The 56,355-nt window shown below is 74.8% G+C and carries 58 protein-coding genes, 1 pseudogene and 1 riboswitch (2 of these 60 only partly in view); of the genes and pseudogenes, 25 read left to right on the forward strand and 34 right to left on the reverse strand.

Annotated elements, in window-relative coordinates:
- On the reverse strand, positions 1–33 hold the 5' end (the start) of the coding sequence (locus BM093_RS08255) for a hypothetical protein (RefSeq protein WP_177238335.1). Its footprint begins 663 nt before the window's first position; the window shows 33 of its 696 coding nt (coding positions 1–33); the start codon lies at positions 31–33; its stop codon lies off the left edge, out of view.
- 76 nt (positions 34–109) lie between these two features.
- Positions 110–235 carry a hypothetical protein gene (locus BM093_RS37875; RefSeq protein WP_281248697.1) on the reverse strand — a complete coding sequence of 42 codons (126 nt, stop codon included), beginning with the start codon at positions 233–235 and terminating at the stop codon, positions 110–112.
- 38 nt (positions 236–273) lie between these two features.
- Between BM093_RS37875 and BM093_RS08260 the strand changes: the two genes are divergently transcribed.
- Complete coding sequence (locus tag BM093_RS08260; protein ID WP_177238336.1) at positions 274–642, forward strand: uroporphyrinogen decarboxylase/cobalamine-independent methonine synthase family protein; 369 nt, start codon at positions 274–276, stop codon at positions 640–642.
- A 277-nt stretch (positions 643–919) separates the two neighbouring features.
- Here the strand turns inward: BM093_RS08260 and BM093_RS08265 are convergent, their stop codons facing one another.
- Positions 920–1,714, reverse strand: a complete 795-nt coding sequence (locus BM093_RS08265; RefSeq protein WP_425439122.1) for an SIR2 family NAD-dependent protein deacylase — start codon at positions 1,712–1,714, stop codon at positions 920–922.
- A 46-nt stretch (positions 1,715–1,760) separates the two neighbouring features.
- Entirely contained in the window at positions 1,761–1,988 is a 228-nt protein-coding gene (locus BM093_RS08270) for a hypothetical protein (RefSeq protein ID WP_093339788.1), read from the reverse strand.
- Between the two features lie 109 nt (positions 1,989–2,097).
- Between BM093_RS08270 and thpR the strand changes: the two genes are divergently transcribed.
- Positions 2,098–2,646, forward strand: a complete 549-nt coding sequence (gene thpR / locus BM093_RS08275) for an RNA 2',3'-cyclic phosphodiesterase (RefSeq protein ID WP_093339791.1) — start codon at positions 2,098–2,100, stop codon at positions 2,644–2,646.
- Positions 2,647–2,696: 50 nt separating this feature from the next.
- Here the strand turns inward: thpR and BM093_RS08280 are convergent, their stop codons facing one another.
- The 4 genes from BM093_RS08280 to BM093_RS08295 are packed head-to-tail and all read right to left on the reverse strand — an operon-like array spanning position 2,697 to position 6,455.
- Positions 2,697–3,734, reverse strand: coding sequence for an alpha/beta fold hydrolase (locus tag BM093_RS08280; protein WP_093339795.1), 1,038 nt, complete (start codon positions 3,732–3,734; stop codon positions 2,697–2,699).
- The gene (fmdA, locus tag BM093_RS08285; RefSeq protein ID WP_093339800.1) at positions 3,731–4,978 is read right to left on the reverse strand and encodes a formamidase; all 1,248 of its coding nucleotides are present in this window, start codon (positions 4,976–4,978) and stop codon (positions 3,731–3,733) included. Before fmdA ends, BM093_RS08280 begins: the two co-directional genes overlap by 4 nt.
- A gap of 56 nt (positions 4,979–5,034) precedes the next feature.
- A complete protein-coding gene (locus tag BM093_RS08290; protein ID WP_093339805.1) occupies positions 5,035–5,319 on the reverse strand; it encodes an FmdB family zinc ribbon protein in 285 nt (94 codons plus the stop codon).
- A gap of 53 nt (positions 5,320–5,372) precedes the next feature.
- Entirely contained in the window at positions 5,373–6,455 is a 1,083-nt protein-coding gene (locus BM093_RS08295; RefSeq protein ID WP_093339810.1) for a substrate-binding domain-containing protein, read from the reverse strand.
- 23 nt (positions 6,456–6,478) lie between these two features.
- On the opposite strand from BM093_RS08295, the gene BM093_RS08300 reads away from it, so the two are divergent.
- Positions 6,479–6,964, forward strand: coding sequence for a MarR family winged helix-turn-helix transcriptional regulator (locus tag BM093_RS08300; protein WP_093339814.1), 486 nt, complete (start codon positions 6,479–6,481; stop codon positions 6,962–6,964).
- Positions 6,965–6,989: 25 nt separating this feature from the next.
- Here BM093_RS08300 and BM093_RS08305 read toward each other — a convergent pair whose 3' ends face one another.
- From BM093_RS08305 to BM093_RS08335, 7 genes are all read right to left on the reverse strand, one after another.
- Positions 6,990–7,718 carry an oxygen-binding di-iron domain-containing protein gene (locus BM093_RS08305; RefSeq protein ID WP_093339818.1) on the reverse strand — a complete coding sequence of 243 codons (729 nt, stop codon included), beginning with the start codon at positions 7,716–7,718 and terminating at the stop codon, positions 6,990–6,992.
- A 128-nt stretch (positions 7,719–7,846) separates the two neighbouring features.
- Positions 7,847–11,629, reverse strand: a complete 3,783-nt coding sequence (cobN, locus tag BM093_RS08310; RefSeq protein WP_093339821.1) for a cobaltochelatase subunit CobN — start codon at positions 11,627–11,629, stop codon at positions 7,847–7,849.
- Positions 11,630–11,739: 110 nt separating this feature from the next.
- Positions 11,740–11,818, reverse strand: a riboswitch (cobalamin riboswitch).
- A 54-nt stretch (positions 11,819–11,872) separates the two neighbouring features.
- Positions 11,873–12,475 carry a hypothetical protein gene (locus BM093_RS08315; protein WP_093340114.1) on the reverse strand — a complete coding sequence of 201 codons (603 nt, stop codon included), beginning with the start codon at positions 12,473–12,475 and terminating at the stop codon, positions 11,873–11,875.
- 32 nt (positions 12,476–12,507) lie between these two features.
- Positions 12,508–13,833: an MFS transporter gene (locus tag BM093_RS08320; protein WP_093339824.1), complete on the reverse strand. Its 1,326-nt coding sequence runs from the start codon at positions 13,831–13,833 to the stop codon at positions 12,508–12,510.
- Between the two features lie 35 nt (positions 13,834–13,868).
- On the reverse strand, positions 13,869–14,399 hold the full coding sequence (locus BM093_RS08325; RefSeq protein ID WP_093339829.1) for a LeuD/DmdB family oxidoreductase small subunit: 531 nt from the start codon (positions 14,397–14,399) through the stop codon (positions 13,869–13,871).
- Complete coding sequence (locus tag BM093_RS08330) at positions 14,396–15,664, reverse strand: 3-isopropylmalate dehydratase large subunit (protein WP_177238337.1); 1,269 nt, start codon at positions 15,662–15,664, stop codon at positions 14,396–14,398. The genes BM093_RS08325 and BM093_RS08330 overlap by 4 nt, the downstream gene beginning before the upstream one ends.
- Positions 15,665–16,519, reverse strand: a complete 855-nt coding sequence (locus BM093_RS08335; protein WP_218162706.1) for an isocitrate lyase/PEP mutase family protein — start codon at positions 16,517–16,519, stop codon at positions 15,665–15,667. It abuts the gene before it with no gap.
- 131 nt (positions 16,520–16,650) lie between these two features.
- Between BM093_RS08335 and BM093_RS08340 the strand changes: the two genes are divergently transcribed.
- The 7 genes from BM093_RS08340 to BM093_RS08370 all read left to right on the forward strand — a co-directional run bounded on the left by BM093_RS08340 (position 16,651) and on the right by BM093_RS08370 (position 23,829).
- Positions 16,651–17,448 carry an IclR family transcriptional regulator gene (locus tag BM093_RS08340; protein WP_245773379.1) on the forward strand — a complete coding sequence of 266 codons (798 nt, stop codon included), beginning with the start codon at positions 16,651–16,653 and terminating at the stop codon, positions 17,446–17,448.
- 94 nt (positions 17,449–17,542) lie between these two features.
- The gene (gene speB / locus BM093_RS08345) at positions 17,543–18,505 is read left to right on the forward strand and encodes an agmatinase (RefSeq protein ID WP_093339838.1); all 963 of its coding nucleotides are present in this window, start codon (positions 17,543–17,545) and stop codon (positions 18,503–18,505) included.
- An 81-nt stretch (positions 18,506–18,586) separates the two neighbouring features.
- Positions 18,587–19,585 carry a C40 family peptidase gene (locus tag BM093_RS08350; protein WP_093339843.1) on the forward strand — a complete coding sequence of 333 codons (999 nt, stop codon included), beginning with the start codon at positions 18,587–18,589 and terminating at the stop codon, positions 19,583–19,585.
- Positions 19,586–19,667: 82 nt separating this feature from the next.
- Entirely contained in the window at positions 19,668–21,098 is a 1,431-nt protein-coding gene (locus tag BM093_RS38140) for a precorrin-3B synthase (protein ID WP_342742977.1), read from the forward strand.
- On the forward strand, positions 21,095–21,733 hold the full coding sequence (locus tag BM093_RS08360) for a precorrin-8X methylmutase (protein WP_093340122.1): 639 nt from the start codon (positions 21,095–21,097) through the stop codon (positions 21,731–21,733). The genes BM093_RS38140 and BM093_RS08360 overlap by 4 nt, the downstream gene beginning before the upstream one ends.
- 32 nt (positions 21,734–21,765) lie before the next feature.
- Positions 21,766–23,340, forward strand: a complete 1,575-nt coding sequence (locus BM093_RS08365) for a precorrin-2 C(20)-methyltransferase (protein WP_093339847.1) — start codon at positions 21,766–21,768, stop codon at positions 23,338–23,340.
- A gap of 21 nt (positions 23,341–23,361) precedes the next feature.
- The gene (locus tag BM093_RS08370) at positions 23,362–23,829 is read left to right on the forward strand and encodes a GNAT family N-acetyltransferase (RefSeq protein WP_093339855.1); all 468 of its coding nucleotides are present in this window, start codon (positions 23,362–23,364) and stop codon (positions 23,827–23,829) included.
- 4 nt (positions 23,830–23,833) lie between these two features.
- Here the strand turns inward: BM093_RS08370 and BM093_RS08375 are convergent, their stop codons facing one another.
- The gene (locus tag BM093_RS08375) at positions 23,834–24,451 is read right to left on the reverse strand and encodes an HAD-IA family hydrolase (RefSeq protein WP_245773380.1); all 618 of its coding nucleotides are present in this window, start codon (positions 24,449–24,451) and stop codon (positions 23,834–23,836) included.
- 29 nt (positions 24,452–24,480) lie between these two features.
- A complete protein-coding gene (locus BM093_RS08380) occupies positions 24,481–25,272 on the reverse strand; it encodes a cobalt-precorrin-6A reductase (protein WP_177238338.1) in 792 nt (263 codons plus the stop codon).
- 18 nt (positions 25,273–25,290) lie between these two features.
- Between BM093_RS08380 and BM093_RS08385 the strand changes: the two genes are divergently transcribed.
- A complete protein-coding gene (locus BM093_RS08385; RefSeq protein WP_093339859.1) occupies positions 25,291–25,953 on the forward strand; it encodes a haloacid dehalogenase type II in 663 nt (220 codons plus the stop codon).
- Position 25,954: 1 nt separating this feature from the next.
- On the opposite strand, the gene BM093_RS08390 is transcribed toward BM093_RS08385, so the two are convergent.
- Genes BM093_RS08390 through BM093_RS08400 form a run of 3 tightly spaced genes read right to left on the reverse strand, consistent with a single transcriptional unit; the run spans position 25,955 to position 28,562 of the window.
- Positions 25,955–26,698, reverse strand: a complete 744-nt coding sequence (locus tag BM093_RS08390; RefSeq protein WP_218162707.1) for an ABC transporter ATP-binding protein — start codon at positions 26,696–26,698, stop codon at positions 25,955–25,957.
- Positions 26,695–27,501 carry an ABC transporter permease gene (locus tag BM093_RS08395; protein ID WP_245773381.1) on the reverse strand — a complete coding sequence of 269 codons (807 nt, stop codon included), beginning with the start codon at positions 27,499–27,501 and terminating at the stop codon, positions 26,695–26,697. The genes BM093_RS08390 and BM093_RS08395 overlap by 4 nt, the downstream gene beginning before the upstream one ends.
- A gap of 41 nt (positions 27,502–27,542) precedes the next feature.
- Positions 27,543–28,562, reverse strand: a complete 1,020-nt coding sequence (locus BM093_RS08400) for an ABC transporter substrate-binding protein (RefSeq protein ID WP_093340131.1) — start codon at positions 28,560–28,562, stop codon at positions 27,543–27,545.
- A 321-nt stretch (positions 28,563–28,883) separates the two neighbouring features.
- On the opposite strand from BM093_RS08400, the gene BM093_RS08405 reads away from it, so the two are divergent.
- A complete protein-coding gene (locus BM093_RS08405; protein ID WP_143105300.1) occupies positions 28,884–29,684 on the forward strand; it encodes a hypothetical protein in 801 nt (266 codons plus the stop codon).
- A 12-nt stretch (positions 29,685–29,696) separates the two neighbouring features.
- Here BM093_RS08405 and BM093_RS08410 read toward each other — a convergent pair whose 3' ends face one another.
- On the reverse strand, positions 29,697–30,116 hold the full coding sequence (locus BM093_RS08410) for a helix-turn-helix domain-containing protein (RefSeq protein ID WP_093339872.1): 420 nt from the start codon (positions 30,114–30,116) through the stop codon (positions 29,697–29,699).
- 121 nt (positions 30,117–30,237) lie between these two features.
- On the opposite strand from BM093_RS08410, the gene BM093_RS08415 reads away from it, so the two are divergent.
- A complete protein-coding gene (locus tag BM093_RS08415) occupies positions 30,238–31,944 on the forward strand; it encodes a choline dehydrogenase (RefSeq protein WP_093339875.1) in 1,707 nt (568 codons plus the stop codon).
- A gap of 87 nt (positions 31,945–32,031) precedes the next feature.
- Here BM093_RS08415 and BM093_RS08420 read toward each other — a convergent pair whose 3' ends face one another.
- Positions 32,032–32,223 (reverse strand): DUF7455 domain-containing protein, encoded by a 192-nt coding sequence (locus BM093_RS08420; protein WP_093339879.1) that lies wholly within the window; start codon positions 32,221–32,223, stop codon positions 32,032–32,034.
- A 367-nt stretch (positions 32,224–32,590) separates the two neighbouring features.
- Between BM093_RS08420 and BM093_RS08425 the strand changes: the two genes are divergently transcribed.
- Entirely contained in the window at positions 32,591–33,460 is an 870-nt protein-coding gene (locus BM093_RS08425; protein ID WP_093340133.1) for an EamA family transporter, read from the forward strand.
- A 179-nt stretch (positions 33,461–33,639) separates the two neighbouring features.
- Here BM093_RS08425 and BM093_RS08430 read toward each other — a convergent pair whose 3' ends face one another.
- A complete protein-coding gene (locus BM093_RS08430; RefSeq protein WP_093339883.1) occupies positions 33,640–35,370 on the reverse strand; it encodes a DEAD/DEAH box helicase in 1,731 nt (576 codons plus the stop codon).
- Positions 35,371–35,514: 144 nt separating this feature from the next.
- On the reverse strand, positions 35,515–36,147 hold the full coding sequence (locus BM093_RS08435) for a class I SAM-dependent methyltransferase (RefSeq protein WP_093340135.1): 633 nt from the start codon (positions 36,145–36,147) through the stop codon (positions 35,515–35,517).
- Positions 36,148–36,265: 118 nt separating this feature from the next.
- On the opposite strand from BM093_RS08435, the gene BM093_RS35815 reads away from it, so the two are divergent.
- The 4 genes and pseudogenes from BM093_RS35815 to BM093_RS37115 all read left to right on the forward strand — a co-directional run bounded on the left by BM093_RS35815 (position 36,266) and on the right by BM093_RS37115 (position 40,306).
- Positions 36,266–38,305, forward strand: coding sequence for a hypothetical protein (locus BM093_RS35815; protein WP_093339886.1), 2,040 nt, complete (start codon positions 36,266–36,268; stop codon positions 38,303–38,305).
- A gap of 52 nt (positions 38,306–38,357) precedes the next feature.
- On the forward strand, positions 38,358–39,203 hold the full coding sequence (locus BM093_RS08445) for an alpha/beta fold hydrolase (protein WP_245773382.1): 846 nt from the start codon (positions 38,358–38,360) through the stop codon (positions 39,201–39,203).
- 170 nt (positions 39,204–39,373) lie between these two features.
- Positions 39,374–39,469: pseudogene (locus BM093_RS38325) on the forward strand (hypothetical protein); the annotation flags it as partial.
- Positions 39,470–39,973: 504 nt separating this feature from the next.
- The gene (locus BM093_RS37115) at positions 39,974–40,306 is read left to right on the forward strand and encodes an N-acetyltransferase (RefSeq protein WP_093339899.1); all 333 of its coding nucleotides are present in this window, start codon (positions 39,974–39,976) and stop codon (positions 40,304–40,306) included.
- Between the two features lie 34 nt (positions 40,307–40,340).
- On the opposite strand, the gene BM093_RS08460 is transcribed toward BM093_RS37115, so the two are convergent.
- The 5 genes from BM093_RS08460 to BM093_RS08480 all read right to left on the reverse strand — a co-directional run bounded on the left by BM093_RS08460 (position 40,341) and on the right by BM093_RS08480 (position 43,578).
- The gene (locus tag BM093_RS08460; protein WP_093339906.1) at positions 40,341–40,592 is read right to left on the reverse strand and encodes a DUF3039 domain-containing protein; all 252 of its coding nucleotides are present in this window, start codon (positions 40,590–40,592) and stop codon (positions 40,341–40,343) included.
- Between the two features lie 56 nt (positions 40,593–40,648).
- On the reverse strand, positions 40,649–41,248 hold the full coding sequence (locus tag BM093_RS38330; protein WP_425439123.1) for a DUF3099 domain-containing protein: 600 nt from the start codon (positions 41,246–41,248) through the stop codon (positions 40,649–40,651).
- A 99-nt stretch (positions 41,249–41,347) separates the two neighbouring features.
- Complete coding sequence (locus BM093_RS08470) at positions 41,348–42,544, reverse strand: phosphorylase family protein (RefSeq protein ID WP_093339913.1); 1,197 nt, start codon at positions 42,542–42,544, stop codon at positions 41,348–41,350.
- Positions 42,541–42,954: an ArsR/SmtB family transcription factor gene (locus tag BM093_RS08475; protein WP_245773383.1), complete on the reverse strand. Its 414-nt coding sequence runs from the start codon at positions 42,952–42,954 to the stop codon at positions 42,541–42,543. Before BM093_RS08475 ends, BM093_RS08470 begins: the two co-directional genes overlap by 4 nt.
- Before the next feature lie 18 nt (positions 42,955–42,972).
- Complete coding sequence (locus BM093_RS08480; RefSeq protein ID WP_093339916.1) at positions 42,973–43,578, reverse strand: HhH-GPD-type base excision DNA repair protein; 606 nt, start codon at positions 43,576–43,578, stop codon at positions 42,973–42,975.
- A 70-nt stretch (positions 43,579–43,648) separates the two neighbouring features.
- Here BM093_RS08480 and BM093_RS08485 point away from each other — a divergent pair, with 70 nt between their 5' ends.
- The 3 genes from BM093_RS08485 to BM093_RS08495 all read left to right on the forward strand — a co-directional run bounded on the left by BM093_RS08485 (position 43,649) and on the right by BM093_RS08495 (position 46,162).
- On the forward strand, positions 43,649–45,268 hold the full coding sequence (locus BM093_RS08485; RefSeq protein ID WP_093340137.1) for a DUF7782 domain-containing protein: 1,620 nt from the start codon (positions 43,649–43,651) through the stop codon (positions 45,266–45,268).
- Positions 45,269–45,290: 22 nt separating this feature from the next.
- Positions 45,291–45,806, forward strand: a complete 516-nt coding sequence (locus BM093_RS08490) for a D-aminoacyl-tRNA deacylase (protein WP_093339919.1) — start codon at positions 45,291–45,293, stop codon at positions 45,804–45,806.
- A gap of 71 nt (positions 45,807–45,877) precedes the next feature.
- Positions 45,878–46,162: a YggT family protein gene (locus BM093_RS08495; protein WP_245773384.1), complete on the forward strand. Its 285-nt coding sequence runs from the start codon at positions 45,878–45,880 to the stop codon at positions 46,160–46,162.
- A 22-nt stretch (positions 46,163–46,184) separates the two neighbouring features.
- On the opposite strand, the gene BM093_RS08500 is transcribed toward BM093_RS08495, so the two are convergent.
- The 4 genes from BM093_RS08500 to BM093_RS08515 all read right to left on the reverse strand — a co-directional run bounded on the left by BM093_RS08500 (position 46,185) and on the right by BM093_RS08515 (position 50,622).
- The gene (locus BM093_RS08500) at positions 46,185–47,498 is read right to left on the reverse strand and encodes a patatin-like phospholipase family protein (protein WP_218162708.1); all 1,314 of its coding nucleotides are present in this window, start codon (positions 47,496–47,498) and stop codon (positions 46,185–46,187) included.
- A gap of 112 nt (positions 47,499–47,610) precedes the next feature.
- Positions 47,611–47,985: a hypothetical protein gene (locus tag BM093_RS08505; protein WP_093339922.1), complete on the reverse strand. Its 375-nt coding sequence runs from the start codon at positions 47,983–47,985 to the stop codon at positions 47,611–47,613.
- A 133-nt stretch (positions 47,986–48,118) separates the two neighbouring features.
- Positions 48,119–48,622 carry a helix-turn-helix domain-containing protein gene (locus BM093_RS08510; RefSeq protein WP_245773385.1) on the reverse strand — a complete coding sequence of 168 codons (504 nt, stop codon included), beginning with the start codon at positions 48,620–48,622 and terminating at the stop codon, positions 48,119–48,121.
- A gap of 212 nt (positions 48,623–48,834) precedes the next feature.
- The gene (locus tag BM093_RS08515; protein ID WP_245773386.1) at positions 48,835–50,622 is read right to left on the reverse strand and encodes a PHA/PHB synthase family protein; all 1,788 of its coding nucleotides are present in this window, start codon (positions 50,620–50,622) and stop codon (positions 48,835–48,837) included.
- Positions 50,623–50,892: 270 nt separating this feature from the next.
- Here BM093_RS08515 and BM093_RS08520 point away from each other — a divergent pair, with 270 nt between their 5' ends.
- The 4 genes from BM093_RS08520 (at position 50,893) to BM093_RS08535 (ending at position 54,825) form a co-directional block, all read left to right on the forward strand.
- Complete coding sequence (locus BM093_RS08520) at positions 50,893–52,266, forward strand: alpha/beta fold hydrolase (protein ID WP_093339929.1); 1,374 nt, start codon at positions 50,893–50,895, stop codon at positions 52,264–52,266.
- Between the two features lie 207 nt (positions 52,267–52,473).
- On the forward strand, positions 52,474–53,586 hold the full coding sequence (locus tag BM093_RS08525; RefSeq protein ID WP_245773387.1) for a sigma-70 family RNA polymerase sigma factor: 1,113 nt from the start codon (positions 52,474–52,476) through the stop codon (positions 53,584–53,586).
- Positions 53,587–53,773: 187 nt separating this feature from the next.
- Entirely contained in the window at positions 53,774–54,295 is a 522-nt protein-coding gene (locus BM093_RS08530; protein WP_093339932.1) for a flavin reductase family protein, read from the forward strand.
- The gene (locus BM093_RS08535; protein ID WP_093339935.1) at positions 54,292–54,825 is read left to right on the forward strand and encodes an NAD(P)H-dependent oxidoreductase; all 534 of its coding nucleotides are present in this window, start codon (positions 54,292–54,294) and stop codon (positions 54,823–54,825) included. The genes BM093_RS08530 and BM093_RS08535 overlap by 4 nt, the downstream gene beginning before the upstream one ends.
- A 33-nt stretch (positions 54,826–54,858) precedes the next feature.
- Here the strand turns inward: BM093_RS08535 and BM093_RS08540 are convergent, their stop codons facing one another.
- Positions 54,859–56,355 carry the 3' portion of an ABC-F family ATP-binding cassette domain-containing protein gene (locus BM093_RS08540; RefSeq protein ID WP_093339938.1) on the reverse strand. It continues 78 nt past the right edge of the window, so the window shows 1,497 of its 1,575 coding nt (coding positions 79–1,575); the start codon falls outside the window, past its right edge; the stop codon is at positions 54,859–54,861.

Genomic DNA, 56,355 nt, shown 5'->3' on the forward strand with positions numbered 1-56,355 from the left:
CGCCACGACGATGATCGTTGTGAGGTCGGTCATGCCGTCGGAATACCCGGACGTGCGAGACGGAAACAACGGAGGGTGCACGCGACCGGGCAGGAACCGGACGCGCGTCCTACGCCGGCAGGAAGGCCGGCAGGACCGCGTCCACGACGTCGGCGGCCCAGTCCGCACCGATCGGCCGACCGGCCAGGTGGTCGGCGTAGAGGTTGCCGACCAGGGCGCTGACCAGGCGCTCCACTGCTACTCGATCAACGGGGGCCCGCGCGGGTCTTCGACGTGCCGTTCGCCGAGACCGTCGACCTCGTGCTGACCGTCGCCGCCCGCACGTACTCGTTCGAGGCCGCCAACCCCCGGCACGAGCACGAGTACCACCTGTGGGAGGACGTCACGCTGCCGGACGGCAAGGTCCTCATGCCCGGGATGATCACGGACGCGAGCAACATCGTCGAGCACCCGGAGCTGATCGCCGAGCGCCTCGAGCGCTACGCGCGCCTCGTCGGCCGGGACCACGTGGTGGCCGGGGCGGACTGCGGGTTCTCCTCCCAGGCCACCTACCGGCCCGAGGTCGAGCCCCGCGTGATGTGGGCCAAGTTCGACGCGCTCGCCGAGGGCGCCCGGATCGCCTCCGGCCGTCTCTGGCGCTGACCGCGAGCGCCCGCCGGCCCCGGTGGCGCGCCGCGTCCGGAGGTACGGTTGGGCGCCCGGAGCACGGCAGGACGGGAGGCAGGCATGGCCACACGGAACCGCAGGAGGCGGCGCGTCGGCCCGCTGACGTTGTGGCACAGCGTGCGCCGGTCCCGGCGCGGACGGAGCCGGACCGTGTCCTGGTCGGGCTCGCTGTTCGGCACCCGCCGGCGCGGGCGTTCCACGACGACGCGGTCCGGGACGATCCGGCCCTGATGTCCCGCGCCCGAGCGCGGGGTCAGCCGGATGCGCCGCCGAGGATGCGCGGCAGCACCTCGCCGATCCCGCCCCGCAGGACGACGCTCGCGATGTCGTCGTACGGGGTCGGCTCGGCATTGACGATCACCACGTCGGCCCGGGCCGCGGCGGCCACGTCGACCAGGCCGGCGGCCGGGTGCACACCGAGCGAGGTGCCGACGGCGAGCAGCACGTCGCAGCCCAGCGCGGCGTCGCGGGCCCGCCGCAGCACCTCGACGTCGAGCGCCTGACCGAAGGAGATCGTCGCGGACTTGAGGATCCCGCCGCAGTGCGGGCACGGCGGGTCCACCTCGCCCGCGGCGACCCGCTCCAGCGCCTCGGCCATCGGGGCCCGCGCGGCACAGGACAGGCACTCGGTGTGGTGCATCGTCCCGTGCAGCTCCAGCACCCGCTGCGGCGACGAGCCCGCCGCCTGGTGCAGCTCGTCGATGTTCTGGGTGAGCAGCGCGACCAGCCGCCCGGAGCGCTCCAGCGCCACCAGCGCGTCGTGCGCGGGCCCGGGGCGCGCGGACCACACCGGGTGGGCGGCGCGCTGCCGCCACGACTCGCGGCGTACTTCGGGGTCGTCGCGGTAGTCCTGGTAGGTCGAGAGCCGCTCGGCCTCCGGGTTGCGCGTCCAGACGCCCTGCGGGCCGCGGAAGTCCGGGATGCCCGAGTCGGTGGACACCCCCGCCCCGGTCAGGACGGTGATCCGCTCGGCGCGGGTCAGCAGGTCACTCGCCCGCTCCAGGTCCGCGGCCGCCGGGCCGGGTGGCACGTCCTCGGATCGCTGCACGCTCTCACCGTGACACGGCCGGTGCCGCCGGGCACCGGCGGGCCGGTCAGGAGCCGCCGGGCCCGGGGTCCCGGTCGCGGTCCTCGTAGTGCCGCATCGCGGTCGCCAGGCCCCGGCACACCTCGGCGGTGGTCGCGAACAGGCCCTGGGCCCGCGGGTCGGCGACCTTGTCGACGTCGGCACGGGCGTGCTCGGCCAGCTGCTCGAGCAGGCCCCGCAGCCGGGTCGTGTGGTGGCGCGGATCGTCCTCGGGACGGTCGTTCGGCTCGGTCACACCCCGCGGGTACCCGCCCGGACACCGTTCAGGCCTGCGCCACCGTCCCACCCGGCTGTCCGGTCGATCATGGCTCCGGAACAGCCGGCGGACGTGCGAGCATGACACCGTGCGGTTGTTCGTCGCGGTGACACCGCCGCCGGACGCCCTCGACGAGCTCCGGTCGGCGACGGCGGCCGTCCGCGCCGGCTCCCACGGGCTGCGGTGGAGCCCGCCGGAGCAGTGGCACCTCACGCTGGCCTTCCTCGGCGAGGTCGACGACCGCGCCCGCCACGACGTGACCGAGCGGCTCGGGCGGGCCGCGGCCCGGCACGCCCCGTGCACGCTGGCGCTGGCCGGGGCGGGCCGGTTCGGGCAGCGGGTGCTGTGGGCCCGGGTGGACGGCGACGTCGACCGGCTGCGGCGCCTGGCCGCGTCGGTGCGGGCCGCCGCCCGCCGCGCCCGGATCGCCGTCGAGGACCGGCCCTACCGGCCGCACCTCACGCTGGCCCGGGCCCGCGACGGCGCGGACCTGCGGCCCGCGGTCGACGCGCTCGGCGGGTTCGCCGGACGGGCGTGGACCGCGCGCGAGCTGCACCTGGTGCGCAGCCGGCTGGGCGCCGGGCCGGACGGGCGGGCACAGCACGAGCTGCTGCGGTCCTGGGCGCTCGGCTCGTGAGTGGTTGTCGTGGTCCCGACCGCGATAACCACTCACGGGCGAATGCCGCACTACCGCTCCAGCAGCTCCCCCACGGCGGCGTCGATGAAGGCCGTGTCCACCGGGTTCGCTCCCCCGCCGGCGAAGTGCCCCCACACTCCGGGGATGACCCGCAGCTCGGCGCCGTTGGTCATGTGCGACACCGCCCAGGCCTCGTCCTCCGGCGGGAAGTAGAGGTCCTTCTCGGCCGGCATGATGATCGCCTTCGCCCGGATCGACGCCAGCGCCTGCTCGGTGGAGGTGAACCCGGGGGTCGCGCCGACGTCGCCGTGCCACCAGGTGTCGAGCATCGTGAGCAGGTTGTTCGGGTCCCGCCCGTCGAGGAAGAACGCCTCCCAGAACCCGACCGCGAAGTCCTCCAGCGAGGCGAAGCCCAGTTCCCGCCACACCTCGTCCCAGTAGAACGCCTGGGAGAACCCCCAGCCGGCGTAGATCCGGGCGAAGGCCCGCAACCCTTGCACCGGCCACCTCTCCGCCGGGTAGCGGCCGCCGTCGAAGCCGACCGAGGCCTGCAGCGCGGCCCGCAGCGAGTCCAGGAACACCTGGTTGTGCGGCGCCGTCCGCGCCGACCCGCAGAACGGCAGCATCCGCTGGACCATCTCCGGGTGGCTGACCGCCCACTGGTAGGTCTGGCCCGCGCCCATCGACCAGCCCAGCACCAGGGCCAGGGTGGAGACGCCGAACCGCTCGGTGACCAGGCGGTGCTGGGCGTTCACGTTGTCGATCACCCGGATGGCCGGGAAGGACGGGCCGTCGGCGGGGTGCGGGGAGTTCGACGGCGAGCTCGACAGGCCGTTGCCGAGCATGTTCGGCACGATCACGAACCAGCGCGCCGGGTCGAGCGCCTTGCCCTCCCCGATCAGCCACTCGTTGTCCCAGTGCCGGCCCGAGTACCAGGTCGGGTACACGACCGCGTTGTCCTTGGCGGTGTTCAGCGTGCCGTAGGTGCGGTACGCGACCCGGGCCGGCCGCAGCGTCCGTCCACACGCGAGCCGGAAGTCCGGGATCTCGAACGTCTCGTACGGCACGTCCCGGCCGTAGTGGGTCACGAGCTCACCGCGCAGCTGCCCCGGTCCTTGCGCACCGGACCGGCCGCCGAGGGCCGGATGTCGTCGTCGAAGATCGCGGTGGGCAGGTAGAGCGAGCAGCACGCGTTCGGGATGTCGACCACGCCCGAGACCCGGCCCTCGATCGGCGCCGAGCCGAGCAGCAGGTACGCCTGCGGGCCCGAGTAGCCGAACTTCTCCAGGTAGGTGATCGCGTTGAGGCAGGCGTTGCGGTAGGCCACGGTGGCGTCGTTGTAGAGCTGGGTGTCGCTGGTGTGGTCGACGCCGATCCCGATGAACGTGACGAACTCCGAGTACCGCGGCTCGACGTTGCCGGGCATCAGGATCGGGTTCGTGGTGACCCCGTAGGTCTCCATCCCGCCCTTGATCAGGTCGACGTGGAAGTCGATGAACCCGCCCATCTCGATGGCGCCGCAGAAGGTGATCTCGCCGTCGCCCTGGGAGAAGTGCAGGTCGCCGCCGGAGAACAGGGCACCGGGCACGTGCACCGGGTAGAACACCCGCGAGCCCCGGGTGAAGTTCTTGATGTCGTGGTTGCCGCCGTTCTCCCGGGCGGGCACCGTGCGGGCGCCGTCGCGGGCGATGGCGGCGGCGACGTCGCCGGTGGCCGTCCCGGCCAGTGTGGACTCCTCCAGCGGGGGCAGTGCCAGCGGCGGGACCCGGTCCGGTGCGGTGGCGATCAGCGCGCGCTCCCGGGCGTTCCACCGCGACAGCAGCTCGTGCGACGGCGCGGTCCCGAACAGGCCGGGGTGGGTGATGCCGGTGTAGGAGACGCCCGGGATGTGCCGCGAGGTCGCCTGCTGGCCGCGGAAGTCCCAGATGGCCTTGTACGCGTCGGGGAAGGTGTCGGTGAGGAAGCCGGCGCCGTTCTCCTTGGAGAAGATCCCGGTGTAGCCCCAGCCCTGGCCCGGCTTGTCGCCGGTCTCCTGCGGGACCGGGCCGAGGTCGAGGATGTCGACGACGAGCAGGTCGCCCGGCTCGGCGCCCTCGATCGCGATCGGCCCGGAGAGCATGTGGGCGCCGGAGAGGTCGACGTCGCGGATGTCGTTCGCGGAGTCGTTGTTCCCGATCTGCCCGTCGGTCCACTCGCGACACTCGACGCGGATCGAGGTGTCCGGGCGGACGGTGACGGCCGGTGGGATGTCGGGGTGCCAGCGGTTGTGGCCGGGGACGGCCTGGTCGCGCATGGACTTCGCCTGGTCGACGGTGAACACGACATCGGGCATGGGAACTCCTCGTGGAGGTTGTGAGTGGTTATCGCGGTCAGGGCCGCGACAACCACTCACGGGCGCGGCAGCGCCTGGTGACGGGGATCGCGGGTGACGGGGGTGGCGCGCCGGGACCGGCCCGGCACCGAGGACACGACGGCGGGTGCGTCGGCACTGGCGGCGGAGGCGTCGAGCGCCCGCCGCATCGCGGGGTCGCCTCCCCGCAGGGCCGGCGCGCCGAACACCCGCGACGCGGCCGCGCCGCACCCCGGGCAGCGCACCGCGGTGCCGGAGTCGGCCATCGGACGGACCTGCTCGAACTCGCCGCACGCCGGGCAGCGGTGGGTGTAGGTGGGCACGGACACCTCCGAGGTAGTGTCAGATGGAAATATGTCTATGGACACGACCGGTGTCAAGCGAGCCGGGTGAGCACGTCGAACGACAGCCCGTCGGCGCGGGCGAGGTAGACGTTCTGGCGCAGGTGCCCGCCCCGCAGCGACACCGCGCCGCGCGGTCCGTCGAACCCGGTCCGTTCGGCCACGCCCAGCAGCGCGGACGGTGCGACCGACCCGGCGCGCTCGGTGAGCCGGCCGAGCAGGGTGATCGCCTCGAAGCAGGACTCGGCCAGCGCCCCGGGGACCGGGGCGTTCACCCCGAAGCGGGCGGCGTAGCGGCCGGAGAACTCCAGCGACGACGCCGTCGCCAGCGTCTCGAAGTACCCGGCCGCCGCGTAGAGCTCGCGGGTGGCGCCGACCCCCGTCGCGAGCAGCATGTTCTCCTCCATCAGCGGGGAGAGCCGCACCCGGCTGCGGTCGGCGCCCGAGGCCGCGAACGCCCGGTTGAACCGGACCGCGTCCGACCCGACGAGGAACATCAGCACCCCCTGCGCGCCGCAGCGCTGGATGCGCTCGACCACCGGGTCGAAGCTCTCGCAGCCCAGCGGTACGAACACCTCGTCGAGCACCCGCACGTGCGGGCTGGTGCGGGCGAAGCGGCGCACGGCGCGGGCCGAGCCGCGGGGCCAGACGTAGTCGTTGCCGACCACGCACCAGGTCCGTACGCCCAGCTCGGCGGCCATCCAGCGCAGCGCGGGCAGCACCTGGGTCTCCGGGGTCTCCCCCGTCAGGAACACCCCGGGCGTGCACTCGCCGCCCTCGTAGAGCGGCGCGTAGACGTAGGGCGCCCGCTCGGCGACGGCCGGGGCGAGCGCCTGGCGGACCGCGGAGATGTGCCAGCCGCTGACGGCGTCGACGGCGCCCGCGTCGAGCAGCCCGGTGACCTCGGTGACGATCTCGGACGGACTGCGGCCGCCGTCGACCGGGTGCAGCCGGACCTCGCGGCCGAGGACACCGCCGTCGGCGTTCAGCTCGGCGGCCGCGAGATCACCGCAGGCCTCGCAGGCGGGCCCGAGGATGCCGGCCGGTCCGCTGCGGGGCACGACGAAGGCGACGTCCAGCGTGCCCGTCGGCGCAGCCACCGGCGTCACCTCCCACATCGTTGAAGACGACAGTGTTTACGATGACAGCGACCGCGTCACTACCCCGAACGCTCCTGGAGGCCACCGCCGTGACCGCCACCGAGTCGCGCCGCGAGAGCTGCGGGACGGGCGCCGCCGACGCCGCCGTGGCCCTGGGTCGCGCCGCGTACCGGGTGGAGCGCCGGATCGACGAGGTCGTCCGCCCGCCGGACGGGCCGGGCCTGGACGCATGGCGGGTGCTGCACCTGCTCGCCGACGACGCCGGGCACCCGATGTCGGAGATCGCCGCACACGCGATGGTGCCCGCACCGACCCTGACCAAGATCGTCGACCGGCTGGCGGACCGCGGGCTGGTCTACCGGCGGGCCGACGACGCCGACCGCCGCCGGGTGCTGGTGCTGCTCGCCGATCGCGGCCGGACGTTGCACGACGAGCTGGCACCCCGGGTGGCGGCGGTGGAACGTGCGGTCCACGAGGCACTGGGCGCCGACGCCGCGACGGTGCTCGCGGCGCTGGAGCGGCTGTAGGTCCACCGCGGGCGCCGCGGGCTTCTCAGGCCGGTGCCCGGTCGAGCGCCGCCCGCAGCCGGGCGTCGTAGGCGTCGGCGAGCGCACCGAGCGCGTCCACCGCGTCCCCGGTGTGGGCGGGTCCGTGCATGAGGGCGAGCGTCGTGGGTGCGGTCGCGGCGAGCGCCCGGATGGTCGGCCCGGTCCCCGGGGTCAGCGCCGTCGCTCCGAACCGGTCCTCGGCGGCGAGCGCCGGTCCGACCGGGTCGGCGCCGGAGACGGCCGGGCCGGGGCCCGTCGCGGTGAACAGGTCCCCGCACAGCAGGGTGCCGGTGGTCTCCTCCAGCAGCAGCCCCGAGTCCCAGCCGTGCGGGACGTGCGCGGTGTCGATCCACCGGACCCGGCGCCGGCCCAGGTCGAGGACCTCCCCCTCGGCCAGGGCCCTCGGCGGCCGGTCCGCCAGGTCGCCGAGCGAGACCATCACTCCGAGCCTGCCGTGCACGACCTGCGCCGAGGGCGCGACGGACAGCCACTCGTTCATCGCGCCGCACTCGTCGGCCTCGACGTGGCCGAACGAGATCCAGCGCAACGCCAGCGGGTCGATCACCCGGGCCAGGGCGTCCCGGATCGTGGGGAACAACAGCCGGTAGCCGGTGTGGAACAGCAGCGGTTCCTCCGCCCGGACCAGGAACTGGTTGAACTGCAGGTCCACCGCCGGCAGGTAGGTGCTCAGCCGAAAGATGTCGGGCGCGACCTCGTCGACGACGGTGTCCATCGCAGGCTCCTTCCGCTCCGGCGCGTCAGAGTCCGCGCGGACCCCCGCCGGGGACAGGGACTTCCGTCCCGGCACCGGGGCCGCCAACGCCCGTGAGTGGTTGTCGCGGCCAGGACCGCGACAACCACTCACGGCCCCTCTTCGAGATCTCCCTCGGTCTCCAGGTACGCCTGGCGCAGGGCGTCCAGGGTGGACTGTTCCGGGGACTCCCACAGCCCGCGGTCGACCGCCTCGAGCAGCCGCTCGGCCATGCCGTGCAGCGCCCACGGGTTCGACTCGGTGAGGAACTTGCGGTTGTCCGGGTCGAGCACGTACTCGGCGGTGAGCGTCTCGTACTGCCAGTCCGCGATGACGCCGGTGGTGGCGTCCCAGCCGAACAGGTAGTCGACCGTCGCGGCCATCTCGAACGCGCCCTTGTAGCCGTGCCGGCGCATCGCCGTGATCCAGCGCGGGTTGACCACGCGGGCCCGGAACACCCGGGCCGTCTCCTCGTGCAGGGTCCGGGTGCGCACCGACTCCGGGCGGGTCGAGTCGCCGACGTACGCGGCCGGCGCGGAGCCGGTCAGCGCGCGCACCGTGGCGACCATGCCGCCGTGGTACTGGTAGTAGTCGTCGGAGTCGGCGATGTCGTGCTCGCGGGTGTCGATGTTCTTGGCGGCGACCGCGATCCGCCGGTAGGCGTGCTCCATGTCGTCGCGGGCGGGCACCCCGTCGAGGCCGCGGCCGTAGGCGTAGCCACCCCAGGTCGAGTAGACCTCGGCGAGGTCGGCGTCGCCGCGCCAGTCGCGGGAGTCGACCAGCTGCAGCAGCCCCGCGCCGTAGGTGCCCGGCTTGGAACCGAAGATCCGGGTCCGGGCCCGGCGCTCGTCGCCGTGCCGCTCGCGGTCCGCGGCGACGTGGGCGCGGACGAAGTTCTGCTCCGGGGTCTCGTCGAGCTCCGCGACGAGGGCGACGGCGTCGTCGAGCAGGGCCAGCACGTGCGGGAACGCGTCGCGGAAGAACCCGGAGATGCGCACGGTGACGTCGACCCGCGGCCGCCCGAGCTCCTCGAGATCGATCACCTCGAGGTCGCGGACGCGCCGGCTCGCGTCGTCCCACACCGGGCGGACGCCGAGCAGCGCGAACACCTCGGCGACGTCGTCGCCGGAGGTCCGCATCGCGCTGGTCCCCCACACCGACAGCCCGACCGAGCGCGGGTACTCGCCGTGGTCGGTGCGGTAGCGCTCGACCAGCGACTCGGCCATCGCCTGCCCGGTCTCCCAGGCCAGCTTCGACGGGACCGCCTTCGGGTCGACCGAGTAGAAGTTGCGGCCGGTGGGCAGCACGTTGACCAGACCGCGCAGCGGCGAGCCGGACGGTCCGGCCGGGATGAACCCGCCGTCGAGGGCGTGCAGGACCTGGTCGAGCTCGTGCGCCGTGGCGTCGAGCCGGGGCACGACCTCGTCGGCGGCGAACCGGAGCACGGCCTCGACGGCCGCCGGGTCGGCGCCCGGAAGCTCCGGCGCGGGTGTCCCGGCGGCGGTGCTCCCAGGGGCACCCTCGCTCCCCGGGACTTCCGGCGCCGCCACCCCCGCGACGCCCCCAGGGGCACCCTCGGGGCGCTGGGCGCCACCGGGGTGCCCCTCGGGGCCGGAAAGGGCGGCGTCGGGAGCGGTGCTCGTCGGGGCGAGGGCCGGGTGCTCGGCGAGCACCGCCGGGGCGGCACCGGCGTCCCAGCCGGCGGCCTCCATGCCGGCGACGAGCGCGCGGGCCACCGCCTCCACGGCGTCGGTGCGCGAGCCGGTCTCGGAGCCGTCCTCGACCAGCCCGAGGGCCTGGCGCAGCCCGGGCACGGACTGCTCGCCGCCCCACATCTGCCGGGCCCGCAGCACGGCGAGCACGAGGTCGACGCGCGTGTCCCCCTCCGGGGCCAGCGCGAGCACGTGCAGGCCGTCGCGGATCTGGACGTCCTTGATCTCGCACAGCCAGCCGTCGACGTGCATGAGCATGTCGTCGAAGACGTCCTCGTCCGGACGCTGCTCCAGGCCCAGGTCGTGGTGCATCTGGGCCGCGGTCATCAGCGTCCAGATCTGCTGGCGGATCGCGGGCAGCTTCGCCGGGTCGAGCGCGGAGATGTTGGCGTGCTCGTCGAGCAGCTGCTCCAGGCGCGCGATGTCGCCGTAGCTCTCGGCGCGGGCCATCGGCGGGACGAGGTGGTCGACCAGGGTGGCGTGTGCGCGCCGCTTGGCCTGGGTGCCCTCGCCGGGGTCGTTGACCAGGAACGGGTAGACCATCGGCAGGTCACCGAGCACGGCATCGGTGGCACACGACGCCGACATCCCCAGCGTCTTGCCCGGCAACCACTCCAGGTTCCCGTGCTTTCCGATGTGGACGATCGCGTGCGCGCCGAAGCCGCCGTCGGCGACCGGGGCGCCCAGCCAGCGGTAGGCGGCCAGGTAGTGGTGCGACGGCGGCAGGTCCGGGTCGTGGTAGATCGCGACCGGGTTCTCGCCGAACCCGCGCGGCGGCTGCACCATCAGGGTCACGTTGCCCGAGCGCAGTGCCGCGACGACGATGTCGCCCTCCGGGTTCACCGAGTGGTCGACGTAGTGCTCGCCCGGTGCGGCGCCCCAGTGCTGCTCGACCTCGTCGCGGAAGTCCTGCGGCAGCGTCTCGAACCAGGAGCGGTAGGAGCCGGCCGAGATCCGGATCGGGTTCCCGGCCAGCTTCTCCTCCGAGAGCCAGTCCGGGTCCTGCCCGCCGGCCTCGATGAGCGCGTGCATGAGCGCGTCACCGTCGCCGTCGGCGACCCCGGGGAAGTCCCCGGTGTCATAACCGGCCGCGGCCATCGCCTTGATCAGCGCGATCGTCGACGCCGGGGTGTCCAGCCCGACGGCGTTGCCGATCCGGGCGTGCTTGGTCGGGTACGCCGACAGCATCAGGACGATCTTCTTGTCGGCGTTCGGGACCCGCCGCAGGGTCGCGTGGTTGACCGCGATCCCGGCGACCCGGGCGGCGCGCTCGGCGTCCGGGACGTAGACCGACAGGCCGTCGTCGTCGGTCTCCTTGAACGAGAACGGCACGGTGATCAGGCGGCCGTCGAACTCGGGGACGGCAACCTGGGTGGCGACGTCGAGCGGGGACAGCCCGTCGTCGTTGGCCTCCCAGGTGGCACGCGAGCTGGTCAGGCACAGGCCCTGCAGGATCGGGACGTCGAGCGCGGCGAGCTCGGCGACGTCCCACTCCTCGTCCTCGCCGCCCGCCTGCGCGGACGCCGGCTTCGTGCCGCCGGCGGCGAGCACCGTGACGACCATCGCGTCGGCCCGGCGCAGCGTCTCCAGCAGCTGCGCGGGCGCCTGGCGCAGCGACGCGCACCAGATCGGCAGCGGGCGCGCACCCTTCGCCTCGATCGCCGCGCAGAGCGCCTCGACGTAGCGGGTGTTCCCGGCCAGGTACTGGGCGCGGTAGAACAGGACCGCGACGGTCGGCCCGTCGTCCCCGGCCGTCGTCCGCTCCAGCACGCCCCACTCGGGCAGCTCCACCGGCGGCTCGAAGCCCTCGCCGGTGAGCAGCACGGTGTCGGAGAGGAACCGGTGCAGCTGCGCCAGGTTCTCGGTGCCGCCCTGCGCCAGGTAGGTGTGCGCCTCCGCGGCGATGCCGGCCGAGGTGGTGGAGAGCTCCATCATCTCGGCGTCCGGGGCCATCTCCCCGCCCAGGCAGACCAGCGGGGTGGACCGGGTCCGCAGCAGGTCCAGGCCCTCCTCGAAGTACCGGTAGCCACCGAGCACCCGCACGACGACGACGTCGGCCTCGTCGGCCATCGCGGCCAGCTCGTCGTGCAGCACCCGGTTCGGGTTCGCGAGCCGGTAGTCCGCGCCGCTCGCGCGGGCGGAGAGCAGGTCGGTGTCCGACGTGGAGAGAAGCAGGATCACCGGGGGCCCGCCGATCGGCGAGCGGGCATCGACAGGGCGCGGACGCGCGGCATCGGCGGACCTTCCTCGGGATCCTCGTCCCGGACGGAGGCGGTGCGGCGGGATGGGGGCAGTGTCTGGCTCCCCGGCCGCGGTCGGTGCGGCCGGATCACAGTGGCGGGACCGCGCCGGGTTCGCACCGGCTTCCTGGGTCCCCGCCCGCCGTCTTCGGTTGTCGGAGCCACCTTCACCGGCGGCCTCGTGTCACGTCAAGGCAGGCCGCACCAGGGTGGTGATCCGCACGTGCGACGGGGCGGCCGGGGCCGAGCCGAAGCCGAAGCGCACCGGCGGGGCGACCGGCGCGAGCCCGCCGAGATCGGCGCCGTCCCACCGGACGACGCCGTCGACGATCCGGTGCAGGTCCCGGGCGCCGTAGTACTCGCGGCGCCCGCCCCCGGCGCTGCCGGTGGTCCGCACCCCGGGCAGGACGCGGCGGGCCACCGGGTCGAGCGCGGCGAGCCAGCCGGGGTGGGCGGCCAGCCGGGGCGGGACGGCCCGCAGCGCCCACCCCAGCGGCGGCCGGGCGCCCACCCACCAGGCCACCTCGAGCGGGCCGGCGACGACCTGCCGCCGGTCCCCGCTCGCGGTGTGGGTCACGGGCACGACCCGGATCTCGTCGAAGGTGTACGTGGCGGACACGAACGCCGCGACCTCGTCCGACGGCGCCAGCAGCAGGCGGTCCCCGCCGGCGGACTCGGTCATCACGTCGGTGAACGCGCCCAGCGGCGACCGCGGCCAGTGCCCGACCACCACCCGTCGCCCCTCGTGGGTGCCCAGGCCGGAGATCCAGCCGTCGAACCGGTCCATCACGCCGCCTGTACCCGGCCCCGGGCCCGGCCTCACACGGGCAGGCGGTCCCGTCCGGTCTCCCGCAGCGTCAGGACGGTGACCACACCGATCAGCGCGACCCCGATCACCCAGAACGCCGGCGACATCGCGTTGCCGGTGCTCTGCACGAGCTGCGCCGCCACGTAGGGAGCGGTCCCGCCCGCGAGGATCGTGCCGATGTTGAAGCCCAGCGCGACGCCGGTGTAACGGACCCGCCGCGGGAACAGCTCGGTGAACTGCGGGAACGCCGGCACCTGGGCCAGCCCGTTGACGGCCATGTAGACGACGTAGACCAGCGTCACGACGACGATGCTCGACGTGGCGCCGAGCAGTGCGAACGCCGGCCAGGCGAGTACCAGGTAGAGCGCGTACGCCGCCAGGAGCACCGGCTTGCGTCCGTACCGGTCGGTGAGCATGCCGGCGAGCGGGTACGTCGCACACGCCAGGGCGATGCCGATCGCCGACGCCCAGTAGACGGCCTCCTTGTCGAAGCCCTGGGTCTGGATCAGGTAGGTGCTGAAGTAGGTCAGGCCGACGTAGCCGGTGCCGTTCATGGCGATCGCGATCCCGACGACCCGCAGGACCGCGCCGGGCCGCTCCCGCACGACGCTGAGCAGCGGGCTGCGGACGACCTCGCGCTTCTCCGACATCGCCTCGAACTCGGCGGTGTCCTCGAGCTTCACCCGCACCCACAGGCAGACCAGGGCGAGCGGGACGGCGATCAGGAACGGGACCCGCCAGCCCCAGGCGATCATCTGCTCCGCGGTGGTGAACGCGGTGACCAGGCCGACCACCGCTGCCGCGACGGAGAAGCCGAGCGTCGACCCGACCGGGGTCAGCGAGCCGTAGAGACCCCGCCGCCCGGGCGGGGCCGACTCGGCGACGTAGGTCGCGGCCCCACCGATCTCGCCGCCGGCCGAGAAGCCCTGGGCGAGTCGGACGAGGACCAGCAGCACGGGCGCGAGGACGCCCGCGGTCGAGAAGTCGGGCAGCAGACCGAGGAGCCCCGAGAAGGCGCCCATCGTGACCACCGTGACGACCAGCGCGTGCTTACGGCCCCGCCGGTCGCCGAGCCGGCCGAAGAACCAGCCACCGAGGGGTCGCATGATGTAGGCCGACCCGAACACCGCCAGGGTGAGCAGGATCGAGACGCCGGGCTCGTCGCTGGGGAAGAACAGCGGTCCGAGGGTGACCGCGAGGAAGGCGTAGACGCTGAAGTCGTAGTACTCGATCAGCGTCCCGACCCCACCGGCCAGTGCGGCGCGGCGGGCGGACAGCGGTGCGGTGGACCGGGCCCCGGCGGCGGCGCCGTCCGGTGGGGACGTGGTCTCGGACATGGAGGAGCTCCTGATCGTCACTGATCTCGGGGGTGTCAGGTTCGGGCGTGCTCGGCGAGCAGCAGCTTCAGCGAGCCACCCGCCTCGATGACCCGGGTCACCCGCTCACTGGGCGGGGTGCCGTGCAGGGTCCGGCCGCCGGGCAGCGCGACGGTGGCGGTGCGCCAGTCGAGCCGTACGTCGTCCCCGGTGCCGGCGGCCGCGGTGATCCCCGCGACCGTGATCAGCGGCATCCCGTTGTAGGTCTCGCCGCGCCAGAATCCGGGCGAGAACGACTCCGCGATCACCGCTGCGATACCGAGGTCGCGCAGGGCGACCATCGGCGGGTAGTGCGGGTGGCCGTACCCGAAGTTCCGACCACCGACGATCACGTCGCCCGGCCGGACCCGGTCCGCGAACGACGGGTCGTAGGCCTGCATGACCTTGCTGCGCAGAAACTCGGCGTCGTAGGACTTGATGTTCTCGACGCCGATCACGAGGTCGATGTCGAAGTCGTCGCCGAAGACCCAGGCGACTCGTCCGGCGATCACGTCCGGGGGCGGTGGGTAGTTCCGTGCGGCGCTCACCGACCGGTCACCCCGTCCGCGGCGGTGATGCTGCCGGCGACCGCGCTGGCCGCGACCGTCGACGCGGAGCCCATGTAGATGTTGGCGTCGGTGCTGCCCATCCGACCGGAGATGTTGAGGACGCCGGTCGAGATGCAGTTCTCGTCGGGCTGCAGCGGCTTCTGGTAGCCGAAGCAGAAGTCGCAGGAGGACCGGGCGACCTGTGCGCCTGCCGCGCGCAGCACGTCGAGCAGCCCCTCGTCCTCGGCCTGCCGGTGTACCGCGTCCGAGGTCGGGACGACGTTGAGCTCGACCCCGGGGGCGACGGTCCGCCCGTCGAGGATCAGGGCCGCGGCGCGGATGTCCTCGATCCGGCCGGAGGCGCACGATCCGATGAATGCCTTCGTCACCGCCGTCCCGTCGAGGTCGGCGGCGTCGCGCGTGTTGGCCGAGCGGGCCGATCCGGGCAGCACGACCTGCGGGACGATCGTGGACAGGTCGTAGTGGTGGACGGCGTGGTACTCGGCGTCGGCGTCCGGGGACTGCGGTACCAAGTGTCCACCGCCGACCCGCCGCGCGTGCTCCAGCGAGGTCGCATCCGGCTCGAACACCGCCGAGACGGCGCCGGTGAACATCGCCATTCCGCACAGGCCCTGCCGGAGGTCGATCGGCATCGCGCGCGCACCGGGGCCACCGAACTCCATCACCTGGTGCGCGCACCCATCGGCACCGTGGTCGCCGATGATCCGGTGTACCAGGTCCCGGCTGTCCACGCCGGGCCGGAACTCGCCGGTCAGCTCGAACCGGGTGGTGGCCGGGACGTCCAGGAATATCCGGCCGGAGACCCAGGCCTCCAGCAGGTCGCGGCGCACACCCCACCCGAGCGCGCCGAAGGCACCCGCGCCGGAGATGTGTCCGTCGAAGTGGATGAGGAAGTTCCCCGGCTGCGCGTACCCCAGCTCGGCCATCACCTGGTGCCCGATTCCGCGGGCCTCGTGCAGGGCGATGCCGTAGAACTCGCACCAGTCCCGGGTGACCTGGTGGACCTCCTGCTCGCGGGCGTCCTCCCGGGTGAGCATGTGATCGATGAACACGACGTAGCGTTCAGGATCGGCGAGCTCACGGATGCCGAAGTCGTCGTGCATCTGCCGGAACATCACGTCGGTGTAGCCCGGGAAGTCGTAGGCGATCATGTAGTCCGGCCGGATCGGGAGGTTGTCCCCCGCCCGGACCGACGGCACGCCCGCGGCGCGGGCGAGGATCTTCTCCGTGATCGTCGCGCCCACTCACACCACCGCCGCGGGAAGGTAGGCGTGCTGCTGGCGCTCGATCTCGGCCATGCCGATGAGCTCGACGAACTCGTGATGCCCCAGACCGTCCTCGCTCACCGTCGCAGGTGCCTCCCCCGCCGCCAGACGGCCGAGGCAACGCCGTGCGGCTCCGGTGACGGCCATCAGTACCTGGGTCGGCAGCAGCGCGAGCCGGACGCCGATCTGCTCCATGACCTCCGGGGTGAACTCGCGCTCGGTCCACGCCGACGCGGTCAGCGTCGCGGTCAGGGGGACGCCGGCGACCTCACGGCACCGGGCCCATTCCTCGACCGTCGTGAACGTCTTGGTCACCGGCATGATCATGTCTGCACCGGCGCGGACGTAGGCCTCCGCACGACGGAGCGCCTCGTCGCCCCGGGCGTCGGTGCGCGCGATGACGATCATCTCGCCGGCCGCGTCCTTCACCGCCCGGACCTTGCCCTCGGCCTCCGCCGGGTCGACCAGCTCCACCTCGGCTCCGGGGATCAACGGGCAACGCTTCGGGGAGCGCTGGTCCTCCATAAAGACCGCGGCGACCCCGGCGTCGGCGAACCGGCGGGCGGTCCGGGCCGCGTTGACGGCGTTGCCGTACCCGGTGTCGATGTCGGCGATCACCGGCAGCGTGCTGGCCTCCCGGATCGTCCGCACCGCCTGCAGGTTCTCCGACATCGTGTACAGCTCCGCGTCCGGATATCCGAGCGCCGCCGAGATCGCGAAGCCGGACGCGCACAGCGCGGGGAAGCCCGACTGCTCGGCAAGTCGTGCCGTCAGCCCGTCCCACACGCCGGGCGCCTGGACGAGCCCCATCGAGATCATCTCGCGCAGTTCCACTGAGCACCTCTCTGTGTATCGTGATGCGAAACGCGTTCCGAAAATGTGGCCGGTGGACGACGATGTGTCAAGACGCTGTGGCGGGCCGGTCACTAACCTGGCGCCGGTACGAGACGACGAGTGAGGTGACAGTGGGCGGTGCAGCCCCCGTCGAGGGCCCCGACGCGACGAGTCGCGAGACCGTGGGTTCGGTCCTGCGCGCCTGCCGGCTGCTCGAACACTTCGGAGCGGACCGACCGGTGATCACGCTGGCCGAGCTGACCGCGGCGAGCGGCCTGAACAAGCCGACGGTCCACCGGTTGATGACCTCGTTCGTCGAGGCCGGGTGGGTGCACCGGGACGCGGCGGGTGCCTACCGGGTCCGGATGCCGGTGTTCGCGGTCGGTGCCGCTGCGCTGGCCGAATTCGACCTGCGCACCGAGGCGCGCCCGGCGCTGGAGGATTTGGCCGCCCGGTTCGGAGACACCGCCTTCCTGATGGTTCCCGCCGATGCGGGCGCGGTCTGCATCGACCGCGTCGAGGGCGGGAAGCCGCTGGTGGTGGCCGGGATCGGCATCGGAACCGTGCTCCCGTGGCACGCCGCAGCGGCGCCGGTGGTCATGGCCGCCGTCGATCCGGCGATCCGGGAGCGCGCCCTGGCCGGTGAGCTGACGGCCTTCACCGCCGCCACGTACGTGGACCGCGAGGGTTTCGCGGCGCACCTCGCCACGGTCCGGGACGCCGGGATCGCGATCAGCCGCGACGACTACCTGGGCGGAGTGTCCGCCGTCGCCGCACCGGTGCTCGGCCGCGACGGGGCGTTGGAGGCCACCCTCAGCCTCGGCGGGCGCAGCGAGGACTTCACCGGTGAGGCGGGGGACGCCCGGGCCGCGGCGGTGGCCGAGGCGGCGCGGAGGCTCAGTACCACCGTCGGCGCGCGGCCCGCCTGACCGGACCCGGTCCTCACCCGAGAGCCCGAGAGCCTGCTGCTTCGCACCGACACATGCAGTAGGACGGTGGGCACAGCCGTCCCGAGGAGGTCCCATGCCCATCGGCCCGGTCGACGCCGGCACCGTCCCCCGTTTCGCCGGTCCCCCCACGTTCGCCCGTCTCCCCCGCCTCGACGAGGTCGAGCGGGCGGACGTCGTGGTGCTGGGCCTGCCGTTCGACTCGGGCGTCACCTACCGCCCCGGCGCGCGGTTCGGCCCGGCCCACGTGCGGGCGTCGTCGAAGCTGTTGCGCCCCTACCACCCGCCGCTGGGGGTGGCCCCGTTCGCGGCGCAGCAGGTCGCCGACGCGGGCGACCTGGGCCTCACGCCGTTCGACATCGCCGAGGCCGTGCGCACCGTCGAGCAGGCCGCGGACCGGCTGCGCGCGGACGGGACGACGCTGCTCGCCCTCGGCGGCGACCACACCGTCGCGCTGCCGCTGCTGCGTTCCGTGGCGCGCACGCACGGCCCGGTCGGCGTCGTCCACTTCGACGCGCACCTCGACACCTGGGGTCCCTACTTCGGCGCGGACGTCACCCACGGGACGCCGTTCCGCAACGCCGCCGAGGAGGGTCTACTGGACCCACGGCGCTGCCTGCACGTCGGCATCCGCGGGTCGCTGCACTCCGGGCAGGACCTCACCGCCGACGAGGTCCTCGGCTTCCAGGTGATCCACACCGACGCGTTCCAGACCGAGGGCCTGCCCGCCGTGGTCGAGCGGATGCGCCGCCGGCTCGGCACCGGCCCGGTGTACGTGTCGGTCGACATCGACGTCCTCGACCCCGCGCACGCGCCCGGCACCGGGACGCCGGAGGCCGGCGGGCTGACCAGCCGCGAGCTGCTGCACGTGCTGCGGGCGCTGGCCGGGGTCGACGTGGTCGGCGCCGACGTCGTCGAGGTCGCCCCTGCCTACGACCACGCCGAGATCACCGGCATCGCCGCGGCGCACATCGCCTACGAGCTGCTGTCGGTGCTGGCCGCCAACCGGTCCGAGGGGACTCCGCACCCGAGCGGGTGACCGGGCCGGTGCGCCTGCTTGCCGTGCCCGGGCCCGCCGCCGACGCTCGCCGCGCAGCGTCCCCGGCAGGCGGAGGAACCCGTGACCCGACGCATCGTCACCGTCCTGCTCGGCGCGGCGCTGATCACCGCGCTCGGCGCTCCCGCCGCCCAGGCCGGGCCCGCCACCGGGATCCCGGCCGCGGACCGGGCGTTCGTCGACGTCTCGGTCGCGACGGTGTGGACCTCACCCGCGAGCCCGCGCGAGCGGGACCGCGACGCGGTCGGCTCCCCGGCCGACCCCGCGGCCTGGCTGACGTCGATGACAGCGGCCGACCGGCGGGAGCTGACGACGGCGTCGCGCACCCAGACCCAGGTCCTCTACGGCGCGCCCGTGCAGGTGCTGGAACGCCGCGACGGCTGGGCCAGGGTGGTCGTGCCCGGCCAGCCCAGCGGCAAGGACGAGCGCGGCTACCCCGGCTGGACCCCCTCGGCGCAGCTCGACGACGGCGCCGCGTTCGCCGGGCTCGCCTCGGCGCTGCCCGAGGGCACCGTCGACGACGTCGCCACCACCTGGCTGTACCGCGACGAGGCCCGCACCGACCGGTTGCGCGAGGTCAGCATCGGCACCCGGCTGCCGGTGCTCGCCGGGGGCGGCGAGGCCGTCGAGCTGGCGCTGCCCGACGGTGGCACGGCCTGGGCCGACGCCGCGCACGTCCGGGTCGGCGACGCCCCCGCCCCGACCGGTGAGGACCTGGTCCGCACGGCCCGGCTGTTCCTGGACCGCCCCTACCTGTGGGGTGGCCGGTCCGGGTTCGCGCCGGACTGCTCCGGGCTGACCGGTCTGGTCCACGCGGTGCACGGGATCACGATCGGGCGCGACGCCGCGGACCAGGCCACCGCTGGGCGCGCCGTCCCGCGGGACCAGCTGCGGCCCGGTGACCTGCTGTTCTGGGGCTCCCCCGGCACGCACGTCGCGATCTACGCCGGGGACGGGACGATGATCGAGGCGTTCGACGCCGCGACCCCGGTGCGCCACACCCCCGTGCGGTTCGACGCGACCTTCTCCGGAGCCCGGCGGTACCTGCCCGACACCCGCTGATGCCCCGGCCGGGGCGCGTGTGACCGACCCCGCCGCCGTCGTACGGGGCCGGGCCCGGTGCGCCATGCCTACAGTGGCACCCGTGCCGACGACCGCCCGCACCCGTGCCGACGCCTGCCCTGGCGTCGTGTCGCCGCATCTCGCGGCGGACGGTGCGCTGGCCCGGGTACGGCTGCCGGGTGGGCTGATCGACGCCCCGGCCCTGCGCGCGGTCGCCGCGCTCGCCCGGGACGCCGGCGACGGCGCGGTGCACCTCACCTCCCGCGGCAACCTGCAGCTGCGCGGGCTCGACCCGGACGACGCGCGTCCGGTGCGCTACCTCGCCGGGGCGGGGCTGCTGCCGTCGCGGCTCCACGAACGGGTCCGCAACGTCCTGGCGTCGCCGCTGTCCGGGATCAGCGGCGGGTACGCCGACGTCCGCGGGCTCGCCGCCGCCCTGGACCGCGGGCTGTGTGCCCGCCCGGACCTGGCCGCGCTGCCCGGCCGGTTCCTGATCGCGATCGACGACGGCCGCGGGGACGTCGCCGGGGAGCGCCCGGACCTGTGCTGGCGGGCGCGCAGCACCGGCGACGGCGAGCTCCTCGTCGCCGGTGACGGCACCGGCCTGGTCTGCGGACCGGGCGCGGCACCGGACCTGCTCCTGGACGCGGCCGCGGCGTTCCTCGACCTGCGCGGCGGGCACACCGGCGACCCCGCGGCCCGGGTCTGGCGCGCCGCCGAGCTGCCGGACGCCGCCGCCCGCATCGCCCACGCCCTGCGGTCCGCGCAGCATCGCGCCGCGCCGCACCGGGTGTCACGTGAGTGCGCACCCGAGGACACTCGCGTGACACTCGACGACGCACCGACCGGGGCGACCCACCGAGTGTCACGTGAGCGCTCGGCCGACAGCACCTGCGTGACACTCGACGACGCGCCGGCCGAGGCACCCGGCGACGCAGCGCAGGACGCGCCCGTGCGCGGCCGCGCCGCGACCCATCCGGTGTCACGTGAGCGCTCGACCGAGAGCACCTGCGTGACACTCGACGACGCGCCGGCGGGGGTCGGCGCGCTCGGCGGCGGAGCGGTCGGGGCGGCGCCGGTGCTCGGCGAGCTGTCGGCGGCGCAGCTGGAGCTGCTCGCCGGTCTCGCTCCGGAGCTGCTGGTCACGCCGTGGCGGACGCTCGTGCTCCCCGACCCCGTGCCCGGCGCGCTCGACGCGCTGCGCGCGGCCGGGCTGGTGGTCGAGCCCGGCGACCCGGCGTTGCGGGTCAGTGCGTGCGCGGGCCGGCCGGGCTGCGCGAAGTCCCTCGCCGACGTCCGCACCGACGCCCGGGCGCTGATCGCGCTCGCACCGGCACGCCCGGTGCACGTCGCCGGGTGCGCCCGGCGCTGCGGCGCCCCGCACGCCCCGCACACCGACGCCGTCGCCACCGGCCCGCAGCGCTACGAGATCGACGGCACGCCCGGCCCGCTGCGCCCGGCCGCGCCGACCCCGACCCCGACCCCGCACGACCGACCGAGGAGCTCCCGCTGAGCGGCTACGACTACATCACCGACGGCGCCGAGATCTACCGGCGCTCGTTCGCGACGATCCGCGCCGAGGCCGACCTGTCCGGGCTCCCGCCCGGGATGGCCGACGTGGCCGTCCGGATGATCCACGCCTGCGGGCAGGTCGATCTCCCCGCCGACATCGCGGCGTCGGAGCAGCTCGTCGACAGCGCCCGGCGGGCCCTGAAGGCGGGCGGTCCGATCCTGTGCGACGCGACGATGGTCGCGTCCGGGGTCACCGCGGCCCGGCTGCCCGCCGGCAACGAGGTGCTGTGCCTGCTGCGCGACCCGCGGGTCCCCGAGCACGCGCGGGCGATCGGCAACACCCGCTCCGCGGCGGCGTTCGAGCTGCTCGCGGACCGGTTCGAGGGCGCGGTGATCGCGGTCGGCAACGCCCCGACCGCGCTGTTCCACGTGCTCGACCTCATCGACCGCGGCGCGCCCCGGCCGGCGGCGATCCTCGGCATCCCGGTCGGGTTCGTCGGCGCCGTCGAGTCCAAGCAGGCGCTGGCCGCACGCACCGACCTGGAGTACCTCGTCGTCCACGGCCGCCGCGGCGGGTCGGCGATCACCGCGGCCGCGCTGAACGCGCTGGCCCACGAGCAGGAGATCATCGCGTGAACGAGCCTGCGAGTTCCGCCATCGGGCACAGCGTGAACGACCCGGCAGGCGGCGAGCGGACCGGCACCCTCTACGGCATCGGCCTCGGCCCCGGCGACCCCGAGCTGACGACGATCAAGGCGGCCCGGCTGGTCCGCGACGCCGACGTGATCGCCTACCACTCCGCCCGGCACGGCCGCTCCATCGCGCGCCGGATCGCCGAACCGCACCTGTCCGGCACGGCGATCGAGGAGGCGCTGGTCTACCCGGTCACCACCGAGACCACCGACCACCCCGGCGGCTACCAGGGCGCCATCGACGAGTTCTACGCCGAGGCCGCCGACCGGCTGGCCGCGCACCTCGAGGCGGGCCGCGACGTCGTCCTGCTCGCCGAGGGCGACCCGCTGTTCTACGGCTCCTACATGCACATGCACAAGCGGCTGGCCGGCCGGTTCCGCACCGAGGTCGTCCCGGGCGTCACCTCGATCAGCGGGGCGGCGGCCGCGCTGGGCCAGCCGCTCGTCGAGCGCGACGAGGTGCTCACGGTGCTGCCCGGCACGCTCCCGCGCGCGGAGCTGGCGCGCCGGCTCGCCGACACCGACTCGGCCGCGGTGATGAAGCTGGGCCGGACCTTCGGCAACGTCCGCGACGCCCTCGCCGACGCCGGCAAGCTCGACCGGGCCCGCTACGTCGAGCGGGCCACGATGGAGCAGCAGCGCACCGGGGACATCGCCGGTGTGGACGCCGACGCGGTCCCCTACTTCGCGATCGCGCTGATCCCCGGCGCCGTCGCCGCATCGGTCCCCGGCCGGGAGAGCACGCCGCTCCCCGACCGGGAGCCCACGCCGGTCTCCCCCACCGCGCACCCGGCGGGCGAGGTCGTGGTCGTCGGGACGGGCCCGGCCGGGCGGGACTGGCTGACCCCGCAGGTCGCCGCCGCGCTGGCCGAGGCCGACGACCTCGTCGGCTACGGCCCCTACCTCGACCGGGTGCCGCCGAACCCACGCCAGACCCGGCACGCCTCGGACAACCGGGTGGAGGCCGAGCGGGCCGCGCACGCGCTGGACCTGGCCGCGTCCGGGCGACGGGTCGCGGTCGTCTCCGCCGGCGACCCGGGCGTGTTCGCGATGGCGACCGCGGTGCTGGAGGTGGCGTCGGAGCAGAAGTACCGCGACGTCCCGGTGCGTGTGCTGCCCGGGTTGTCCGCGGCGCAGGCGGTGTCCGCCGCCGTCGGGGCCCCGCTGGGTCACGACCACGCCATGATCTCGCTGTCCGACCGGCTGAAGCCGTGGGACGTCGTCGCCGGCCGGCTGCGCGCCGCCGCGTCCGCCGACCTCGCGATCGCGATCTACAACCCGCGTTCGAAGGCACGGCCCTGGCAGGTCGGCGCGGCCCGGGACGTGCTGCTGGAGCACCGTGACCCGGCCACGCCGGTCGTGCTGGGCCGCGACGTCGGCGGCGCCGGTCAGCGGATCACCGTCACCACGCTCGGGGAGCTGGATCCCGAGCTGGTGGACATGCGGACGCTGGTCGTCGTCGGCTCGTCGACCACCCGGGTCGTCGAACGCGGCGGCGAGCGGGTCGTGTTCACCCCCCGCCACTACGGCGACGGCACGACGACCGGCTGAGCCGGGGCTACCGTCACCACCGTGAGAACCGTGCGCCGGCTGGGGCCGGACGACTGGCGGGCCGCCCGGGCGGTCCGGCTGGCGTCGGTGCGGGACGCGTTCGGCGAGCGCAGCGCGTTCTACCGCGAGCAGGCCGGGCTCGAGGAGGCCGCCTGGCGGGCCGTGCTGACCGGGCACGCCCGGTTCGGCGCGTTCGACGACGACGTCCCGGCCGGCACCGTCGGCTGGCGGCCGGACGGCGCCGACGGCGTCCTCTACGGCATGTGGGTGCACCCGGACGCCCGTGGCACCGGCCTGGCGGTCGAGCTCGTCGACGCCGTGCTGGCGGTGGCCCGCGCGCACGGGTCCCGGACGCTGCGGCTCAAGGTCGAACCGGGCAACGCCCGGGCGCGGGCGTTCTACCGCAAGACCGGGTTCCGCACGGTCGAGGCGCCGGGCGACGACCGGGCCCCGGCCGGGCTGGTGCTGATGGAGCGCCCGCTCGGGTGAGCCGTCACCGGGCCGCTGCGGTGAGGCCCAGCAGCCGGACCAGGTCGTGCAGGTCCGTCGGGCGCAGGTCGCCGTCCAGCCCGCGCAGCGCGGCCGTGCGCGCCCCGGCCGCGCGCCCCGCGGCCAGGCCCGCCTCGGCGTCCTCGACGACCAGGCAGCCGGTCGCCGGCACCCCGAGCGCGGCCGCGGCGGCGAGGTAGCCCTGCGGGTCCGGCTTGCCGCGCTCGATGTCGTCGCGCGCGACCAGGACGGGCGGGTCGATGTCCGCCGCGCCCAGCCGGGCCCGGGCGAGCCGGCGGTCGGCGCTGGTCACGACGGCCCACGGGATGCCCGCGGCGCCGAGGGCGGCCAGCAGGGCGTGCGCGCCGGGCAGCGCGTGGACGTCGGCGAGGTCGTCGTACTGCAGCGCGAGCTGGCGGGCCGCGGCGGTGTCGAGATCGGCCCCGGTGAGGTCGGGCCGCAGCACCCGGATCGTGCCGTCGGCCGGGACGCCGTGCGCGACCGCGTCCAGGGCCTCCGGCGGCACCCCGTACTCGCGCGCCCACGCCGCCCAGGCCCGCGCGACCGCCGCGTCGGACTCCAGCAGCGTGCCGTCCATGTCGAACAGCACCGCGTCCAGCACCCGTCACCCCTTTTCCTCGTACGACGAGTTTACCCGAGGGTGCGTTGCCGCAGCGCCGGGCCCAGCGCGCTCACCGCCTCCTCGACCGTGGCGACCGCGCTCACCCCCGGCGGCAGCGGCGGCCGGTCCACCACGACGACCGGGAGGCCACGCTCGCGGGCCACGGCCAGCTTGGGCGCCGTGGCCTCCCCGCCGGAGTCCTTGGTGACCAGCACGTGCGGGGCCACCCGGTCGAACAGGGCACGCTCGGCGGCCAGGTCGAACGGGCCGCGGTCGAGCAGCAGGGTGTGCCGGGCCGGCAGCGGCGGGGGCGGCGGGTCGACGAGCCGGACGAAGAACCGGGCGTCGACGTCGGCGAAACCGGCCAGCCCGCCGCGGCCGGTGGTGAGCAGGACCCGGCCGTCGGGCCCGGGCAGCAGCGCGGGCAGCGCGGCCGCGGCGCCGGGCACCGACGCGACGCGGTGCCAGCGGTCCCCCGGCCCGGGGGTCCACCCCGGACGGCGCAGCACGACCAGCCGGACCCCGGTCGTGGCACAGGCCCGGGCGGCGTTGGCCGTCATCCCGGACGCGAAGGGGTGGGTGGCGTCGAGGACGGCGCCCACCCCTTCGGCGCGCAGGTAGCCGGCCAGGCCCTCGGCGCCGCCGAAGCCGCCGACCCGCACCTCCCCGTCCGGCAGCCGGGGGCTGCGCACCGCCCCGGCCAGCGAGGACACCACGCGGACACCGGGCAGGCCGGACAGGGCGGCCGCTGCGGCCCGCCCCTCGGTCGTACCGCCGAGGACGAGCACGGTCGGCGCGGTGGGGGTGCGCGGATCGGTCACACCGGCCAGAGTAGGCGGATGACGATCACGACCGTGGTGTTCGACGTCAACGAGACCCTCTCCGACCTGTCCCCGCTGACCGAGCGGTTCACCGAGATCGGGGCACCGGACTGGGCCGCCTCCTACTGGTTCGCGAGCACGCTGCGTGAGGGCATCGCGCTGGCGGCGGGCGGCGAGCTGCGCACCTTCGCCGAGGTCGGGGCCGAGACCGCCGCCCAGCTGCTGCGCCGGGTCGGCGTGCGCTGGGCGGACGCCCGCGCCCGGCAGATCCTCGAGGCGTTCGGCGAGCTGCCGGTGCACCCCGACGTCCACGACGGCGTCGCCGCGCTGCGGGCCGCCGGGTTGCGGCTGGTGACGCTGTCCAACGGCGCGACCGGGATCGCCGAGAAGCTGCTCGGCGACCACGGGCTGCGCGCGCAGTTCGACGCGGTGCTGTCGGTGGAGGACGCCGGTGTGTGGAAGCCCGCCCCGGCCGCCTACGAGTACGCGCTGCGGACCTGCGGGGTCACCGCGCCGGAGGCGGTGATGGTCGCCGTGCACCCCTGGGACCTGCACGGCGCGGGCCGGGTCGGGATGGCGACGGCGTGGCTGGACCGGGCCGGTGAGCCGTGGCCGAAGCACCTGACCCCGCCGACCCACACCGTCAACGCGCTGCCGCAGCTGGCCCCGCTGCTCGCCTGACTCAGGCCCGCAGCGTGTCCAGCAGCTCGGCCTCGACCGCGGCCAGGCGCGGGTCGGTGAGCACCGCGCGCGTGCGGGGCCGCGGCAGGTCGACCGCGATCTCCCGGCGCACGGTGGCCGGGCGCGGGGAGAGCACCAGCACCCGGTCGGACAGGAAGGCCGCCTCCCGGACGTCGTGGGTGATCAGCAGCGTCGTCCACCCGTAGCGGTCGCGCACCGACTCCAGCCACTCCTGCATCGCGGTGCGGGTGAGGGCGTCGAGGGCGCCGAACGGTTCGTCGAGCAGCAGCACCTCGCGCCCGCCGACGACCGTGCGCAGCAGCGCCGCCCGCTGCCGCATCCCGCCGGACAGCTCGCCCGGCCGGGCCTGCTCGAACCCGGCCAGCCCGAACGGCTCGAACAACGCCTGCGCCCGCGCCCGGGCCTCCCGCCGGGACGTCCCGGCGACCTCCAGGCCGAGCGTGGTGTTGTCGAGCACGGTGCGCCACGGGAACAGCAGGTCCTGCTGGGGCATCAGGCCGAAGGGCGCACCGCGCACCGGGCCGCCGTCCACCTCGACCGTCCCGGTGACCGTCGCGCCGTCCTCGCCCGCGATCCCGGCCAGGGCCCCGAACAGCGTCGACTTCCCGCAGCCCGACGGCCCGACGATCGAGACGAGCTCCCCGGCCGCGACGTCGAGCGACATCCCGGACAGCACGTCGAGGTCGCCGTAGGAGACCGCCAGGTCCCGCACCCGCACCTTCACCGATGATCACCCCGGTACCAGGGGGTCACCAGGCGCTGCACCGCATAGGTCAGCCCGAACAGCGCGATCGAGAGCACGGCCGTCACCGCCACCGCGGCGAGCACGAGGTCGGTGCGGAACTGGTTCTTCTGCAGCTGCATGAAGATCCCGAGCCCGGCGCGGGCACCGACGTACTCGGCGAAGATCGCGCCCGTGACCGCGTAGGTGATCGCGACCCGCAGCGCGGTGAAGAACGACGGCAGCGCCCCCGGCAGCCGTACGTAGCGGAACTGCTGCAGGCGCGAGGCCCCCATGCTGCGCAGCAGCGCGGTCGCCGACCGGTCGGTGGCGGCGAACCCCTCGATCAGCCCGACGGCGACCGGGAAGAACGTCACCAGCGCGATGACCAGCACCTTCGGCAGCAGCCCGAACCCGAACCAGATGATCAGCAGGGGCGCGATCGCCATTACCGGCAGGGTCTGCGACGCGACCAGCAGCGGGGTCAGGGCGCGCCGCAGCCACGGCGAGAAGTCCACCGCGATCGCGATCGCCCAGGCCACGGTCAGCGACACCGCGAAGCCGATCGCGGTCACCTGGATCGTCGGCAGCGCGTTGTCCCACAGCGCGCCGCGGAACGCCCAGCCCTGCTCGAGCACCCGCAGCGGCGACGGCAGCACCTGCGGCCGGACGCCGGTCAGCGTCACGGCGGCCTGCCAGAGCGTCAGCAGCGCGGCGACGACGAGGACGGCCGGGGCGAGGCGGCGCAGCAGCGTGGTCCGCCCGGGCGCGGGTGCCGCGGGGCTCACGGCGCTGCGGGTACTCACGGCGCTCGCCGTACGCACAGGGCTCCGGGTGCTCACCGGGCTCACCGGACCAGGTAGTCGTTGGTGAACCAGGTCGAGAAGTCCGGCTTCTCCCGCACCGGCGCCCCGTCCGGCCCGGTCACGGTGCCGGTGTCGTAGAGGAAGCCGGAGAAGCCGGCCCAGCGCTGCGCGGTCTGCACGCCGACGCGGCCCTGCTCGTCACGCAGGTACTCGCGGGCGAGCAGCTCGGCACCCCGGTCGACGAGCGCGTCGTCGGTGAACGCGCCGGGGTTCGCCTCCTTCAGCATCCGGGCCGCCTCGGCGGGCCGGTCGGCGGCGAGGGTGTACCCGCGCTGCACGGCCTGCACGAACGCCCGGGCCCGGTCGGGGTTCTCCTGCAGCCAGGTGGTGTTGCCGGCGAGGAGCACGTTGTAGGCGTCCGGGAAGCCGTGGTCGGTGAACCGGAACATCTTCAGCGGCTCCCCGCGCAGCTCCGCCTCCACACCCTCGACGTGGGCGAAGGGCTCGGCGAAGTCGGCCCGGCCGGCGTAGAGCGCCTCGTAGGCGGCGGTGTCGAGGATCTCGGTGGCGAACTCGCCGCGCCCGCCGTCGGCACGGATCACGGCCTGCAGCTTCGGGACCTCGCCCGGCCCGCCGAACCCGGCGTAGACCTTCCCGTCCAGGTCGCGCGGGCTGCGGATGTCGGTCCGGTCGGCGCGCACGGCGATCGCGCTCGACCAGTGCTGCAGGATCGCCATCACCGAGGTGATGTCGGCGCCGGCGGCCCGGGAGTAGGTGAACGTGTCCTGGAAGCTGATCCCGAAGTCGGCGGCGCCGGAGCCGACCAGGGTCTCCGGCGCGGTCGCGTTGTAGGGCAGGAACTCGACGTCCAGGCCCGCCTCGCGGAAGAACCCGGCCTGCTGCGCGGCGAACAGGCCGATGTGGTTGGTGTTGGGCGTCCAGTCCAGGGCGACCCGGATCGGCTCCCCGCCGCCTGCGGGTCCGGATGCCCCGCTCCCGCAGGCGGAGAGCACCAGCAGCAGCGTCGCGAGCAGGACGACGGGGCGGGCACGTGACAGCACGGAGGCGGCCTCCCTACGCCGGTGTCAACCGGATCAGGTTCGAACGGTCGACGGCCGGTCCTGCCGCCCTCTCAGCCCCGGTGCGCGGGCTCCCGCGGTACGAACCACCAGCCTACGCGGGGAGGTCGGGCGTGCCCACCATCCGGTCCTCGCTCACCCAGCGCACTGCCGGGTGACGGTCGGTGATCACTCGACTGTGGAGCGCGCACCACCATCACCGGCCCGGCCGCCGGACGTTATGCTCCGGGCCGACTCGGCAACGCTGCGTGACGCCCGGGTCCGTCCCGGAGACGGGCTCCGGCGCGGCGTGGAAGGGACCAGATGGCGGCCTCGCAGTGGAGTTCCGGTGCCTCCGGACGATCCTCCCCCGACCCGGGCCCGGCGCTCGTGCGGGTGGCGCTGCAGGCCGGGGCGACCTCCGTGGCACACCTGGATGTGGCCGCCATGCTGTCCGGGATCTGCGTCGCGCTCGTCCCGGCCGCCCGGGTCGCCGGGGCGGCCCTGCTGCTGCACGAGCCGGCCGATCCGCGCGACCCCGAGGGCCGCCGGGTGTTCGGCTCGGACACCGCCGCCACCCGGCTCGCCGACCTGCAGGTCCGCGCCGACGCCGGCCCCGGCCCGGCCGCCGGGCGCGGCGACCGGGCCCTGTTCACCCCCGACCTCACCCGCTCCGGCCCGCCCGGGCTGGCCGCGGCCGCGGCCGACCTGGGGCTGGTGCGCTCGCTCAGCGTCCCGGTGCCGGTCGCCGGCCGCACGGCGGGGGTGCTGCAGCTGGTGGCCCGAGGCGGTCCGCGGGGCCGGCTCGACGAGCAGCTCGCCGGCGCGCTCGCCCCGGTGGTGGCCGCGCTGGGGGCACGGCTGGCCGACATCCGCGAGTTCGCCCGGCTCGAGGGCGAGGCCGCCCGCGCCGCCCGGGCCGCGCAGGAGCCCGTGATCCCGTTCCCGGTGCACCGGCTGCCCGCTCCTCGTGAGCCCCTCGCCGGACGCCGCGCGGACGCTCCGGATCCGGTCGACGCCGAGCGGACCGCGCTCGTCCCGGCCGCCCGGCGCTCGGGCGGCCCGGACACCGGCCCGCGGATCCCGGCCCAGCGGCGCGCGCGGCACCGCCGCGACGGCGACTGAGCCGGGCGCGCGTCAGGTCCGCAGCGGCCCGGAGCTCGCGTCCGCCGCCGGCGCGGCGCCGTGTTCCTGCAGGTAGGACGAGACACGCTGGCGGCTGACGCCGAACAGCCTGCCGATCCCGGCGATCGTCTCGCCCTCCGCGTGCAGGGCCACCGCCTCCTCCCGGCGGAAGCGCCCGCCGACGGCACCGAGGCCGTCGAGGGCCCGGGTCACGCTCTCCACGATCAACGGCCGCTGTTCGCCGGGCACGATCTCCCGCCAGCCCGTCCCCGCGGCGCGCAGCCGCTGCAGCTCGCGGACCCGCTCCCGGGCCGCCTCCAGGTCGGCGATCGATGCCTCCAGCTGGGCGCCCAGCGCGGCCAGCGCCTCGTCGGCGCCGCCGGGCGCGTCGCCCGCGCCGGCCGTCCGGTCGTCGTCCCCCGCCGTCGTCACACCGCAGAGCCTACGGGGCCCGCATCACCCGTCCGGGTCGGCGCGTACCGTGGCACCCGCAAGGGGGGTTGCTCCCCTGAACGGGTGGCACGCGACGGCGGTCGCGGATCGGGAGGAACGCATGGCGCGCTACGACGTCGTCATCGTGGGCGGTGGTTCTGCAGGCGCCGTGCTGGCCAACCGGCTCAGCGCCGATCCCGCCTGCCGCGTGCTCGTGCTGGAGGCCGGGCAACCCGATCATCGCTGGGACCCGGTGATCCGGATGCCTGCGGCGCTGTCCCGTGCCTGGGGCAACCCGCGCTACGACTGGTGCTACACCACCGAGCCGGAGGCCGGGCTCGACGGCCGCCGTCTCGCCGTCCCCCGCGGGAAGGTGCTCGGTGGCAGCAGCAGCATCAACGGCATGGTCTACCAGCGCGGCCACCCCGGCGACTACGACCGCTGGGCCACCGGTGCCGGCCTGGCCGGGTGGAGCGCCGCGCACTGCCTGCCCTACTTCCGGCGCCTGGAACGGCGGCTCTCCGAACACCGCATCGCCTTCGACGCCGACGGTCACGGCCCGCAGGTCCTGGAGCGTGCCCCGGCCGCGGGGACGCTCAACGACGCCTTCCTCATCGCGGCCCGCCAGGCCGGGCACGCCGTGGTGGAGAACGTCAACGGGCCGGTGCAGGAGGGCTTCTCCCGTACCGAGCGGACGATCTTCCGCGGGCGCCGCTACTCGGCCACCGACGCCTACCTCCACCCGGTCTCGGCCTCCCGGCCGAACCTGCAGATCCGTACCGGCGCCGCCGTGCGGGAGCTGCGCTTCGACGCCCGGGGGACGCGCGTGACGGGGGTCCGGTTCCGGACCGCGGAGGGCCGCATCCACGACGTCGACGCGGGCGAGACGATCCTCTGCGCCGGTGCGATCGCCACTCCGCAACTGCTGCAGGTGTCCGGGATCGGCGATCCGGCGCACCTGGCCCCGCTCGGGGTCGGGGTCCGGGCGGCGCTCGGCGGCGTCGGGGCGAACCTGCAGGACCATCTCGCGATCCACCTGCAGCACTCCTGCCTGCGTCCCGTCTCGCTGGCCGGCCAGCGGCGGGCCCACCGGCTGCCGGGCGCCGCCGCCCGCTGGCTCGTCTCGGGCACCGGCATCGGTGCGAGCAACCACTTCGAGATCGGCGGGTTCGCGGCGACCTCGCTCGGCGGTGCGATACCCGACGTCATGATGCTCTTCGCCCCGGTGGCGATGCGGTTCGCACCGGACCTGCGTCCGGTCGGGCACGGCTTCGAGATGCACGTGAGCGTGATGGCGAGCGACGCCCGCGGCACCGTGCGGGCCGTCTCGCGCGACACCGCCGTCGCGCCGGCGGTGCGGATGAACTACCTCGGCACCGACGACGACCGGCGTCGCTGGGTCGAGGCGGTCCGGATCGCGCGGGAGGTGCTCGCCCAGCCCGCGTTCGCCGGGCTGGACGGCGGGGAGACCTTCCCCGGCCCGCGGGTCCGCACCCCGGAGCAGGTGCTCTCCTGGGTCGCCCGCCGTGCCCAGAACGGCCTCCACCCGACGAGCACCGCGCGGATGGGTACCGACGAGGGTGGCGTCGTCGACCCGGCGTCGATGCGGGTCCACGGCGTCGGCGGGCTCCGGGTGGTCGATGCCTCGGTGTTCCCGGACGTGCCGAACGCCAACACCTACGGGCCGGTCGTCATGGTCGCCGAGCGCGCTGCGGACCTCGTCCTGGGGAACACTCCCCTGCCACCGGACCCGACGCGGCCCGCGGCCGCGGCGCCGGTCGCTCCCCGGCGCCACCCGGCCGGTCCGAGCCCGCTCGCCCGGGCCTGATCCCGGGGCCGGTGCCCGGCCCGGACACGAACGGGGCGGGGACCCGTCCGGATCCCCGCCCCGTCGGTCACGTCGTCGGTTCGGGCGTCACTCCTCGCTGCCCTGCTGGACCTCCACACCCGACTCACGCAGCTTCTCCGCGTGGGCACGGCCGTGGTGGTTGCAGAAGAGGAGCTCCCCACCGGAGGGCAGGATCGCGCGCACCTTGGCCGCCGCACCGCAACGGTCACAGCGGTCGGCGAGGGTCAGTTCGGGCCGGGTCAGCGTTTCGGGCTGCATAGCGGTCTCCCTCCGTCGCGGCGGTGGGCCTCGGGCGGCCCGCCGCCGGTATCACTGTGACGACCGCGCCATGCGGGTCGCCCACACTTAAACAGACGCTCGAGGCCCCTGCACGTGTTCCCGGGGTGCGTCGCGACGACCGTCACGTTTGAACGTTCCGCTCGGGCCGGTGACGCCGCGATGTACCCGCGGTGACCGATTGCGTATGAAGTTGACTGCGTGTGAATCATGCGGGGACGTCGCCACTCGTGCAAGCGCTACACCGCGTGAATGCCGGTGTGTCGCGGTCTACCGTGGCCGCGTGCCTGCTCGGTCGACGGCTGCCCGGATCCCGGCCCCGCTGCTGTTCCTGGCGGGCGGCACGTCGATGTACGTCGGTGCGGCGCTCGCCGTCGGGCTGTTCGACCGGCTGGCCCCGTCCGCGGTGGCGGAGCTGCGGCTGATCGGGGCGGCCCTGGTCCTGCTCGCCTGGCGCCGGCCGGGACGGGCCGCCTGGCGCGGCGTCCGGCTGGCCCGGGCCGGGCTGTTCGGCCTGGCCACGGCGCTGATGAACGTCGCCTACTACGAGGCGATCGCCCGGCTCCCGCTGGGCACGGCGGTCGCGATCGAGTTCACCGGCCCGGTCCTGGTCGCGGCGCTGGCCTCGCGCCGGTTCCGCGATCTCGGGGCGGCCGGGCTGGCCGCGGTGGGCGTGCTGCTGATCGCCGACGTCCGCTGGTCCGGCAGCCCGGCCGGGGTGCTCTGGGCGCTCGGCGCGGCCGCCATGTGGGCCGCCTACATCCTGCTCGGCAAACGGGTGGCCCGGGCCGGGAGCGGCATCGACGACCTGGCGACCGGCTTCACCGTGGCCGCCGTGGTGCTGTTGCCGCTGCTCGGTGTGGGCGGGGCCGGTGCGGCGACGGCGTTCGGTGTGACGAACCTCGCGCCGCTCGCCGATCCAGGAGTGATCACCCTGTCCGTTGGGCTGGGTGTGCTGTCGTCGGTCGTGCCCTACGTCCTCGACCAGGTGGTGCTGCGCCGGGTCGGGCAGGCCCGGTTCGCGGTGCTGCTGGCGCTGCTGCCCGCCACCGCCACGCTGGTCGGGCTGGTGCTGCTCGGGCAGCTGCCGGGTGGGGCCGAGGCCGTCGGGATCGTGCTGGTGATCGCCGCCGTGGCGGTGCGGTCCCGCGACGGCGACGAACCGGCCCCCGACCCCGCCGCCGACACGGTCCGGACCGACCGCAGGGGCCCGGGCTGACCCGGCCGCCGCCGGTCGCCGCACGGGTTCCCCGTCGCCGCCGCACGGGTTCCCGGTCGCCGCACAGGTTCAGGGGTTCCCGCACAGGACCGGACTCGTGCGGCCGCACCACAACCTGTGCGGCGACCGGCGCGTGGCGCGCGGGCGGCGCGGGCGCGTGGGCGCCGGTGCGCGGCGGGTCAGCGCCAGGAGCGCAGGGTGGCGATCCGTTCCTCGAGCTGTTCGATGGTCGCCATCGCCACGGGCGGGCCGCCGCAGGCCTTGCGGAGGTCGTTGTGGATCGCGCCGTGCGGCTTGCGGGTCTTGTGGTTGTGCAGCGCGACGAGCGTGTTCAGCTCCTTGCGCAGGGTCTGCAACCGCTCCCGCACGCTGACCGAACCTCGCTCCGCCGGCGGCGGGGGCGTCGGCTCGGTCGCGGGGGTGGCGCGGGCCTGGGCACCGGTCCGGGGCGACCCCTTCGCGATCCAGTCGGCCTGGCGCTTCGACAGCAGCGTCCGCACCTGCTCGGGCTCGAGCAGCCCGGGCAGGCCGAGGTAGTCCTCCTCGTCGGCCGAGTAGGTGGCGCCCTCGTAGATCAGCTGGTCGAGCTCGGCGTCGGCGCCCAGCGAGGTGAACGCCTGCTCCTGCTCACCGGGCTCGTCCTTGACCTTGTTGGCCTCGTTGAGCTCCGCGTCGTCCCAGGTCTCCTCGGGCCGCTGGGGCTTGCCCAGGACGTGGTCGCGCTGGGCCTCCAGCTCGCTGGCCAGCCCGAGCAGCACCGGCACGCTGGGGACGAACACCGAGGCCGTCTCCCCCTGCCGGCGGGACCGCACGAACCGGCCGATCGCCTGGGCGAAGAACAGCGGGGTCGACGCCGACGTCGCGTAGACCCCGACCGCCAGCCGCGGCACGTCGACGCCCTCGGACACCATCCGCACCGCGACCATCCACCGCTCCTGGGACTCGGCGAACTCGGCGATCCGGTCCGAGGCACCCGCCTCGTCGGACAGGACGATCGCCGGCGCGTCCCCGGTGATCTTCCGGAGGATCGCCGCGTACGCCCGGGCGGTGGTCTGGTCGGAGGCGATCACCAGGCCGCCGGCGTCGGGCATGCCGCCGTCGCGGTGGCTCTGCAGCCGCTTGTCGGCCGCGGCCAGCACCGACGGGATCCAGTCGCCCGCCGGGTCGAGCGCGGTCCGCCAGGCCATCGCCGTCTGCTCACGGGTCAGCGGCTCGCCCAGCCGCGCGCTGATCTCCTCGCCGGCGCTGGTGCGCCAGTTGGACGTCCCGGAGTAGGCCAGGAACACGACCGGGCGCACGACGTTGTCCGCGAGCGCCTCGGCATAGCCGTACTGGTGGTCGGCGCGGCTGCGCGGGGACCCGTCGGCGTCGGGGATGTACTCGACGAACGGGATCGGGTTGTCGTCGGACCGGAACGGGGTACCGGTCAGCGCCAGCCGGCGGGTCGCGGGCTCGAACGCCTCGTAGACGGCGTCACCCCAGGACTTCGCGTCACCCGCGTGGTGGATCTCGTCGAGGATCACCAGCATCCGGCGGTTCTCGGTGCGGTTGCGGTGCAGCATCGGGTGCGCCGCGACACCGGCGTAGGTGACCGCGATGCCGTGGTAGTCCCCCGAGGTGCCGCCTGCGGAGTTGCGGAACTCGGGGTCGATGGCGATCCCGCTCGCGACGGCGGCGGAGGCCCACTGGTACTTCAGGTGCTCGGTCGGGGTGACGACCGTCACCGCGTCGATCACCCGGTCGCGCAGCAGCTCGGCGGCCACGCGCAGCGCGAAGGTCGTCTTGCCCGCGCCCGGCGTCGCGACCGCGAGGAAGTCCTGCGGTGACGTGGCGAGATAGCGGGCGAGTGCACTGCGCTGCCAGGCGCGCAGCGGGCGGGTCTCCGGCGACACGAGCTGGGCTTGCGACACACGTCTCCCCTGGTCCGTGGGTCGTTCCCGGGCGGGAACCTGCGAGCCCCGCGTCTCCCGACCCGGGCCGCGGGGGCGTCGATCAGGGTAGCCGGGCGGGCCCCGCGCACCCCGGGGTGGTCGGGGCCCCGGGCGCGCCGCAGGTCAGTCCGCCGGGGACGCCGGGCCGCCGCGCGGGCGGCGCGCGGTGAGGACGAACGCCGGCGGCACGTTGCCGAACACCGTGCGGCCCTCGACGACCTCCTCGAAGACCTCGGCGAGCCGGACACGCAGCCGCCGGGCGGGAGGAAGGAACCGGGTGCAGGCGTAGCCGAACTGGGTGAACGCCCCGTCGGCGCGCAGCGCGCCGGCGATCACGGCGGTGAGTGGTGGTCCCGCGGCCGGGTAGGCGGCCCACGGCAGCCCCGAGACGACGACGTCGGCGCCGCCGAGGCCGCGCTCGGCCAGCAGCGCGGGCAGGTCCCGCGCGTCGGCCACGGCGACGTCGAGGCCGGGATGGCGCCGGCGCAGCACCCCGGCCAGGCGCGGGTTGAGCTCCACGGCGAGGTGGTGGCCCCGCCCGGCGAGCCGGCGGGCGACGAGGTCGGTGACCGGGCCGGTCCCCGGCCCCAGCTCCACGACGACCGGGTCCCCGGTCCGCGGCACCGGCGCCGCCGCGGCCTCGGCGAGCGCCCGCGAGCTGGGGAACAGGGACGCGGTGTGGCGCGGGTCGCGGACGAACTCCCGCAGGAACGCACCGGACACCGGCGCGTGCCGGTCGGTGGGGACGCTGGTCATCGTGCTCCCGATCGGAGGTGGCGGCTGGTCGCCGGGCACGCTGCCCGCCCCGGCCGACCGCCCGGCGACCACGGGGTGAACGTGGCGCGGCCATCGCGGGTGGGGAAGATGGTCGGTGATGAGCGGGAACGACGGCAGTGGCGGGGACGGCGGCGCCCGGCCCGCGGGTGGCCCGTCGGCGCTGCCCGTCGCCGGGCTGCGGCTGGCGGCGGCACTGGCGTCCCGGCCCTCGATCCTGGTGCGCCGTGCCGGGGGCTGGGCGTGGGAATTGGGCCGGGTCGGGCTCGGCCGGTCCGCCCTCGCGCCGGAACCCGCGGCCCCGTCCTGCGCCGGGCTCGTGGGGCGGCGCGCCGCCCAGGTGTTCCTCGCCACCACCGAGGCCCTGTCCGGCCTGCTCGACGACGCCGCGGACGGGGCGGGCTCCCCGCTGCCCGCCGGCGACGCCGAGCGGCTGCGGGCAACGCTGTACGAGCTGACGACGCTGTTCGTCCCGGGCTCGACCACCGCCCGGCCCGTCGTACCCCCGTCCACGAGCGCGGCCACGTCCCCCGGAACCGCACAGGCCGGACCCCCGCCGGCCGGGTCCCCGCCCGGGTCCACGCCGGCCGGGTCCACGCCGGCCGGGCCCGCAGCTGCCGGCGTCACGCCGGTGCCCGGGCCGTCGTCCGTCGAGCCCGCGCCGGACGGCGGTGGGCCACGCGCGGACGGCCGGCCGGCGAGCAGCGAGCCGGCCACCGCACCGGGAACCGGCCACACCGACCCCTCGCCCGGCGAGCCCGGTGCTCCCGGGGACCCGGGTTCTCCCGGGGACCCCGGTACTTCCGGCGGCCTCGGTACTTCCGGCAGCCCCGCCACTTCCGGCAGCCCCGCCACTTCCGGCAGCCCCGCCACTTCCGGCAGCCCCGCCACTTCCGGCAGCCCCGCCACTTCCGGCAACCCCGGTACTCCGGGCGACCCGGCCGCCGTCGGCGACCCGGGCCCCGTCGAGCGGGTGTTCACCGCCCCGGGCCCGGGTGACCCCGGTGTCCCGTACGACACCGGCGCCCGGGACGCCGGTGCCGGCCCGGTCCCGGGCCGGGACGTGGCGGCCACACCGGGTGCCGTCGTGCAACGCACCCCGATGTTCGAGCTGCTGCAGTACCTGCCGGTGACCGAGCAGGTGCACGACACGCCGGTCCTCGTCGTCCCGCCGCTGCTGCACCGCTACTGGCTGGCCGACCTCACGCCCGGGTACTCGCTGGTCGCGCACCTGGTGGCGCAGGGACTGCAGGTGTTCGCGCTGTCCTGGCGCCCGCCCGGCCCCGCGGACGCCGGGCGGGATCTCGACGCGCACGCCGCCGCCGTCCTCGACGCGCTCGAGGCCTGCCTCCGGATCGCCCGCGCCCCGCGGGTCTCGCTGCTGGGCGTGCGCTCCGGCGGCCTGCTGTCCGCCGCCGTGCAGTCGCACCAGGCCGCGATCGGGCTCGACGACCGGGTCGCCGCGGCCGGCTACCTGGCGACCGTGCTGGACGGGGCCGACGAGCCGGGCCGTGCCGGCGGGCCGGACGGCACCCGCCCGGAGCACGCCACCGTCCCGGGGACGGGCGCCCGGGTACTGCCGTGGCCGGACACCGGTGCCCTTCTGCACGCCCGGGCCACCCGCGCCGTCCGGGCCTGGGACGCGGACCTGCTGCCGCTGCCGTCGTCGCTGCGCGCCGACCTGGCCGCGGTCGCCGACGACACCGACACTGGCCTGCGGGTGCTGGGTACCCCGGTCCACCCGGCGGTGCTGCGCCGCGACGGTTACCTCGTCGCGGCCGCGGACGACCCCGGACAGCCGTGGACCGGCGGGTACCGCACGGCCCGGCTGCTGGGTGGTGCGTGCCGGCTGGTGCTCGCGCCCGGCGACCGCGCCGGGGTGGTGCTGGCACCGCCGCGGGCGGCCACCTCGTTCCGCGCGGGGTCCTGCGGGGCCGGCGACGGCGTGGCGGAGGCCTGGCTCGCCGCGGCCGACCCCGTCGAGGGTTCCTGGTGGGACGACCTCGCCGGATGGCTGGCCGAACGCTCCGGGACGTTGCGCGACGCACCACCGGAGCTCGGCGGACGGCGTCTCCCGCCGCTGTTCCCGGCCCCGGGGACCTACCTCACCGCGGCACCGGGTGTGCCCACCGCCACGTGACCGCGGATCTCACACCCCCGCACGGCCGTACCGGGCCCTACGCTCCCCGGTGATGGTCACTCCCCCACGCCCACGCCCGGCGGGTGCCGCGGTCGAGGAGCACGACGTGCTCGTCGGCGGGCGCACCCTGCGCGTCGTGCGGCGCCCCGCCTCCGGGCCGGGTGCACGCCGCACCCCGCTGCTGCTGTGCAACGGCATCGGCGCCGCCACCGACGTCCTCGACCCGCTGGTCGAGGCGCTGCCGGCGGATCTGGACGTCATCCGGTTCGACCCGCCCGGGATCGGCGGGTCACCCACGCCACGGATGCCCTACCACCTGTCGTGGATGGCGCACCGCGTCGGTCAGGTGCTGACGAAGCTGGGCGTGCGTGAGGCCGACGTCCTGGGCTTCTCCTGGGGCGGGATGCTCGCCCAGCAGCTGGCGATCAGCCGGCGCCGCCGGGTCCGCAAGCTGGTGCTGGCGGCGACCGGGCCGGGCGCGCTGATGATCCCGGCGTCACCGCGGGTGCTGAGCGTGCTGACCTCGCCGAAGCGGCACCAGGACCCGGCCTACGTCGACGCCGTCGCCCCGCAGCTCTACGGGGGCGCGCTGCGCCGGCACCCGGAACGCGCCGCGGAGGTGCTCGGCTCGGGCAGCCGGCGCGGCCCGATGCGCGGGTACTACTACCAGCTGGCCGCGCTGTCCGGCTGGACCAGCGTGCCGCTGCTGCCGACGATCACCGCCGACACGTTGATCATCGCGGGCGACGACGACCCGATGATCCCGCGCGGCAACGCCACCATCCTGGCGCGCGGCATCCGGCGGTCCCGGATCCACCGCCATCCCGGTGGTCACCTCGACATGCTGCTGGACCCGGAGCCGTTCGCCGCCGAGATCGACAGGTTCCTGACGTCCTGAGCACCGGGCGGGTTCCCACCACGGGCGGGCGCGGCGTCCTGCTGCGGCCGTGCCACGCCGGCGACGCGGCGGCGCTCGCGCGGCTCGACGCCGGGGAACGGGAGGTGCTCGGGGAGTCGGGGCCGGAGCACCATGCCGCGGCCGTCACCGACCCGGCGCGGGCGCACCTGGTGCTCGACGACGGCGCGGGCCTCGCCGGGTACCTCTCGCTGGCCGCACCGCGCGGCCCGGAACCGGGCGTCGAACTCCACCGGCTGGTCGTCGCCGCCGACCGGCGCCGCACGGGCCTGGGCCACGCGCTGCTGCACCTGGCCCTGGACCTGTGCGGCATCCCCCGCGTCCCCGGGGGCGCAGCCGCCACCGCCACACTCGCCGACACCGCTCCGGGCGCCGCCGCCCCGGGCGCTACCACGCCGGGCGCCGCCACGCCCCGTTGCCCCGAGGGGCACCCTCGTAGCACCCCACGCCCCGAGGGGCCCCCTGGTAGCGCTCGAGACCCCGAGGGTGCCCCCGGGGACACCCGGCACCCGGCCCGCGGAGACGCCCCGCGCCACACCACGCGCCCCGAGGGGTCCCCTGGTAGCGCTCGGGGCCCCGAGGGCGCCCCTGGAGGCGCCCGGCGCACCGGGCACCGAAGCGTCCCCGGCACCACCACGTGCCCCGAGGGTGCCCCCGGGAGCAACGCCACCGAGGAAGCGCCTCACGACACCGCGCGCATCGGCCACGCACACACCCCGGACACCACGTGCCCCGAGGGGCACCCTCGTAGCGTGGGGCGCCCCGAGGGTGCCCCTGGGGGCGACGGCGCGGGCGACGGCGCCGGCGCGGACCTCGGCGCGAGCGCCGGTGCCGGCACAGAACTCGGCGCGAGCGCCGGTGCGGGCGTCGGACGGCGCCGCGGGGCGACGGGCGTCGTGCTCGACCCGGGCTGGACACCACCGGCCTGGCTCGCGGCGGGCCGGATCTGGCTGGAGGTCGCGCCGGGCAACACCGGGGCGCTGCGGCTCTACCGCGCGGCGGGGTTCGTCACCGAGACGCAGCTGCCGTCGGTGCCGGGAGACCCGGCGTCGCCACCGCTGCGGCTGATCCTCTCCCGCGGGTGAGCACCGGCGTCCCCGCGGGTGAGCAGCAACGGCGTCAGGAGTCGTCGCCGCCCTTCGGCAGCCCTTCGAAGATCTCCTTGCACTGCGGGCAGACCGGCGAGCCGGGCTTGGCCGACTTGGTGACCGGGAACGTCTCCCCGCACAGCGCCACGACCATGTTGCCCAGGACCGCGCTCTCGGTGATCTTGGACTTCTTGACGTAGTGGAACTTGTCCGGCGCGTCGTCGGTGGTGCTCTCGGTGGGGTCCGGCCGGGTGTCGACCTCGGGAAGTGTCGTCGTGGACATGAGCCCATGATGCACCACGTGCCGGGCCGGCCGCGTCGTGCACGACGGCCGCGCGGTCAGCCGGCGGTGGGTGCGTCGCGGTGCCCGGAGGTGTCCGCGGAGTCCTGCCAGGAACCACCGGCGGTCCGAGCGGTGCCGGCGGCCCCACCGGTGCCCGCGTCATCGGAGTGCGCGTCCTCGGAGTGCGCGGTACGGCCGGTGTCCGCGGTACCGCCGGTGTCGGTGGTACCGCCGGTGTCGGTGGCGCCGGTGTCCGCGGCCCCGGAATCCGCGGCGCCGGAACCCTCGTGGGATTCACCCGAGCGGGCGGACCCGGAACCGGTGGCCCCGGAGCCGGCGGAGCGGCCGGAGTCGATCACGTCGTGCGGCCGGTCCTCGAGCTCCCGGTGCCCGTGCCGGTACCGGTTGGGCTTCTCGGCCTTGCGGGGCAGCCGGTCGTTGGCGATGAGCACCGCGATCCACGGCAGCGGAACCGAGATCACCAGCAGGGTCACGGCCAGCCACGGGATCTGGTAGAAGAGGCCCGCCAGGATGATGCAGGGGAACCGGAGGCCCATCGTCCACCGATAGCGCCGCTTGCGGACCTCCAGCTCCTCCTCGTAGGACATCTGCGCGTCCGTGATGAGCACGGGATCCTCGCGTCGCGGGTCGGTCACGAGACCACCTCCCGCATCCATGGTGTCACCCGCACGGGACCGGCGCGCAACGACCGCCCGAGCGAGGCCCGCGCCGACGTGGCGCGGATCGGCGAGCGGTCAGGCACCGTCCGGCCCGTTGCCCAGCAGCGGCTCGTCGACCGAGCGGACCTCGGAGCCCGGCAGCCCGTCCGGGTGCTCGGTGCGGACCCGGTCGACGGCGTCGAGCGCGATCCCGAGGTGCTTGCGCTTGCTGGCCTCGTAGAAGGCCCGGGCGCCGCCGGCGAGCTTCGGCTCGGCGTGCAGGGGCTTGTCGGAGACGCAGAGCAGGGTGGCGTTGGGGATCCGGTACCGGAAGCCGTTCGCCGCGATCGTCGCCGACTCCATGTCCACCGCGACCGCCCGCGCGAGCCGCATCCGGTACAGCGTCGAGGACTGGTTGAACTCCCAGTTGCGGTTGTCGGTGGTGTGCACGACACCGGGCCGGTACGTCGCGTCGGCGCGCTCGAGGGCGTCCATCAGGTACCCGTTGAGCCGCAGGCTCGGGATCACCGGGACGTCCGCGGGCAGCACCTCGTCGAGCACGTGGTCGGCGCGCTGGTAGGCCGTGGCGAGCACGAAGTCGCCGAGCTCCTGGCGGTTCCGCAGACCGCCTGCGTGCCCGATCATGATCATGATGTCCGGGCGGAGGACGGCCAGGTGGTCGGTGATCGTCTTGGCGTTCGCCGGCCCGACGCCGATGTTCACCAGGCTGACTCCGTCAGCACCGTCGGCGCCGCCGGGCGCGTGATAGGCGGGCATCTGCACGCCGTCGCGGTCCGGGCGCTCGGCACCCGGGAACCGCTCCAGGAACGACTCGACGTGCATCGCGTAGTTGGTGAACAGCACGTGCCGCTGGAACGACTCGGCCGGGGTGCCGGTGTAGTGCGAGAGCCGGTCCAGCGAGAGCGCCATGCGCTCCGGGCCGAACAGGAACAGCTTCTTGACCCGCAGGTCGAAGCGGTCCTCGTCGAGCGCGGCGAAGAACTCCGGGTCGGTGAACGACCGGGCCGGGCGGGCCGCCCGCGCGGTCACCGTGGCACCCGCCGCGACCAGTCCGCTCAGCTCGCGGTGCAGGTAGCGGCGGACCGCACCGGGCCGGGCGAACTCGCCGGAGATCCGCGGGTTGTGCGTGGACCAGGGCCGCACGACCTCGAGCTCGGGGTACCAGCCGTCGCGGTACACCGCGTCGAGCGCGTCGAGCAGCCGGTCGATCTCGTGGCCGAGCTTCTCGGCCGGCACCGGCGGGCGGACCTGCTCGATCATCGCCGGGGTCACGCGGGCTCCCCCGCGTCGCTGCCGCCGTGGGCGTGCAGGGGTGTGTCGGTCGAGACGACCACGTCGGAGACGACCTCGAGCAGCCTGCGGGGCAGGCCGTCGGTCAGCCGGTAGCGGACCAGGCGGCCCTGCCGGTGCGCGGTGACCATGCCGTGCGCGCGCAGCAGCCGCAGCGCGTGCGAGACGGCCGAGTCGCTCATCCCGACCGCCACCGCCAGGTCGGAGACGCACAGGTCCCCGGCGTGCTGCAGCGCGAGCAGGATGGACAGCCGGTTGGCCTCGCCCAGGACGTCCAGCACGGTCGCCGTCTCCGCGACCTTGACCCCGTCGGAGAGGACGGCGACGGCGTCGCAGACCTGGTCCGGGTCGATCACGCGGGCGCCGCTGAGTGCCTCCGGAACCTTGTGCACGACACCGATGCTAGCTGCCTACGCGCGAGCGGCGGCCGAGCGCTCCTTCGCCGCGGCTTTGATCGCCTTCTTGGTGTCGCGGACCTCGACGAGGGTCTGCGCGTCGACGACGTCGGCGGCCGAGAGCCTGCTGTCCGGCTTCCCGTAGTCGCCGGCGGCCTCCCGCCAGCCCTCGGGGGTGACCCCGTACTGCTTTCCCAGGATCGCGACGAAGATCTTGGCCTTCTGCTCGCCGTAGCCCGGCAGCGCCCGGAGCCGGCGCAGCACCTCCTTACCGGTCGGTGCACCGCCGTCCGCGCCGGGGCGGGTCCAGATCGCGGCCGGGTCGCCGTCCCACTCGTCGACGATCATCCGGCACATGTCCTGGACCCGCTTGGCCATCGACCCGCCGTAGCGGTGGATGGCCGGCGGGGTGGTGGCCAGGGTCGCGAACTCGTCGGGGTCGTAGTCGGCGATCACGCGGACGTCGAGCCCGCCGAGCCGTTCGTGCAGCTTCAGCGGTCCGCGGAACGCGATCTCCATCTGGATCTGCTGGTCGAGCAGCATGCCGATCAGCAACGCCAGCGGCTCGTGTTCCAGCAGCGCGTCGGCCTCGGGCTCCTGGGCGATGCAGATGCCGGTCATGGCGGCAAGGATGGCACGACGGCGCCGGTGCGGCGTAGGTCAGCACGGCGGCATGGGTCCGGACGGCGGCATGGGTCAGGATGAGACGGTGCTCCCCCATCTCGATCCCGGTCCGACCGAGCGCGTCCGCGGATGCCTGCTCGACGCCGGTTACACCCCGGACGGCGTGCGTGCCCTGCTGGGCCGCTCCGCCCACGACGCGCTGACCCGCGGCGAGCCCGAGCCGGCCGATCGCGCGAGCCGGGACGGCGGTGAGCTCGGCACGCTGGTGCGGCTGTTCCTGCTGGAGGGCGTCGAGCCCGAACCCGCGGTGACCGCGGCGCTCGGCGACCTCGACCCGCTGCTCGAGGGCCGGATCCTGCGGCGCACCCCGGACGGCATCCGCGCCGCCCTCGACGTCCGCCCCTACGGCGAGGGCCCGGGCGGGCACGGCGAACCCGGTGCGGACTGGTGGGTGGTGTCCGATCTGGACTCCCCGGCCGCCCGGCAGGACCGCGAGCACGTGACCGGCGTCGGCGGGGCGTCGCTGTCACTGGCCGCGGCGGGGGTGCGCCGCCCGGTCGGCTCGCTGCTCGACCTCGGCACCGGCTGTGGGGTACAGGCCCTGCACGGCTCCCGGCACGCGATGCACGTCGTCGCCACCGACGTGCTGCCGCGGGCGCTGGCACTGGCCCGGCTGTCCTTCGGACTGTCCGGGGTGGACGTCGACCTGCGCGAGGGGCCCTGGTTCTCGCCGGTGGCCGACGAGCGGTTCGACCAGATCGTGTCGAACCCGCCGTTCGTGCCGGGCCCGCCCCGGGTCGACTACGTCTACCGCGACTCCGGGCAGGCCGGCGACTCGGCACTGGCCGGCCTGCTCGGCGAGCTGCCGGGCCTGCTCAACCCGGGTGGCATCGCGCAGCTGCTCGGCTCGTGGCTGCACGTGCGCGGCGAGGACTGGCCGGACCGGGTGCGGTCCTGGCTGCCCGCCGGCGTCGACGCCTGGATCCTGCAGCGCGAGGTCGTCGACCCGGCGATGCACGTCGGCACCTGGCAGCGCGACGCCGGCCTGGTCCCGTCGTCGAGGTCGGCCCGCGAGCAGGCGGCGGCGTGGCTGGACTGGATGGCCGCCGAACGCGTCGAGGGGGTCGGGTTCGGCTTCCTGCTGCTGCGCCGGGCCGCCGACCCGGACCGCGAGCCGACCGTCGTGGTGGAGGACCTGCCCGGTGAGCTCGGCGAGGGCCTCGGGCGGGAGATGACCGGCTGGCTGGACCGGATCGACTGGCTGCGGGCGCACTCCCGCGACGACGATCTGCTCGGCGCGCGGCTGCTCCTGGCCCCCGAGACGGTGCTCGAGTCGGTGTCCGGGGTCCGCCCGGCGGACCCGGCCGACCCCGACCCGGACCCCGACGACGGCGGCTGGGCCGAGCTGTCGACGACGGTGCGCCGCTGGGGCGGGCCCGGCTGGGAGCACCCGGTGGATGGCCCGGCGGCGGCCCTGCTGGCCGGCTGCCGGGGTGAGCTGCCGCTGTCCGAGCTGGTCGCGCTGCTGTCGTTCGCGCACGACCGCCCGTACGACGAGCTGGTCGGGGCGACCCTGCCCGCGGTGCGCGAGTTCGTGCGGCACGGGCTGCTGCTCCCGGTGGACGGCTGGCCGCACCCGGTCGCCACCGGCGCCGCGCCGACCTCCCCCGCGGGCCCGGTCGGATGAGCGCCCCGGCGGGCGGTGCCCGGTGAGGGCCGTGGTCGCCCGGGTCCGCCGGGCCTCGGTGACGATCGTCGACGAGCACGACGAGCCGCTGCGGGTCTCCGGGGCGATCGGCCCGGGGCTGCTGGTGCTGCTCGGCGTGCACCGGGACGACGTCCCCGGCCCCGGAGCCACCGGCGACGCTTCCGACCCGCCCGGCCCGACGGCCGGCGCCGAGGTCGACGCGAGGGCCGACGCGAAGGCCGAGACCATGGCCCGCAAGCTGCACGAGCTGCGGCTGCTGCGCGACGAGCGCTCGTGCGCCGACTCGGGGGCGCCGCTGCTGGTGGTCAGCCAGTTCACGCTGTACGGCGAGACCCGCAAGGGACGGCGCCCGTCGTGGTCCGGTGCCGCCCGGCCCGAGGACGCCGCCCCGGTCGTGGAGGCCGTGGTCGCGGCCCTGCGCGCACGCGGTGCGACCGTGGAGACCGGGGAGTTCGGTGCCGCCATGGCCGTCGAGTCGGTGAACGACGGCCCGTTCACCGTGCTCGTCGAGGTCTGACCCGGTTCCTCTCATCCTGCTCTCAGGTCGGGACGGGACGATCGTGACACAAGGACGGAAGGAGCTGGATCGTGATCGCTTCCCTGCTCGGCCTCGTACTGGTGCTGTTCCAGTTCGTGCTGATCGCCCGCGTGATCGTCGACTGGATCGAGGTACTCGGGTCCGGCCGCGGCGGCGCCGCGCTGGACACCGCCCGGCGGATCACGCACGGGATCACCGAACCGGTGGTCGCCCCGGTCCGCCGGCTGGTGCAGCCGGTGCGGATGGGCAACGTCGGCCTGGACCTGTCGGTCCTGATCGTGTTCGTGCTCGTGCTCGTCGCCCGGCTGGTGGTCGTGCCGCTGATCCCGTTCTGAGCCCCGGCCCCGGGGGCCGGGCTCAGCCGGCCGGGCCCAGCCGCAGCACGGTGACCCGTCCCGCGTCGTCGAGCTCCGCCTCGGCGCGGCCGGGCTGCGGCGCGGCGCCGTCCACCGACACCCGCACGGTCCACACGACGGTGTCGCGGGCGACCTGCTTGCGGGTCGGGTCGATGGTGAACTCCTGGTCGAGCAGCTTCTCGACGTGGTCGACCAGCCGGACGCCGTCCGGGTCGCGCGGGCGGAACGGCGCCGTGGAGTACAGCACCGCCTCCGGCGCGACGGCGGCCGCCAGGGCGCCCGGGTCCCGGGCGAGCACTGCACGCTCGACCGCGAGCGCACCGAGGAACCGGTCGGCCTGGGCGGCCCCACGCCGCTGCAGCGCCGTCAGGAAGGCCGGGTCGCGGTTGAGCTTCGAGGCCGACCCGACGGTCCGCGACGCCAGCACCGACCGCGGCATCTCCAGCACCCGGACGGTGACGTGGGTGTAGCCGGCCTCGGGGCGCAGCGCACCGTCCGCGAGGAGCTGGTCGATCGTCTCGATGAACCCGAGTTCCTGGTTCAGCGAGAGGTTGCCGGCCAGCGCGTTGCGCCGGTCCGAGATCTCGATCAGGGACCGGGGCTCGGTGTCGATCTCGGAGGGGTTGATCTGGACGACCCACAGCTCGTCGGGGTCGGCGGCGAGCAGGTCCCGGGTCGGCGGGTTCTGCGAGAACAGCCCGTCCCAGTAGACACCGCCGTGGGTGCGCACGGCCCGGAACAGGTTGGGGATCGCGGCCGAGGCGAGGACGGTGTCGGCGGTGATCCGGTCGGTCCGGCTGGAGAACGCCCGGAACTCCCCCGTCAGGACGTCGACGGCGCCGAGCAGCAACAGCGGCTCGCGGCCCTCGGGGTCGGGGACGACGGCGTCGAGGTCGACGTGCCGGGCGACGAGCTCGCGGAACTGGCGCGTCCCGTCGAGGGCGCGTGGGAGCAGGTACGGCGTCGTCCCGGGCAGCAGCCCCATGCCCTGCAGCGCACCGGCCCAGACGACACCGGCGTTCTGGAGCCGGGCCAGCGGCGACCGGGCGGCGTTGTCCGCCCAGAACTCCTCCAGCGCGCCGGCGGCGGCCGCCCGCTGCCCCGGGCCCTGGCCGCTGCGCAACCGGTCCCACGCCACGAGCGCGCAGAGCGCACCGCCGGACGTGCCGGACAGGCCGACGATCTCGGCGTCGTCGAGGGCCTCGGCGCGCAGCAGCCGCGCCAGGACGCCTGCGGTGAAGGCGGTGTGGCTGCCCCCGCCCTGGCAGGCGATCGCGATCCGGCGGCGCCGAGGCGTCCCACCTGCGCGTCCCATGCGGGTCAGCCTAGTGCGTCCCGGGCCACCGGGCCCCGGGACGACGACAGCCCCCGCCCAGGAGGACGGGGGCTGTACGGGTGCGCCGGCCGTGGGTCGGCCGGCGGCGAGATCACTTGCCGGTCGACCGGGCGGCGGTGGTGCGGGCCGCCTTCTGGGCGGACTCGGAGGTCTTCTCCGCGTTGTGCGAGGCGTTCTCCGTCACGGCCTCGGCGGCCTTGGTCGCCTGCTCGGTGAACTGGTCGACGACCGAGGCACCGGCCCCGACGACGGTCTTCGCGAACTCGCGCTGCTGACCGAGGACCTGCTCGTAGAAGTCGAACACGCGGTCCACGGTGACGCCGGCGTCCGGCAGCTGCGGACGGTTGCCCGGGCCGAACTGCTGGGCGAAGCCCTGGACGGTGTCGGTCCAGCTGCGGACGGACTCGGTGACGAGGTCCTGGCTGCGCTTGGCGATGTCGACGAACTGCTCGGTGGAGGCGGTCATCGCTGCTCTCCCTTCTGGGGTACGGGATCTACGGAGCACGGGTACGCGTCCGTATGCCCACAAAACTACGCAGCAGCGATAAGTATGTCAAGCAGTGCTGGTGGCCGGGTGCTCCGGCGGGCCGGGCCCGGCCTCAGCCCCGCTGCACGAAGCTCCGGTAGACCCCCAGCAGCGCGGTCCGCTGCTCGGCCGACAGCCGCGGGTCGGCGGCGATCGCGGCCTCGACGTCCGGCACCTCCGTCGAGTCCGCCGCCGGATCGGCCGGTGTCTCGCCGCCCTCGTCGCGGACCGACCAGCCGGCCCGGCTGAGCATCTGGTCGGTGTTGAGGTGCAGCGCGTCCGCGATCGAGCGCAGCACCTTCAACGACGGCTGGTGCAGGCCGCGCTCGACCTGGCTGAGATAGGCGTTGGACACCTTGGTCATCGCCGCCATCTCGCGCAGCGAGAGCTTCGCCATCTGGCGCTGGGAGCGGATGAAGCCGCCGAGGGCGTTCACCTGGGCGCTCCAGGCGTCCTCGGCGACCTGCCGGCCGGCGTCGCGCAGCTCCTCCGCGGCCGACGCCGCGCTCACGGCGGCCCGGTCGCCGTTGCGGTGGGTCCCGTTCGTCCCCGGGTCCCGCTGCTGCGCGCGGCTCACCGCGCCACCCCTGCCCGGATCGGTCCGCGCGGCGGGCGCCGGCGCGCGGACGGGATGCGTACGCGGTCCATGGTCGCGCATTGTCCCCGTTGCCCCGCCGATGCGCACGTACCTCCGCCCACCGGCCCGGTCCGGGCTCCCGCGCACCGGTGGACGGTGCGCACAGTGGACTCACGCCGAGACCGGCCGGGCGGGAACGCGGCGCCGGCCGGTCAGCCGGTGACGACGTAGCGGCCGGGGGCAGGCTCCAGCGCGGGGTAGGTCTCGGACCCCACACGCGTCGGGGCCGGGACCTGCTTGCCGGCGCGCTCGGCGATCCACGGCGCCCAGTCCTCCCACCAGGAGGCCTTGTGCTCACCGGCGTCGTCGCGCCAGTCGTCGGCCGACTCGGGCAGGTCGGCGGACTCCCCGAACCAGTGCCGCGACTTCGGCGACGGCGGGTTCACCACGCCGGCGATGTGACCGGAGTTCGAGAGCACGAACCGGACCGTCCCGCCGATCTTCGCGGCGCCCTTGTAGACGGACTTCCACGGTGCGATGTGGTCGGACTCGGCAGTGATCACGTAGGTGTCGGGGCGGACCTGACCGAGGTCGAGCCGCTCCCCCGCCAGTTCCAGCTTGCCCTCGGCGAACTGGTTCTCCAGGTACAGGGTGCGCAGGTACTCGGTCTGCATCGCGGCCGGCATCCGGGTCGAGTCGGCGTTCCAGCTCAGCATGTCGAACGGCTTCGGGTCCTCGCCGAGCATCCAGTCGTTGACCACGTAGTTCCAGACCAGGTCGGTGGCCCGCAGCAGGTCGAAGGTGGTCTTCATGCTCGTCGAGGGCAGGTAGCCGTCCTTGCGCATCGACCGCTCCAGCCGGTTCACCGTCTGCTCGTCGGTGAACACCCCGAGCTGGCCGGGGCCGGTGAAGTCGAGCAGGGTGTTCATCAGGGTCAGCGAGTTGACCCGCTCGTCCCCCTTCGCGCGCAGCCAGGCGACCGTGGCCGCGGACAGCGTGCCGCCCAGGCACAGCCCCGCGAGGTTGACCGTCTTCCGGCCGGTGATCTCCCGGACGACGTCGAGCGCGGTGATCGGGCCCTCACGCAGGTAGTCGCTCATCGTGACGTCGGACAGCGCCGAGTCCGGGTTCCGGTAGCTGATCATGAAGACGGTGTGGCCGTGCCGGACCGCCCACTCGACCAGCGACTTCTCCGGCGCGAGATCCATGATGTAGTACTTGTTGATCCACGGCGGGCTCATCAGCAGCGGGATCTCGTGGACCTTCTCGGTCTGCGGCTCGTACTGGATGAGCTCGATCAGCCGGTTGCGGTAGACGACGTGCCCGGGCGTGACGGCCAGGTCCTTGCCCACGACGAACTGCCCCGGGGTCACCTGGCGCGGCATCCCGCGGTTCTGGACGGTGTCGCGGAGCATGTTGCGGGCGCCGCGCACGAGGTTCAGCCCGCCAGTCTCGACGATCTTCTTCGGCCACGCCGGGTTGGTCACGACGGCGTTCGACGGCGCGAGCGCCTCGATGGTCTGCCCCACCAGCCAGTCCAGCTTGCGCCGCGCGGTCGGCGAGACCCGGGCGGCCCGGGACAGCTCGGTCAGCCGGTCGGCCAGCAGCGAGTGCTCCTGACGGGCCAGGTAGTACCAGGCGTTGCCCTCCCAGGCCGGATCGGTGTAGCGCTTGTCCTTCTCCGGCAGCGAGGCGGGACCGTTGCGCGTGCCCCCCACGGCGCGGGAGGCCGCCGCGGCGACCGCCTTCGCCGAGTCGACCCCGAACCCGACGCCCGCACGCAGCACCGCGCCGGGGCTGCCGGCGAGCGAGCGCGCCGCCTCCCCCAGGGTGCCGCCGAAACCGACCGGGTCGACCCGGGCCCGCAGGCCCTCGGGATCGGCGAGCTCGCGCAGGTCACGCACCAGTCCGGCGGCCTGCCGGCGCAGCACCTCGGTGGCCTGGTCGCTCGGCGTGGCGTCCTGGCCGGGTCCGGTCTGGGAAGTGGGCTGGGTGGTCACTGTTCGTCTCACTCCTGGTCGGCCGGGTCGTGTCCGTGCCTCGGCGCGCGGCCCCGGTGAGGGCGGGCGCGATGGGATGTCGCCCATCGTGACCGCATACTCACGGGTAGGCATCCCGAGCCTGCGCGCGTCACGTTGAGACCCCCCTCACCTGCGCTTGAAGGAGCAAGCACTACTCCCGAGTAGGCTTGCAGTTGCTTGACATCCCGAACGCGATCTACCGTGCGGTAACCGGCGAGCCCCGGTCATCAGAGTTGATGGGAGAGGCCCATGAGCACGGCGATCACGCAGCGATCCGCCTCGGCACCCGAGCGCGGACCGCGCGCACTGGCCGAGACCACGGCCGACGAGACCGCGGCGCAGGACGGGCGACCCGACCCCCTGCGCTTCCTGGTCTCCTACAACGCCAGCAACCTCACCAAGGTGGTGACCGAGCTCGGCCGCGCGACCGGGGCCTACTGGATCGACGCCGTCCAGCGGATCGCCAAGCCCGGCGACGCCGCGCGGCGCTCCCTGCTGTGGCTCTCGGCGATGGCCGACCGCCGCGAGCCGACGTGGCACCTGCCCAACGAGGTGGCCCTGTCCACGCCGTTCGCGCTGCTGCGCGACTTCACCGAGGCCCGGCACCGCGACGATGACGTGGTCCCGACCCTGGTGCTGCCGCCGCAGGCCGGACACTCGTCGACCGTCATCGACTACTCGCCCCAGCAGAGCCAGCTGGCGATGATCCGCGCGGCCGGGCTGACCCGGCTCTACGCGCTGGACTGGCGTCCGGCGACGACGGCGACCAAGCACGTCACGATCACCGACTACCTCGACGTGATCGACCGCTCGATCCGCCGGATGGGCGGGAAGGCCAACCTGGTGGGCGACTGCCAGGGCGGCTGGCTGGCCACGATCTACGCGGCCCTGCACCCCGACCGCGTCAACACCCTGACCCTGGCCGGGGCGCCGATCGACTTCCACGCCGGCGACTCGGTGATCGCCGCCTCCACGCGGCTGATGGCCGGGACGATGGGGATGGCGCCCTACAAGGCGCTCGTCGCCGCGGGCGGCGGCAACATGCCGGGGTCGGCGGTGCTGTCGAACTTCATCTCGATCCAGCCGCAGTCCGAGATCTCCCGGCAGCTGCAGCTGCTGGAGAACATCGACGACCCGACGCACGTCGAGCGCTACCGGGTCTTCGAGGACTGGTTCAAGTACACCCAGGACATCCCGGGTGCGTTCTACCTGTGGCTGGTGGAGAACCTGTTCTGGCGCAACCGGCTGATCCGGGGCCGGCTCACCGTCGGCGGCCGCCGGGTCGACATGGCGGCCATCGACTGCCCGCTGCTGCTGCTCGCCGGCTCCACCGACCACATCACCCCGGCGCCGCAGCTGTTCGCCGCCGCGGAGCAGGTCGGTACACCGCCCGCGGACATCACCTACCGCACCGCCTCGGCCGGGCACCTGGGGCTGTTCATGGGCCGCGACGCGTTGCGCCACGACTGGCCGGTGCTGATGGAGACCGTGTACTCGCACTCGGTGCCGGGCACACGCCGGGCCTCGGCCGGCACGGGCGGTGCCGGACGTGCCGCCCGCCGGCGCAGCAGCGTCGCGGCGGTCGCCGACCCGCGCGACACCCCGCGGGTGCCCGCGCCGTGACACCCCGCGTGACCCGGACCTCCTAAGAGGATCCTGAGAGATCCGCAACTGCATGTGATGGACGACACGGCCTCGCAGGCGATTTTTCCCGCCTGCGAGGCCGTGTTGCGGGAACGATCCTCCCCGAGAGTGCGTTGATCCCGGTGTAGGGCGATGCGACGAGCCCCATCCGCCGCTCGTCGCGCCCGAGCAGGGGAGGAAAGACACATGACGGTGACCACGACCGCTCCGGCCGTGACGACGGCCGGTACCCCGGCCGTACCCGGCCCCCGCCGCACGACGGAGGCCCCCGCCCGCCGGACCGCGAGGACCACCGCGCCGGCGGCCACCGCTCTGGACGCCACCGTACCCGGTGCGGCGGCTGCCGTGGCCGAGGATCTGGACGCCCAGAGCCCGGCCGCCGACCTGGTCCGCGTGTACCTGAACGGGATCGGGAAGACCGCGCTGCTCACCGCCTCCGAGGAGGTCGAGCTCGCGAAGCGGATCGAGGCCGGCGTCTTCGCCCAGCACCGGCTGGACACGGCGACCGCCGACGGCGTCATCGAGGAGCTCGACCCGCAGTACCGGCGGGACCTGCGCGCGATCGTCCGCGACGGGACGCTGGCCAAGAACCACCTGCTGGAGGCCAACCTCCGCCTGGTGGTCAGCCTCGCCAAGCGCTACACCGGGCGCGGGATGCCGCTGCTGGACCTGATCCAGGAGGGCAACCTGGGCCTGATCCGCGCGGTGGAGAAGTTCGACTACGCCAAGGGCTTCAAGTTCTCCACCTACGCCACCTGGTGGATCCGGCAGGCGATCACCCGCGGGATGGCCGACCAGGCCCGCACCATCCGGCTGCCCGTCCACCTGGTCGAGCAGGTCAACAAGCTGGCCCGGATCAAGCGGGACCTGCACCAGCGGCAGGGTCGCGAGCCCAGTGACGCCGAGCTGGCCGAGGAGTCCGGGATCGCCGAGCACAAGATCCAGGACCTGCTGGACCACGCGCGCGACCCGGTGAGCCTGGACATGCCGGTGGGCTCCGAGGAGGAGGCCCCGCTCGGCGACTTCATCGAGGACGCCGAGGCCACCGACGCCGAGAACACGGTGATCTCGAGCCTGCTGCACGACGACCTCCGCCGGGTGCTGGCGACCCTGGAGGACCGCGAGCAGAAGGTCATCCGGATGCGGTTCGGCCTCGACGACGGGCAGCCGCACACGCTCGACCAGATCGGTCGCGCCTTCAAGCTCTCCCGCGAGCGGGTGCGCCAGATCGAGCGCGAGGTGATGGCGAAGCTGCGGGTCGGCGAGCGGGCCGACAAGCTGCGCGCCTACGCGAGCTGACCGGGCACCTGCCCCCGACCCCGGCCTCCCCCGGATCCGGTCGGACCGACCACCACGACGGCCGTGCGGAGCGATCCTCCGCACGGCCGTCGTCGTGTGCCGGGGCCCGTTCGATGTGGCACAGGGCACCCGCCCGCGATTCGATGATCATTGGCTGGTGTACCGGTCCCGGCATAGGGTCGAGGTCATGTCCGGTTCCCCGAGCCAGTCGACCTCCGTCCCCGGCGAGGTGACCCCCGAGGCCATGCGTGACGCACTCGGCGCGTTCGCCTCCGGCGTCGTCGTGGTCACCGCACACGGACCGGACGGGCCGGTCGGTTTCACCTGCCAGTCGTTCTCGTCGCTGTCGCTGGACCCGCCGCTGGTCAGCTTCTCACCGGCGCGCAGCTCCTCGAGCTGGCCGCGGATCCGCGACATCGGCCGGTTCTGCGTGAACGTGCTCGCCGCCGACCACGAGCACCACAGCGCCGGGTTCGCCCGGTCCGGCGTCGACAAGTTCGCCGGGGTCGCCTGGTCCGCGGCACCGTCGGGTGCCCCGGTGCTCGAGGGCGTCGGTGCCTGGATCGACTGCAGGCTCTGGAACGAGTACGACGGCGGCGACCACACGATCGTCGCCGCCCGGGTCGACGCGATCGGCGCCGACCCCGCACGACTGCCGCTGCTGTTCCACCGCGGCGGCTACCACCTCACCCCGCGGGAGATCTCGTGACCAACATCGTCGGTGTCGTCGCCGGACCGGAACCGGGCGGGCGGACCGCCGCCGCGGTCTCCGGCATCCTCGCCGGGACGGGTGCGTCGACCTCGCTGATCGAGCTGTCGCAGACCCCGTTCGAGAAGGTCACCGCCGCGTTCGCCGACGCCGACGCCGTCGTGTTCGGCAGCCCGGTGTACCGGGCCGGGCACACGGCGTCGCTGAAGGCGCTGCTGGAGGCCACCGAGCGCGGCAAGTGGGGCGAGAAGACCGCGCCGCTGCAGGGCAAGGCCGCCGCGGTCGTGCTGACCGGGGCGAGCGGGCACCACTTCCTCGCCGTCGACGGGCTGCGCTCGGTGCTGGCCGGGTTCTTCGCGGTGCAGGTCCTCTCCCCCGGCCTGTACCTGGACCACTCCGGCTACGTCGACCGCGAGACCCTCACCCCGGAGTCCGCGGAGCTGGCCGCAGCGCACGGCCGGGCGCTGGCCGACCTGACGAACGCGGTGCGCTCGTCGGAGGCGCTGCGGTCGATCACCCCGGTGGTCTGAGCCCTCCCGCCCCCGCACCGGCGGGTCCGGGGGTCATCCGGGGACCACGAGCTCGTCGGCGACGATCCTCGGGGTGCGGCCGCCCGTCACCTGCCAGCGGCGGGTGACGCCGAGGTCGGCGAGCACCCGCTCGTCGTGGCTCACGACGAGCAGCGCGCCCCGGAACCCGGCGAGCGCGTCGACCAGCGCCGTGACCGAGTCCAGGTCGAGGTCGTTGGTCGGCTCGTCGAGCAGCAGCAGCTGCGGCGCCGGGTCGGCGAGCAGCACCCGGGCCAGGTGCACCCGGAACCGCTCGCCTCCGGACAGGGTCCCCACCGGCCGGTCCGCGTCGTCGCCGCGGAGCAGGAACCGGGCGAGCCCGGCCCGCACGGCCTGCGGGTCCGCACCGGGGGCGGCGTCGCGCACGGTGTCATCGCGCACGGTGTCGAGCACCGACCGGTCCGGGTCCGGCAGCACCCGGCGCTGGGGCAGGTGCCCGACCGGGACCCGCGCCGAGCCGGCGAACGCCCGCAGCAGCGTCGTCTTCCCGGCACCGTTGGGGCCGGCGACGGCGATCCGTTCCGGCCCGCGCACCGTCGTCGTCCCGTGCCGGACGACGTCCCGCCCGGCCGGGACCTCGGTGCCGGGGAGATCGACCCGGATGCGGTCGTCGTCGCGCACCCGCTCCTCGGCCGTCGCCAGCTGGTCGCGGGCGTCGGCGAGCCGGTCGGCGTGCAGGTCCCGGTACTGCCCGGCAGAGACCTGGGCGCGCCGCTTCAGCGCGTTCATGATCCGCTTCGGTCGGCGCTTGGTCGCCGAGTCGTGCGCGGCGTAGCGCTGCCGCCGGGCGAGCACCACCTGGGCGTCCGCCCACTCGCGCTGCTGACGGCGCAGGTGCTCGCCCGCCGTGCGGACGTCGCGGCGGGCAGCCGCCTGCTCGGCCTCCACCACCCGCACCAGCTCCGACCAGGGGCCGCCGACGGTGCGGGCCCGGCCGTCGCGCAGCTCGGTGGTCCGGTCGAGGCGGTCGAGCAGCTCCCGGTCGTGCCCGGCGACCACCAGGACGCCCGGCCAGTGCTCGACGGCATCGTAGAGCTGCTGCCGCGCGACCCGGTCGAGGTCGTTCGTGGGCTCGTCGAGCAGCGTGATCTCCGGCGGGTCCACGAGCAGCCCGGCCAGCGCGGTGCGGACGGCCTCCCCGCCGGACAGGCCGTCGACGGTGCGGTCGAGGTCACCCGGCAGCCCGAGCGCGTCGAGCCGTGCCCGCGCGCGGTCCTCGACGTCCCAGTCGTCGGCCAGCGCGGTCCAGTCCGCCGGGCCCGCGCTGCCCCGCTCGATCGCGGCCAGCGCCCGGCGGCGGGCGGTGATGCCGAGCAGGTCGGCGACGGTGTCCCCGGTGCGCAGCGGGACGCCCTGCCGCAGCAGGGCGGGCCGGGTGGTCGTGGTGATCGTGCCCGCGTCCGGTACGAGCTCGCCCGCGACCAGCCGCAGCAGGGTGGACTTGCCGGAGCCGTTGGCGCCGACCAGGCCGGTGCGGCCCGGGCCGAAGCC

It is taken from the genome of Pseudonocardia ammonioxydans, assembly GCF_900115005.1.
Classification (GTDB): Bacteria; Actinomycetota; Actinomycetes; order Mycobacteriales; family Pseudonocardiaceae; genus Pseudonocardia; species Pseudonocardia ammonioxydans.

Bases quoted from the DNA above. Each gene is read 5' to 3' on its own strand.
- BM093_RS08460 (WP_093339906.1), bottom strand. From the start codon at position 40,592: ATGTCCACGACGACACTTCCCGAGGTCGACACCCGGCCGGACCCCACC.
- BM093_RS08525 (WP_245773387.1), top strand. From the start codon at position 52,474: ATGACGGTGACCACGACCGCTCCGGCCGTGACGACGGCCGGTACCCCG.
- BM093_RS08485 (WP_093340137.1), top strand. From the start codon at position 43,649: ATGGGTCAGGATGAGACGGTGCTCCCCCATCTCGATCCCGGTCCGACC.
- BM093_RS08320 (WP_093339824.1), bottom strand. From the start codon at position 13,833: ATGTCCGAGACCACGTCCCCACCGGACGGCGCCGCCGCCGGGGCCCGG.
- BM093_RS08480 (WP_093339916.1), bottom strand. From the start codon at position 43,578: ATGACCGGCATCTGCATCGCCCAGGAGCCCGAGGCCGACGCGCTGCTG.
- BM093_RS08425 (WP_093340133.1), top strand. From the start codon at position 32,591: ATGTACGTCGGTGCGGCGCTCGCCGTCGGGCTGTTCGACCGGCTGGCC.
- BM093_RS08445 (WP_245773382.1), top strand. From the start codon at position 38,358: ATGGTCACTCCCCCACGCCCACGCCCGGCGGGTGCCGCGGTCGAGGAG.
- BM093_RS08520 (WP_093339929.1), top strand. From the start codon at position 50,893: ATGAGCACGGCGATCACGCAGCGATCCGCCTCGGCACCCGAGCGCGGA.
- BM093_RS08405 (WP_143105300.1), top strand. From the start codon at position 28,884: ATGGCGGCCTCGCAGTGGAGTTCCGGTGCCTCCGGACGATCCTCCCCC.
- BM093_RS08385 (WP_093339859.1), top strand. From the start codon at position 25,291: ATGACGATCACGACCGTGGTGTTCGACGTCAACGAGACCCTCTCCGAC.
- BM093_RS08295 (WP_093339810.1), bottom strand. From the start codon at position 6,455: ATGTGGGAGGTGACGCCGGTGGCTGCGCCGACGGGCACGCTGGACGTC.
- BM093_RS08300 (WP_093339814.1), top strand. From the start codon at position 6,479: ATGACAGCGACCGCGTCACTACCCCGAACGCTCCTGGAGGCCACCGCC.
- fmdA (WP_093339800.1), bottom strand. From the start codon at position 4,978: ATGCCCGATGTCGTGTTCACCGTCGACCAGGCGAAGTCCATGCGCGAC.
- BM093_RS08530 (WP_093339932.1), top strand. From the start codon at position 53,774: ATGTCCGGTTCCCCGAGCCAGTCGACCTCCGTCCCCGGCGAGGTGACC.
- BM093_RS08435 (WP_093340135.1), bottom strand. From the start codon at position 36,147: ATGACCAGCGTCCCCACCGACCGGCACGCGCCGGTGTCCGGTGCGTTC.
- BM093_RS08505 (WP_093339922.1), bottom strand. From the start codon at position 47,985: ATGACCGCCTCCACCGAGCAGTTCGTCGACATCGCCAAGCGCAGCCAG.
- BM093_RS35815 (WP_093339886.1), top strand. From the start codon at position 36,266: ATGAGCGGGAACGACGGCAGTGGCGGGGACGGCGGCGCCCGGCCCGCG.
- BM093_RS08315 (WP_093340114.1), bottom strand. From the start codon at position 12,475: ATGGACCGGTTCGACGGCTGGATCTCCGGCCTGGGCACCCACGAGGGG.
- BM093_RS08305 (WP_093339818.1), bottom strand. From the start codon at position 7,718: ATGGACACCGTCGTCGACGAGGTCGCGCCCGACATCTTTCGGCTGAGC.
- BM093_RS08500 (WP_218162708.1), bottom strand. From the start codon at position 47,498: ATGGGACGCGCAGGTGGGACGCCTCGGCGCCGCCGGATCGCGATCGCC.
- BM093_RS08420 (WP_093339879.1), bottom strand. From the start codon at position 32,223: ATGCAGCCCGAAACGCTGACCCGGCCCGAACTGACCCTCGCCGACCGC.
- speB (WP_093339838.1), top strand. From the start codon at position 17,543: ATGCCCATCGGCCCGGTCGACGCCGGCACCGTCCCCCGTTTCGCCGGT.
- BM093_RS08415 (WP_093339875.1), top strand. From the start codon at position 30,238: ATGGCGCGCTACGACGTCGTCATCGTGGGCGGTGGTTCTGCAGGCGCC.